52 protein-coding genes (1 of these 52 running past the window's edge) are annotated in these 57671 nt (G+C 37.8%); 45 read left to right on the top strand and 7 right to left on the bottom strand.

Annotation, left to right across the window (positions count from 1 at the left end):
* Positions 1-320: the start of an EF-P beta-lysylation protein EpmB gene (gene epmB / locus HX005_RS04405; protein WP_286376432.1), read on the bottom strand. The gene continues 694 nt to the left of window position 1, outside the view; only the first 320 of its 1014 coding nucleotides appear in the window; it begins with the start codon at positions 318-320; the stop codon falls past the left edge of the window.
* Positions 321-671: 351 nt separating this feature from the next.
* Between epmB and efp the strand changes: the two genes are divergently transcribed.
* The gene (gene efp, locus HX005_RS04400) at positions 672-1241 is read left to right on the top strand and encodes an elongation factor P (protein ID WP_107006601.1); all 570 of its coding nucleotides are present in this window, start codon (positions 672-674) and stop codon (positions 1239-1241) included.
* A 71-nt stretch (positions 1242-1312) separates the two neighbouring features.
* On the opposite strand, the gene hpaA is transcribed toward efp, so the two are convergent.
* The gene (gene hpaA, locus HX005_RS04395; RefSeq protein WP_286376431.1) at positions 1313-2200 is read right to left on the bottom strand and encodes a 4-hydroxyphenylacetate catabolism regulatory protein HpaA; all 888 of its coding nucleotides are present in this window, start codon (positions 2198-2200) and stop codon (positions 1313-1315) included.
* 148 nt (positions 2201-2348) lie between these two features.
* On the opposite strand from hpaA, the gene HX005_RS04390 reads away from it, so the two are divergent.
* The 16 genes from HX005_RS04390 (at position 2349) to hpaR (ending at position 19539) form a co-directional block, all read left to right on the top strand.
* On the top strand, positions 2349-3008 hold the full coding sequence (locus tag HX005_RS04390) for a fumarylacetoacetate hydrolase family protein (RefSeq protein WP_107006603.1): 660 nt from the start codon (positions 2349-2351) through the stop codon (positions 3006-3008).
* A gap of 3 nt (positions 3009-3011) precedes the next feature.
* On the top strand, positions 3012-3773 hold the full coding sequence (locus HX005_RS04385; RefSeq protein WP_107006604.1) for a fumarylacetoacetate hydrolase family protein: 762 nt from the start codon (positions 3012-3014) through the stop codon (positions 3771-3773).
* Between the two features lie 17 nt (positions 3774-3790).
* Positions 3791-5251 (top strand): 5-carboxymethyl-2-hydroxymuconate semialdehyde dehydrogenase, encoded by a 1461-nt coding sequence (hpaE, locus tag HX005_RS04380; protein WP_107006605.1) that lies wholly within the window; start codon positions 3791-3793, stop codon positions 5249-5251.
* Between the two features lie 251 nt (positions 5252-5502).
* Positions 5503-6363, top strand: coding sequence for a 3,4-dihydroxyphenylacetate 2,3-dioxygenase (gene hpaD, locus HX005_RS04375; protein WP_286376430.1), 861 nt, complete (start codon positions 5503-5505; stop codon positions 6361-6363).
* Positions 6364-6384: 21 nt separating this feature from the next.
* Complete coding sequence (locus HX005_RS04370; RefSeq protein WP_286376429.1) at positions 6385-6774, top strand: 5-carboxymethyl-2-hydroxymuconate Delta-isomerase; 390 nt, start codon at positions 6385-6387, stop codon at positions 6772-6774.
* 14 nt (positions 6775-6788) lie between these two features.
* Positions 6789-7592, top strand: coding sequence for a 2-oxo-hept-4-ene-1,7-dioate hydratase (hpaH, locus tag HX005_RS04365; RefSeq protein WP_286376428.1), 804 nt, complete (start codon positions 6789-6791; stop codon positions 7590-7592).
* A 13-nt stretch (positions 7593-7605) separates the two neighbouring features.
* The gene (gene hpaI, locus HX005_RS04360; protein ID WP_286376427.1) at positions 7606-8409 is read left to right on the top strand and encodes a 4-hydroxy-2-oxoheptanedioate aldolase; all 804 of its coding nucleotides are present in this window, start codon (positions 7606-7608) and stop codon (positions 8407-8409) included.
* 11 nt (positions 8410-8420) lie between these two features.
* Positions 8421-9869, top strand: a complete 1449-nt coding sequence (locus tag HX005_RS04355) for an NAD-dependent succinate-semialdehyde dehydrogenase (RefSeq protein WP_286376426.1) — start codon at positions 8421-8423, stop codon at positions 9867-9869.
* Between the two features lie 533 nt (positions 9870-10402).
* Positions 10403-11776 (top strand): MFS transporter, encoded by a 1374-nt coding sequence (locus HX005_RS04350; RefSeq protein WP_286376425.1) that lies wholly within the window; start codon positions 10403-10405, stop codon positions 11774-11776.
* Positions 11777-12016: 240 nt separating this feature from the next.
* Entirely contained in the window at positions 12017-13282 is a 1266-nt protein-coding gene (locus tag HX005_RS04345) for a p-hydroxyphenylacetate 3-hydroxylase oxygenase component (protein WP_286376424.1), read from the top strand.
* Positions 13283-13315: 33 nt separating this feature from the next.
* Positions 13316-14260 (top strand): p-hydroxyphenylacetate 3-hydroxylase reductase component, encoded by a 945-nt coding sequence (locus HX005_RS04340; protein WP_286376423.1) that lies wholly within the window; start codon positions 13316-13318, stop codon positions 14258-14260.
* A 177-nt stretch (positions 14261-14437) separates the two neighbouring features.
* Positions 14438-15187 (top strand): helix-turn-helix domain-containing protein, encoded by a 750-nt coding sequence (locus tag HX005_RS04335; protein ID WP_286376422.1) that lies wholly within the window; start codon positions 14438-14440, stop codon positions 15185-15187.
* A 214-nt stretch (positions 15188-15401) separates the two neighbouring features.
* The gene (locus tag HX005_RS04330) at positions 15402-16364 is read left to right on the top strand and encodes a PDR/VanB family oxidoreductase (protein WP_286376421.1); all 963 of its coding nucleotides are present in this window, start codon (positions 15402-15404) and stop codon (positions 16362-16364) included.
* Positions 16365-16400: 36 nt separating this feature from the next.
* A complete protein-coding gene (locus HX005_RS04325) occupies positions 16401-17489 on the top strand; it encodes a Rieske 2Fe-2S domain-containing protein (protein WP_286376420.1) in 1089 nt (362 codons plus the stop codon).
* 163 nt (positions 17490-17652) lie between these two features.
* A complete protein-coding gene (locus HX005_RS04320) occupies positions 17653-18891 on the top strand; it encodes an OprD family outer membrane porin (RefSeq protein ID WP_286376419.1) in 1239 nt (412 codons plus the stop codon).
* A gap of 225 nt (positions 18892-19116) precedes the next feature.
* Positions 19117-19539 carry a homoprotocatechuate degradation operon regulator HpaR gene (gene hpaR, locus HX005_RS04315; RefSeq protein ID WP_107006619.1) on the top strand — a complete coding sequence of 141 codons (423 nt, stop codon included), beginning with the start codon at positions 19117-19119 and terminating at the stop codon, positions 19537-19539.
* Positions 19540-19562: 23 nt separating this feature from the next.
* Here hpaR and HX005_RS04310 read toward each other — a convergent pair whose 3' ends face one another.
* Positions 19563-20768, bottom strand: coding sequence for an MFS transporter (locus HX005_RS04310; protein WP_286376418.1), 1206 nt, complete (start codon positions 20766-20768; stop codon positions 19563-19565).
* 178 nt (positions 20769-20946) lie between these two features.
* Here HX005_RS04310 and HX005_RS04305 point away from each other — a divergent pair, with 178 nt between their 5' ends.
* The 18 genes from HX005_RS04305 to HX005_RS04220 all read left to right on the top strand — a co-directional run bounded on the left by HX005_RS04305 (position 20947) and on the right by HX005_RS04220 (position 41912).
* On the top strand, positions 20947-21885 hold the full coding sequence (locus tag HX005_RS04305; RefSeq protein WP_286376417.1) for an MBL fold metallo-hydrolase: 939 nt from the start codon (positions 20947-20949) through the stop codon (positions 21883-21885).
* Positions 21886-22011: 126 nt separating this feature from the next.
* Positions 22012-23607 carry a GMC family oxidoreductase gene (locus HX005_RS04300; protein WP_286376416.1) on the top strand — a complete coding sequence of 532 codons (1596 nt, stop codon included), beginning with the start codon at positions 22012-22014 and terminating at the stop codon, positions 23605-23607.
* 146 nt (positions 23608-23753) lie between these two features.
* Positions 23754-25160: an aldehyde dehydrogenase family protein gene (locus tag HX005_RS04295; protein ID WP_286376415.1), complete on the top strand. Its 1407-nt coding sequence runs from the start codon at positions 23754-23756 to the stop codon at positions 25158-25160.
* Positions 25161-25245: 85 nt separating this feature from the next.
* Complete coding sequence (locus HX005_RS04290) at positions 25246-25911, top strand: helix-turn-helix transcriptional regulator (RefSeq protein ID WP_107006623.1); 666 nt, start codon at positions 25246-25248, stop codon at positions 25909-25911.
* 79 nt (positions 25912-25990) lie between these two features.
* A complete protein-coding gene (gene tynA, locus HX005_RS04285) occupies positions 25991-28279 on the top strand; it encodes a primary-amine oxidase (protein ID WP_286376414.1) in 2289 nt (762 codons plus the stop codon).
* 140 nt (positions 28280-28419) lie between these two features.
* On the top strand, positions 28420-29841 hold the full coding sequence (locus tag HX005_RS04280) for an alginate export family protein (RefSeq protein ID WP_286376413.1): 1422 nt from the start codon (positions 28420-28422) through the stop codon (positions 29839-29841).
* 27 nt (positions 29842-29868) lie between these two features.
* Positions 29869-31536 (top strand): arylsulfatase, encoded by a 1668-nt coding sequence (locus tag HX005_RS04275; protein ID WP_286376412.1) that lies wholly within the window; start codon positions 29869-29871, stop codon positions 31534-31536.
* A gap of 306 nt (positions 31537-31842) precedes the next feature.
* Positions 31843-34227 (top strand): FdhF/YdeP family oxidoreductase, encoded by a 2385-nt coding sequence (locus tag HX005_RS04270; RefSeq protein WP_286376582.1) that lies wholly within the window; start codon positions 31843-31845, stop codon positions 34225-34227.
* A 22-nt stretch (positions 34228-34249) separates the two neighbouring features.
* Positions 34250-35077, top strand: a complete 828-nt coding sequence (gene fdhD, locus HX005_RS04265; protein WP_502872721.1) for a formate dehydrogenase accessory sulfurtransferase FdhD — start codon at positions 34250-34252, stop codon at positions 35075-35077.
* Between the two features lie 56 nt (positions 35078-35133).
* Entirely contained in the window at positions 35134-35751 is a 618-nt protein-coding gene (gene mobA, locus HX005_RS04260) for a molybdenum cofactor guanylyltransferase (RefSeq protein WP_286376581.1), read from the top strand.
* 42 nt (positions 35752-35793) lie between these two features.
* On the top strand, positions 35794-36801 hold the full coding sequence (gene moaA / locus HX005_RS04255) for a GTP 3',8-cyclase MoaA (protein ID WP_286376410.1): 1008 nt from the start codon (positions 35794-35796) through the stop codon (positions 36799-36801).
* 7 nt (positions 36802-36808) lie between these two features.
* Complete coding sequence (locus HX005_RS04250) at positions 36809-37060, top strand: MoaD/ThiS family protein (protein ID WP_286376409.1); 252 nt, start codon at positions 36809-36811, stop codon at positions 37058-37060.
* Position 37061: 1 nt separating this feature from the next.
* The gene (locus HX005_RS04245; RefSeq protein ID WP_286376408.1) at positions 37062-37556 is read left to right on the top strand and encodes a molybdenum cofactor biosynthesis protein MoaE; all 495 of its coding nucleotides are present in this window, start codon (positions 37062-37064) and stop codon (positions 37554-37556) included.
* A 61-nt stretch (positions 37557-37617) separates the two neighbouring features.
* Entirely contained in the window at positions 37618-38541 is a 924-nt protein-coding gene (moaCB, locus tag HX005_RS04240) for a bifunctional molybdenum cofactor biosynthesis protein MoaC/MoaB (RefSeq protein ID WP_107006631.1), read from the top strand.
* Positions 38541-39767: a molybdopterin molybdotransferase MoeA gene (locus HX005_RS04235; protein ID WP_286376407.1), complete on the top strand. Its 1227-nt coding sequence runs from the start codon at positions 38541-38543 to the stop codon at positions 39765-39767. Before moaCB ends, HX005_RS04235 begins: the two co-directional genes overlap by 1 nt.
* A 38-nt stretch (positions 39768-39805) precedes the next feature.
* The gene (gene modA, locus HX005_RS04230; protein ID WP_286376406.1) at positions 39806-40564 is read left to right on the top strand and encodes a molybdate ABC transporter substrate-binding protein; all 759 of its coding nucleotides are present in this window, start codon (positions 39806-39808) and stop codon (positions 40562-40564) included.
* 18 nt (positions 40565-40582) lie between these two features.
* Positions 40583-41266, top strand: a complete 684-nt coding sequence (modB, locus tag HX005_RS04225; protein WP_286376580.1) for a molybdate ABC transporter permease subunit — start codon at positions 40583-40585, stop codon at positions 41264-41266.
* Positions 41267-41270: 4 nt separating this feature from the next.
* Positions 41271-41912 carry an ATP-binding cassette domain-containing protein gene (locus HX005_RS04220; RefSeq protein WP_286376405.1) on the top strand — a complete coding sequence of 214 codons (642 nt, stop codon included), beginning with the start codon at positions 41271-41273 and terminating at the stop codon, positions 41910-41912.
* A gap of 115 nt (positions 41913-42027) precedes the next feature.
* On the opposite strand, the gene HX005_RS04215 is transcribed toward HX005_RS04220, so the two are convergent.
* From HX005_RS04215 to HX005_RS04205, 3 genes are all read right to left on the bottom strand, one after another.
* The gene (locus tag HX005_RS04215) at positions 42028-42675 is read right to left on the bottom strand and encodes a 3-oxoacid CoA-transferase subunit B (protein ID WP_286376404.1); all 648 of its coding nucleotides are present in this window, start codon (positions 42673-42675) and stop codon (positions 42028-42030) included.
* Positions 42676-42678: 3 nt separating this feature from the next.
* Positions 42679-43383, bottom strand: a complete 705-nt coding sequence (locus HX005_RS04210) for a CoA transferase subunit A (protein ID WP_286376403.1) — start codon at positions 43381-43383, stop codon at positions 42679-42681.
* 138 nt (positions 43384-43521) lie between these two features.
* The gene (locus HX005_RS04205) at positions 43522-44403 is read right to left on the bottom strand and encodes a LysR family transcriptional regulator (protein ID WP_286376402.1); all 882 of its coding nucleotides are present in this window, start codon (positions 44401-44403) and stop codon (positions 43522-43524) included.
* Positions 44404-44812: 409 nt separating this feature from the next.
* Here HX005_RS04205 and HX005_RS04200 point away from each other — a divergent pair, with 409 nt between their 5' ends.
* The 7 genes from HX005_RS04200 to HX005_RS04170 all read left to right on the top strand — a co-directional run bounded on the left by HX005_RS04200 (position 44813) and on the right by HX005_RS04170 (position 51229).
* The gene (locus tag HX005_RS04200; RefSeq protein WP_286376401.1) at positions 44813-45799 is read left to right on the top strand and encodes a quinone oxidoreductase family protein; all 987 of its coding nucleotides are present in this window, start codon (positions 44813-44815) and stop codon (positions 45797-45799) included.
* A 24-nt stretch (positions 45800-45823) separates the two neighbouring features.
* On the top strand, positions 45824-46672 hold the full coding sequence (locus HX005_RS04195; RefSeq protein ID WP_107006639.1) for a TauD/TfdA dioxygenase family protein: 849 nt from the start codon (positions 45824-45826) through the stop codon (positions 46670-46672).
* 64 nt (positions 46673-46736) lie between these two features.
* A complete protein-coding gene (locus HX005_RS04190; protein WP_107006640.1) occupies positions 46737-47786 on the top strand; it encodes a beta-keto acid cleavage family enzyme in 1050 nt (349 codons plus the stop codon).
* 130 nt (positions 47787-47916) lie between these two features.
* Positions 47917-49251, top strand: a complete 1335-nt coding sequence (locus HX005_RS04185) for an MFS transporter (RefSeq protein ID WP_286376400.1) — start codon at positions 47917-47919, stop codon at positions 49249-49251.
* A gap of 4 nt (positions 49252-49255) precedes the next feature.
* Complete coding sequence (locus HX005_RS04180) at positions 49256-49906, top strand: DsbA family oxidoreductase (RefSeq protein WP_286376399.1); 651 nt, start codon at positions 49256-49258, stop codon at positions 49904-49906.
* Positions 49903-50229: a Rieske (2Fe-2S) protein gene (locus HX005_RS04175; protein WP_286376398.1), complete on the top strand. Its 327-nt coding sequence runs from the start codon at positions 49903-49905 to the stop codon at positions 50227-50229. Before HX005_RS04180 ends, HX005_RS04175 begins: the two co-directional genes overlap by 4 nt.
* Complete coding sequence (locus HX005_RS04170) at positions 50222-51229, top strand: YeiH family protein (RefSeq protein ID WP_286376397.1); 1008 nt, start codon at positions 50222-50224, stop codon at positions 51227-51229. The genes HX005_RS04175 and HX005_RS04170 overlap by 8 nt, the downstream gene beginning before the upstream one ends.
* A 133-nt stretch (positions 51230-51362) precedes the next feature.
* Here HX005_RS04170 and HX005_RS04165 read toward each other — a convergent pair whose 3' ends face one another.
* Complete coding sequence (locus HX005_RS04165) at positions 51363-52373, bottom strand: AraC family transcriptional regulator (RefSeq protein WP_107006645.1); 1011 nt, start codon at positions 52371-52373, stop codon at positions 51363-51365.
* A 300-nt stretch (positions 52374-52673) separates the two neighbouring features.
* Between HX005_RS04165 and HX005_RS04160 the strand changes: the two genes are divergently transcribed.
* The 3 genes from HX005_RS04160 (at position 52674) to HX005_RS04150 (ending at position 57518) form a co-directional block, all read left to right on the top strand.
* The gene (locus HX005_RS04160; protein ID WP_286376396.1) at positions 52674-53270 is read left to right on the top strand and encodes an RBBP9/YdeN family alpha/beta hydrolase; all 597 of its coding nucleotides are present in this window, start codon (positions 52674-52676) and stop codon (positions 53268-53270) included.
* 172 nt (positions 53271-53442) lie between these two features.
* Positions 53443-55278, top strand: coding sequence for a DUF1302 domain-containing protein (locus tag HX005_RS04155; RefSeq protein ID WP_353621993.1), 1836 nt, complete (start codon positions 53443-53445; stop codon positions 55276-55278).
* Positions 55279-55886: 608 nt separating this feature from the next.
* Positions 55887-57518, top strand: a complete 1632-nt coding sequence (locus tag HX005_RS04150) for a long-chain-fatty-acid--CoA ligase (protein WP_286376395.1) — start codon at positions 55887-55889, stop codon at positions 57516-57518.
* Positions 57519-57671: the final 153 nt, after the last annotated feature.

The raw sequence follows: 57671 nt of genomic DNA, 5'->3' as shown, positions 1-57671 counted from the left end.
CTTGATTTATATTTATGTAATACGCCAGGAAGTTGGTTTGCTTGCTCTTCTCCTAAAGGGTCTGTGACAAAACCCTCGTGTTCTTCAAGCTCTAAATGATGAGGAAGCACTTGTAATAATAAAGGATCATATGCATTTCCTACTTCCATCTTTTTGACAAAAGCACGTGGCACACGCAGTTTAAACTGTTCTGAAGCGAGTAAAGCACCCGACAATAATTCAGTGGGTGAAAGCTGTAATTGCTCAAGAAGTTCTTGCGGTGAAGTGATCAAATCACTCATCTGTGATTGCCAGTTTTGCTCTTGATATAGATAAGTCATGAAAATAAAAGAATATATAGGGTGTTGGGAGAAAAAACGAACAGTAACTTGAAAAAGTTAGATCCTGTTTACAATGCAATAGATTATTCAATTATCTATTTCAGCTTGATGATTTTAACACTTAGTTGGTGAAGATGCAGGGGATAAAACTTGATAATATGCTGTATTTAGCTAATATCTGAGCGCTGCTGAAAATTTTTACATTGCTTCAAAGTACGTTGCTCATTTAGAATAGCCAAGAATGACAACATATGGCTAGCAGCCTGCTAGACAAATTCACACATAGTTTTATTCAATGCATGAATTTTCAGCATGAATAGATTCAAGATTTAAGTTTGGAGTGAGCCTTTCATGGCCTATTATTCTACAAATGATTTCAAAGCTGGCTTAAAAGTTATGCTTGATGGTAACCCATGTTCAATCATGGAAAACGAATATGTAAAACCAGGTAAAGGGCAAGCATTTAACCGCGTAAAACTACGTAACCTTAAGTCTGGCAAAGTATTAGAAAAAACTTTCAAATCTGGCGACTCTTTAGAAGCAGCAGATATTGTGGAAGTTGAAATGGAATACCTTTACAACGATGGTGAAATGTGGAATTTCATGGATCCTGTATCTTTCGAGCAAATTGCAGCAGATAAAACTGCAATGGGTGATGCTGCGAAATGGTTGAAAGACGATTCAAATGAAAAATGTACGATTATGCTATTTAATGGCGTGCCATTAACTGTAAATGCACCGAACTTTGTTGTATTAAAAGTTGTTGAAACTGATCCAGGTGTACGTGGTGATACTTCTGGTGGTGGCGGTAAACCTGCAAAATTAGAAACAGGTGCAGTAGTACGTGTTCCATTATTTGTACAGCAAGAAGAAAATGTTCGTGTAGACACTCGTACTGGTGACTATTTAGAGCGTGCATAATTGTAGTTTTACAAGATACAAAAAGGGATGATAATCATCCCTTTTTTATTTTAAATTTTAATATTTAAATTTTAATAAGATAGTAGATTTATTTGTCTAAACTTAGAAGGGCTTATACCGGCATATTTTTGAAAAAAACGACTGAAATAAGCGGGATCTTTAAAACCTAGTTGATAGCAAATCATATGGATAGAACTATCTGTGAAAATAAGCATACGTTTAGCTTCTTGCATTTGTCGGTTGTAAATTAACTTTTTAGAAGAGGTGTTGGCTAAACGGCGGCAAATTTCATTTAAACGTGTTTCTGTAATGGCTAAATGAGCTGCATATTCAGTTAATGTCCAATGGTGATCATAATGAGATTCAATTAATTCATTAAATTTACGAAAAATTGCCAGATCATGATTGTTATTATAGGTATAAGGTAAAGCAGATTCAGCCAGTCGCATGGCTTGTAAAAAAATCAGACCAATTAGGCTTTTTAAAACAAAATTTTTACCTTGTTGATTGTTTTCAAATTCATCTTTGAGTTGATGTAAATAATGTTCTAAACGATGTAAATCTTGAGAATCAGAATGATTGAACTGACCTGAATGTACACACATAGGGTAAATATGCTGAATTTTTAAGTCATTTTGTAGTCGCGAAATAATATTTTGTTGCACGGTTAAGACATGTCCTTCGCAGTCGGGATCAGTTATAAAAGAATGTGCAACAGAGGGTGGTGTTAGAAAAAAAGCAGGTGCTTGACAGATATATTTCACATCGTCTAGGAAAACTTGCACTGTACCTTTAGTGAAAAAATGTAATTGAAAAAAGCGGTCATGACGATGCGGTGGCATATTTTGACCAAAAAAGTTCGCCAGTTTCGCTTGATCTTCATAATGAATGTCTTCAGTGATAAGACCTTGATCATCAACTTGCCCCATCGGTAAATTGGGGATAAATGCGTTTTTCATACCTTCGGATCCATGAAAAGTATAATTTTTTATATCATAACGTAAAAAGTGCTTGCAATTAGTTATGATGTTAACTATAAAGTTAATATATTAACTAATTTGTGAAAAGTCTAGAAAAAATATCTAGATCCAAGGAAGAGAAAACGCGATGAATGATCTAAAAAAGATAGATACTCACGGCAATATTTTTGGTATCGCATTAAATTATAAGTGTTTATATGAAAGCTTACAGACACAATTTAATCAAAAGCCTTATGTGAAAGAGCCTGTCAAACCCGTTTTGTTTATTAAGACTCCAAATACCCGTAATCAAAGTGGTCAAGTGGTTTTTAAACAAGTGGGTGATGTTTTACAAGCAGGACCTACGGTGGGTATTGTGATTGGGAAAAGTACCAGTCGTGTACAAGAAAAAGACGCGCACGAACATATTGCAGCTTATGTCGTGGTCAATGAATTGAGTTTGCCTGAAGACAGTTATTATCGCCCAGCCATTAAAGCCAAATGTCAGGATGGCTTTTGTGTCATTGGTGAAGCTGTTGCTCGTGATCAAGTCACAGATATCAATCATTTAGAGTTACGTGTTTTGGTCAACGGTGAATTAAAACAAAAAGGCAATACTTCAAACTGGTTGCGTACACCTGAGCAGATCATTGCAGAAATTTCAGAGTATATGCCACTCAATGAAGGTGATGTGATTTTGACAGGAACTCCATTAGGACGTGTTGATTTAAATGCAAATGATGTGGTTCGTATCGAGATTGATCAATTGGGTGCGATAGAAAACACGATTCAGGAACAGGGAGTATAAATCATGAAAACTGCACGTATTCGTCATCATGGTGAAGTGGTTAATGTTGAAGTTTTAGAAGACTTAAGCGTTCAACTTGAAAATGGTGAAATTTTAAGTGAAGAATCTGTGGAATGGTTGCCTCCTGCACAAGGAACAATGTTTGCTCTTGGGTTAAATTATGCGGATCATGCGCGTGAATTGGCTTTTGAACCACCAAAAGAACCGCTTATTTTTATTAAAGCGCCAAATACATTTACGGGTCACAATAAAAATACATGGCGTCCTGACCATGTTGACTATATGCACTATGAGTGTGAATTGGTCGCTGTGATTGGTAAAACTGCAAAAAATGTTAAGCGTGAAGATGCTTTAGATTATGTTGCTGGCTATACCTTATGTAATGACTATGCGATTCGTGATTATTTAGAAAATTATTATCGTCCAAACTTACGTGTTAAAAACCGTCATTCAACCACACCTGTAGGTCCATACATTATTGATACAGCTTCAGTCCCTGAACCGAATAATTTAACCCTTCGAACTTGGGTAAATGGTGAACTGCGCCAAGAAGGTACGACGGCAGATATGATTTTTGATGTGCCATTTCTCATTGAGTACATTTCATCATTTATGACTTTACAAGCGGGCGACATGATTGCGACAGGAACACCTGAAGGGCTTTCAGATGTCGTGCCGGGTGATGAAGTGATTGTAGAAATTGAGGGTGTAGGTCAATTACGTAACTACATCGTTTCAGAAACAGAATTTTTTAAAACAGTTTAAGTTAAGGGATGAACGGTATGATTAAACACTGGATTGATGGTAAAGAAGTCGAAAGCCAAGAAACATTTACAAACTATAATCCTGCGACAAATCAAGCGATTGGTGAAGTTGCAAGTGGTGGGCAAGCTGAAATTGATCTTGCAGTTGCCGCAGCGAAACGTGCAGCACCACAATGGGCGAAAACACCTGCAAAAGAACGTGCGCGTTTAATGCGTAACTTAGGTGATCTGATTGATCAAAACGTTGCGAAAATTGCTGAACTTGAAACATTAGATACAGGTTTACCAATTCACCAAACCAAAAATGTTTTGATTCCTCGTGCTTCACATAACTTCAACTTCTTTGCTGAAGTTTGCACTCGCATGAATGGGCATACTTATCCTGTTGATGATCAAATGTTGAACTATACATTGCATCAGCCAGTGGGTGTTTGTGGTTTGGTTTCACCTTGGAACGTACCATTTATGACAGCAACATGGAAAACTGCACCATGTTTGGCATTAGGTAATACTGCTGTTCTGAAAATGTCGGAGCTTTCACCATTAACAGCGAATGAATTAGGGCGTTTAGCTTTGGAAGCGGGTATTCCTGAAGGGGTATTTAACGTTGTTCAAGGTTATGGTGCAACAGCAGGTGATGCTTTAGTGAAGCATCCTGATGTTCGTGCAATTTCATTTACAGGGGGTACAGCAACAGGTCGTCGTATCATGGCAAATGCTGGGCTGAAAAAATACTCAATGGAGTTAGGTGGTAAATCACCTGTGTTGATTTTTGAAGATGCTGATCTTGAACGTGCATTAGATGCAGCATTATTTACGATCTTCTCATTAAATGGTGAACGTTGTACCGCAGGTAGCCGTATTTTCATTCAAGAATCGGTTTACGATGAGTTTGTAAAAGAATTTGCACGTCGTGCAAAAAATATCATTGTTGGTGACCCACAAGACCCGAAAACGCAAGTCGGTTCAATGATTACGCAAGCACATTATGACAAAGTGACAGGTTATATCAAGATTGGTATTGAGGAAGGTGCAAGCTTAGTTGCAGGTGGCTTAGAGCGTCCAGCAAATTTACCTGAACATTTACAAAAAGGTCAGTTTATTCAGCCAACGGTTTTTGCCAACGTTGATAACCGTATGCGTATTGCGCAAGAAGAAATCTTTGGACCTGTTGTATGTTTGATCAAGTTTAAAGATGAAGCTGAGGCATTATATTTAGCCAATGATGTTGAGTATGGTTTGGCATCTTATATTTGGACACAAGATATTGGTAAAGCACATCGTTTAGCTGCTGGTATTGAAGCGGGTATGGTGTTTATTAACAGCCAAAACGTACGTGATTTACGTCAACCTTTTGGTGGCGTAAAAGGTTCAGGAACAGGGCGTGAAGGCGGTGAATATAGCCTTGAAGTATTTACGGAAATCAAAAATGTTTGTATTTCAATGGGATCGCACCATATACCAAAATGGGGCGTATAACACGCCATTTGGAATTTAAGAACAGCATTCTTGTGTGAGATCAAATACAGGAAAATCAACTCAATATTAAGTTTTGTGTGATTTATTTCTCATCGAGATATATTGAATTTTTGTCTTTATTTGAAGCTTGGAGTGGGCTTTTTACCTCACTCTAAGTCTTTTCTCAAGATAAAGGAAATATTCAATATGAAACTCAGCGATCAGAAAATGCTTTACACAACATTTGAAAGAAGAATATCAGGAAGATAGAAATGGGTAAGCTTGCTCTTGCTGCAAAAATCACACATGTACCGTCAATGTATTTATCAGAATTGCCAGGTCCAACCAATGGAATCCGTCAAGCAGCAATTGATGGTCATATTGAAATTGGTCGTCGTTGTCGTGAACTTGGTGTCGATACGATCATTGTTTTTGATAGTCATTGGCTGGTCAATAGCGCATTTCATATTAATGCAGGTGAAAATTTTAGTGGTGTTTATACCAGTAATGAATTGCCACATTTTATTCAAAATATGGAATTTGATTACGATGGAAACCCTGAATTGGGTCAGTTGATGCAAGAAGAAATTTGTAAAACAGGCATTCGAGCACAAGCACATAATATTAAAAGTCTTGAACTTGAATATGGCACATTGGTTCCAATGCGTTATATGAATCAGGATAAACATTTTAAAGTCGTTTCAGTATCTGCTTTTTTAACTTCTCATGAATTAGAAGACAGCCGTAAATTTGGTGAGGGTTTACTCAAAGCGATTGAAAAATATGAAGGTACTGTAGCGGTATTTGCCAGTGGTTCATTGTCACATCGTTTTATTTGGGATCGTGAATATAAGCGTGGTATGGATGAATATACCCGTGAATGGGATCGCCAAGTGGATAAACATGTTGTCGGCATGTGGCAACGTGCAGAGTGGAAAGAGTTTACAGATATGTTGCCTGAATATGCAGAATACTGTTATGGCGAAGGTGGTATGCATGACACTGCAATGCTACTTGGATTATTAGGCTGGGATCAGTATGACAAAGCCGTAGAAATTATTACGCCAGCGTTTCCGAGTTCAGGAACAGGGCAAATCAATGCCATTTTCCCACTGCCTGACTCAATTGTTTAAATCATAAAAAGGAGATTTCTGATGCCTCATTTTATTGCTGAATACAGTGCAAATTTAGAAGAATCAGTCGATTTTCAAGACTTATTTACACAAGTAAATAACTTTTTAGGTGGCACAGGAATCTTCCCTTTAGGTGGTATTCGTAGTCGTGCGATTCGTATGGATAAATTTCGTATGGCAGATGGTTTACATGATTATGCCTTTGTTCATATGACGCTAAAAGTTGGTTCTGGGCGTGATTTAGAAACACGTCAACGCGTGGCAACAGAACTCTTTGCAAAAATTGAAGCATTTTTTCAACCATTAAAAGAGCAGCGTTTATTGGCGATTTCTTTTGAGATGAAAGAACTAGATCCCGTTTTAAATTTCAAATCGAACAATATTCATCAATTTTTAAAAAATAATGGTTAGATAAGGATATCTTTATGTTAGATCAAGCAAAAATTCAAGAACTGGCTTTGCAACTAGATCAGGCTGAAAAATCAGGTCAACAAATTCGTCAGTTTTCATTGCAATATCCTGAAATTACCATTGAAGATGCCTATGAAATTCAAAAAGTATGGGTTGCACATAAAATTGCTGAAGGGCGTAAATTGGTTGGGCATAAGATCGGTTTAACTTCACGTGCCATGCAAGTTTCTTCTAATATTACTGAACCTGATTATGGTGCGTTATTAGATGATATGGTATTTGACGAAGGAACTGACATTCCAATGTCACGCTTTATCGTGCCACGTGTTGAAGTGGAGTTAGCTTTTATTTTGGGTAAACCACTTTCAGGACCAAATTGCACGATTTTTGATGTGCTAGATGCAACGGATTATATTATTCCTGCGGTCGAAATTATTGATGCGCGTTTGCATAATGTAGACCCTGAGACACAAATTACTCGTAAGGTATTTGACACGATTTCAGATAATGCAGCCAATGCAGGAATTGTATTAGGTGGTCGACCAATTAAGCCAACTGAACTCGATTTACGTCGTATTTCTGCAATTTTATATCGTAATGGGGTGATTGAAGAGTCTGGAGTGTCTGCTGCGGTATTGAATCATCCAGCCAAAGGTGTGGCGTGGCTTGCCAATAAACTACATCCATATGGTGTGACATTAGAAGCAGGTCAAATTATTTTAGGTGGTTCATTTACTCGTCCTGTTGCAGCAAAAGCAGGTGATACTTTCCATATTGATTATGATCAATTGGGTTCAATTGCATTTCGTTTTATGTAATTGAGGAGCAGACATGATTGATACAACAAATTATTTTAAAAAGAAGCTTAAAACTGAACAGCAAATTGGGATGTGGGTCGGGCTTGCACAGGGGTATTGTGCAGAAATAGCTGCCAATGCTGGCTATGATTGGTTACTGATTGATGGTGAGCATGCACCGAATGATGTTCGTAGTATTTTAGAACAACTACAAGCCATTGCACCTTATCAGAGCCAAGCTGTGGTTCGTCCTGTAACAGGTGATATTCATCTGATTAAACAATTACTGGATATTGGTGCTCAAACGCTGTTGATTCCAATGGTGGAGTCGGCTGAGCAAGCACAATTGATGGTACAAGCAACACGGTATCCACCTGAAGGAGTTCGTGGCGTAGGTGCTGCATTAGCACGTGCTTCTCGTTGGAATAACATTACGGACTATTTACAGACTGCTGATGAACAAATTAGTGTGTTGGTACAAATTGAGTCCAAAAAAGGCTTAGAAAATCTAGACGAAATTCTACAAGTCGAAGGTGTTGATGGCGTCTTTATTGGTCCTGCTGATTTGTCTGCTGCTTTGGGCTATCGTGGGCAGGCAGGACATCCTGAAGTACAAAAAGTGATTGTAGAAACAATTCAAAAAATTCGCCAAGCAGGTAAAGCTGCGGGTATTTTATCTGCGGATGAAACCTTGGCAAAAACATATTTGGCTTTAGGCACAGAATTTGTCGCTGTTGGCGTAGACACGAGTTTATTGATGAAGTCGATGACACAATTGCTAGGAAAATTTAAACAGACAGACGCAACTACTCAGCCACAAGCACCAAGCGTCTATTAAGGAATTTAAGTATGCAATTAACAAATACAACTTTATTTAAAGAGCAAGTTTTTATTGATGGTCAATGGGTAAATGCACACGACAATAAAACCTTTGCAGTTACAAATCCTGCCACAGGTGAAATCATTGCAAATATTGCATCTGTTGCAGCTCAGCAAGTTGAACAAGCAGTTGCTGCTGCGGATACTGCATTAGCCACATGGAAACTCACTACTGCAAAAGAGCGCTCATTATTATTAAAGAAATGGTATCAATTGATTATTGAAAATCAAGAAGATTTAGCCATGATTTTAAGTACTGAGCAAGGGAAACCCATGACAGAAAGTCGTGGTGAGATTTTGTATGGTGCAAGTTTTATCGAATGGTTTGCTGAAGAAGCAAAACGTACTTATGGCGATGTTATTCCTCATGATAAACAAGGTCGTCGTCTTGTTGTCATTCGTCAGCCTGTCGGTGTAGTCGCTGCCATTACACCATGGAATTTTCCAAATGCGATGATTACGCGTAAAGTAGGTCCAGCACTTGCTGCGGGCTGTACCGTGATTATTAAACCTGCTTCTGAAACCCCATTGTCAGCTTTAGCACTTGTGGCTTTAGCAGAGCAAGCAGGGATTCCTCAAGGTGTGATTAATGTGGTGACAGGCAGCGCACGTGAAATTGGTGCGGTATTGACACAACATCCTGCGGTCAAAAAAGTGTCTTTTACAGGGTCTACACAAATTGGCAAATTATTGATGGAGCAATGCTCATCAACGATGAAAAAAGTCAGTATGGAGCTAGGTGGAAATGCACCATTTATTATTTTTGATGATGCAAATTTAGACCGAGCTGTAGAAGGTGCAATTGCTTCAAAATTCCGTAATAGCGGTCAAACTTGTGTATGTACAAACCGTATTTTAGTACAAGATACTGTTTATGATGCTTTTATTGAAAAATTAAAAGTTGCCGTGGCACAGCTTAAAGTTGCTCCTGCTTTTGAACAAGGTGCTGAACAAGGTCCGTTGATCAATGAAAAAGCAGTAGAAAAAATTCAAGAGCATATTGAAGATGCAACATCAAAAGGTGCAAAAGTTGTTGTGGGTGGGCAGCGTCATGCTTTAGGGCACACCTTTTTTGAGCCAACAGTTTTAGCCGATGTTACTCCTGATATGTTGGTTGCTAAAGATGAAACTTTTGGTCCATTGGCACCTGTTTTTAAATTTTCTACCGAAGCACAAGCAATCCAAATGGCAAATGATACAGAATTTGGTTTAGCTTCATATATTTATACAGAAAGTTTAAGTCGAGCTTGGCGTGTAGGTGAAGCATTAGAGTATGGAATGGTTGGAATCAACGAGGGTTTAATTTCAACAGAAGTTGCGCCGTTCGGGGGAATCAAAGAATCAGGTTGTGGGCGTGAAGGCTCAAAATATGGTATTGAAGATTATCAAGAATTAAAATACATGTGTATGGGCATTTAGATCTATTTATCATGATTTAAAATAAGGGTGTAGCGACCCTTATTTTTACTTATATAGATAAAATGATGCTTGAAAATGAAATGGTTAACATGCTGATCGTCCAAAGTAAATATTTATCGTTTAATCAATAAATATCAAAAGTTTATTTTCTGATGTGTCGTTATTCATTCTTTTAAAGGATGAGAAATATGTCCTCAGATCATGACTTAAATCTTGCTGCCAATTTGACTGAAGCAAATATCTATTTCACAAAACTCAACCCACATATAGTCAACTTTATTTTAGTCATTTGACTTAGTATTTTAATTAATTTTATTGAAAATGTATTTTAATTAGATGTTGTATATGTTATTAATTAATATATTAACAATTTAATATTTTTTTAGAATATTAAGTTTTTTGTAAAATCCCTCATGTTTGATTTTAATTTCTCTAGATATTCAGGTGCTATTAAAATCAATTTGTTAATATGTTAATTAAATTCATGAGGTTGAATAAAATAAAGCTGATTGTTTCTCTATAAGGAGATAGAAATGGAAACAACATCTACCTATGCGTCTACATCAGATAAAATGACCAAGGAAGAACGTAAAGTTGCCTATGCAACTATCGTTGGTACGACTGTAGAGTGGTATGACTTTTTTATTTATGCGGCAGCAGCAGGTCTGATTTTTAAAGACTTATTTTTTGCTCCAGCAGGTAATACGCTTGGAACGATACTGGCATTTGCAACCGTTGGAATTAGCTTTTTATTTCGACCACTAGGTGCATTTTTAGCAGGGTATTTAGGTGATAAATATGGGCGTCGTATTGTACTGGTGATGACACTGGTACTGATGGGAATCGCAACAACATGTATAGGTTTGCTCCCAACTTATGCAAGTATTGGTGTTGCTGCTCCAGTCCTATTGCTTATTTTGCGTATTTTACAAGGTCTTGCCGCAGGAGGTGAATGGGGCGGGGCTGTGCTTATGGCAGTTGAACATGCACCCACACATAAGCGTGGACGCTTTGGTTCATTTCCACAAATTGGCGTGCCTTTGGGATTGATTTTAGCCTCAGGTATGTTTGCTTTAATGACAGGTATCGTTGCACCCGGTGATGCTTTCATCGAATGGGGTTGGCGCATTCCCTTTCTTTTTAGTATCGTTTTGTTGTTTGTTGGGCATTGGATTCGTCGTACTGTAGAAGAAAGTCCTGTGTTTGAAGAAATTAAAGAACGTAAAAGTGCCTCTAAAACGCCTATTCGTGATTTATTTAAAAATCATGCTTTACTGGTTTTATTGGCGGCTTTGGTTTTTGCTGGAAATAGTGCTTGTGGTTATATGACGACAGGTGGCTTCATTCAAAACTATGCGACGAACCCTACAGGACCTTTACAGCTAGAACGAACACCTGTCCTGATTTGTGTCACATTGGCTTCTTTTTGTTGGTTGATTACGACTTATATTTCAGGTGCATTATCAGACAAAATTGGACGTAAAAAAACCTATATCATCGGATGGATTATTCAATTATGTGGCGTTTTTGCACTATTTCCTTTGGTTAATACAGGTGCAATGCCATTATTTGCTTTAGGTTTATGTTTCCTTGCGAGTGGTATTGGTTTGACTTATGGGGTGCAATCAGCATTTTACTCTGAGTTATTTCCAGCATCGGTGCGTTTTTCTGGAATTTCGATTTCTTATGCTTTAGGTGCAATTTTAGGTGGTGCATTTGCCCCAATGATCGGAACATGGCTAGTGAGTGTTACAGGTTCGACATTCTCCGTCACGATTTATTTGGCAGTGATGACCAGTATTGCGTTATTGTCTACGCTGTCCTTGCGTGATCGTTCAGGTATTCCGTTAGGACCTGACCATGAGGCAGAGCAAATGAAATCACCGATTGTATGGCATAAAAATTAATTGATATTTTATTTGAAAACATCTTTAACCAGCTTCGGCTGGTTTTTTTATGATAAATAAAATATGAAATGACGGGGATGACAAGCTTTCATAAATACAGCGATAAAAAGCCATGAAAAGTACAAATTAATACGTGAAAAATGCATTAACTAAATCGTGTATTCCATGAATAATAGAAAAATATTAGGAAGTTAAATAAATATTTTTTTATAAATATCTGATTTTTAAGGAAGAGTAATCATGGAAAATACAATATCGACACATGAGTCTTTTGAGAACTATGCAAATGACGCATCTGATTCAATCCAAATGATTTATACAGAAGCAGCAAACCCAATTTCGTCAGAAAAAACGATGTTAGAAAAAATTAAGGAAATTTTACCAAAAATTGCGGCACGTGCTGAAGAAGCAGAACAACTGCGCCGTGTGCCTGATGAAAATATTGCTTTGCTAAAAGAAATTAATTTTCATCGTGCATTCCAACCTAAAGTATATGGTGGGTTGGAAATGAGTTTGCCTGATTTTGCCAATTGTATTGTCACTTTAGCAGGTGCATGTGCAGGAACTGCATGGGCTTTTAGTTTGTTATGTACGCATAGCCATCAAATTGCGATGTTTAGCAAACAGCTACAAGATGAAATCTGGCTGAATAATGTTGATGCAACAGCAAGCAGCTCAATCGCACCTTTTGGCAAAGTACAAGAGGTTGATGGTGGCATTATTTTAAATGGTGAATATGGCTGGAGCAGTGGATGTGATCATGCTGAATATGCCATTGTTGGTTTTAACCGTTTTGATGCAGAAGGTCATAAAATCTATAGTTTTGGTGTGATTCCTCGTCAAGATTATGAAATTGTGGATAACTGGTATGCACAAGCCATTAAGAGCAGTGGTTCAAAACAATTAAAATTAGTCGATGTATTCATTCCTGAATATCGTATTTCTAAAGCCAAAGACATGATGGAAGGTAAATCGACAGGATTTGGTTTATATCCTCAGTCAGAAATCTTCTATTCACCTTATCGTCCATATTTTGCCAGTGGTTTTTCCGCAGTGAGTTTAGGTGTGGCAGAACGGATGATTGAGGCATTTAAAGATAAGCAGCGCAATCGTATTCGTGCTTATACAGGTGTAAATGTCGGTGTTGCAACACCTGCTTTAATGCGCATAGCTGAATCAACACATCAAGTTGCTGCTGCACGTGCATTGTTAGAAAAAACTTGGGAAGACCATCGTTTACATGGCGTTAATCATCTTTATCCAAATAAAGAGACATTGGCTTTTTGGCGTACAAATCAAGCCTATGCAGTCAAGATGTGTATCGAAGCTGTAGATCGTTTGATGGCAGGTGCAGGGGCAACCAGTTGGTTAGATAGTAGTGAACTCCAACGTTTATTCCGTGATGCACATATGACAGGTGCGCATGCTTATACCGACTATGATGTTTGTGCGCAAATTTTAGGTCGTGAATTAATGGGCTTAGAACCAGATCCAAGCATGGTTTAATTTCATTATTATTCAAATACAAGGAGTTGTGATATGAATAGCATGGTCGAAAATATGAATATACAAGCACTAGATCCAAAAGCATTTCGTCGTGCCTTAGGTAATTTTGCGACAGGTGTCACCATTATGACAGCGCAAAATGCGCAAGGTGAGCGTGTAGGTGTTACTGCAAATAGTTTTAATTCAGTTTCTTTAGATCCTGCATTAATTTTATGGAGTATTGATAAAAACTCATCAAGTTACCGTATTTTTTCAGAAGCGACGCATTTTGCAGTAAACATTTTGTCGGCAGCACAAATTGATTTATCCAATAAATTTGCTCGTCGTGCTGAAGATAAATTTGCAGGAATTGAGTATGAAATCGGGGCGGGATCTAGCCCTATTTTAAAAAACTGTTCGGCTGTTTTTGAGTGTGAAAAATTTAATATTGTTGAAGGTGGTGATCATTGGATTATTATCGGAAAAGTTGTTAAATTTCATGATCATGGTCGTTCACCTTTGTTATATCATCAAGGTGCTTATTCTGCGGTTTTACCTCATCCGAGCTTAAACAGCAAAGCAAGTACAGAAGAAAGCGTATTTCCGGGACGTTTATATAACAATATGTACTATTTGCTGACTCAAGCTGTACGTGCATATCAAAATGATTATCAACCTAAGCAACTCACCAGTGGTTTTAGAACCAGTGAAGCACGTTTACTTCTGGTTTTAGAAAGTAAAACTGCAACCAGTAAAAGTGATTTGCAACGTGAAGTGGCAATGCCGATTCATGAAATCGAACAAGCAACAGAAATTTTGGCACAAAAAGGTTTATTGCTTGATACTGGGCATTCTTATGAGTTAACAGCGCAAGGAAATGAATGTGCTCATATGCTTTATAAAATTGCAGAAAGTCATCAGGAGGAAGTTTTTGCTCAATATGCGCCTGAAGATCGTGAGCTATTTAAAAAGATGTTAAAAGACTTAATTGGTATTTAATTTTATACTGTAAAAGTGAAGTGAATTGTTGTCTTTAGATGATGTTATGCTTCACTTTTACAAAATGAATGATATAGATCACAAAGTGAAAACTCCTTTTTCATTTTTCAATAATAAATCTTGCTAAGCCGCACAGATTCATATACTAATAAGTCATCATCTAAATGGATTTAGAAGATGAATAATCGTCAAAATTTTTCAAATTTCATTGATTTAGCGGCACTCATGGGGCGTCCAGAGTTTGATTCATCCTTATTGTTTTATTTAAATACATGGGTGCAATCGAAGCATTTTTCTATTTTGCGCGTTAAAGATAATATTCCTGCATTATTATTGTGTGATCGACAACATGATCGTCCAAATGTTGCATGGCATTGTGGGCAATCTTATGTCAAACGCTATCATCTCTATGATGATTTATATCAAAATTTAGCCACGCAAAATATAGAGCAGCATCAAACGACAACAGGACAGCTTTGTGCAGATGAAATTATTTTTTCACCTTATCGGCAAGAAATTTATGAGAAAAATGGTTTAATTCAGCGGCTATGTGGTCTTTATCGAGACGATGATAATTCGCCAATTTTATTTAATTTGTATCGTCATAAGGAGCAAGGTTTTTATTCAGATCATGAAATTGAAAACTTTGAACGTATCATTCCTGCATTGGTCAAACTGATTCAAGGTCATTTGGCTTTACAAGAAAAAAGTCAGCAAAAAGACTTAAAACAGCAACTATTCAAGTATCAGCCTTTACTAACAACTCAAGAAGTTGAAGTATGTAGCCGTATTTTAAAAGGAATGAGTTATATTGGCATTGCTGCTGATTTAAATTTAAAAGAATCTACCATTAAAACTTATCGTAATCGTGCATTTGAAAAATTAGGGATTAATTTTAAAAATCAACTCTTTGCTTTGTTTTTGTAGTGGTTTTACTGTGCTGTGAAACGCAATGAATCGTGATTGCAAAATATTCTAAATTCAACCCATCACATTAGACTTAACGAAGTGACGCTATCGCATTACATCTCTTTATCACATTATTTTAGATTTTGTCCTCCTTTTGGGGGACAGGCTTTATTTGAAGCCTATTTATACTGAATCTTATTCATATGAGTCATATGAAAGGGAGTCAGTCACTATGGAAAGTTCATTATTCGCGTTGGTTGTTACGCATGTGCAGGCAGAAGCCAAAGACACAATTGTTTTAGAGTTGCAACATCCGCAGCGGCAAGACCTGCCACAGTTTAGTGCAGGTTCACATCTAGAAGTTTATCTTGAAAATGGTTTGATTCGCCATTATTCCTTGTTGAATTGTTCAAGTGAAAGACAACGTTATGTGATTGCAGTTGGGCTAGCACAGGATGGGCGTGGTGGTTCACAATATATTCATCAAAAAATTCGTGTGGGTGATACTTTAAAAGTCAGCTCACCTCGTAATAATTTTCCTTTGCTTGATGCCGATGCGTACTGCTTTATTGCAGGTGGTATTGGTATTACACCTATTTTATCCATGATTCATTGGTGTATCAAAAATCATAAAAAATGGCGATTAATTTATGCTTTAAGACATAAGCAACGTGCGAGTTTTTATGAGGATTTAATTCAATTAGCACCTGAAAATATCCAATTTTATTTTAATGATGAACATGCACAAGAGCATTTAAATGTAGAAGAAATTGTTAAAAATCTAAATGCGAGTGAACATATTTATTGTTGTGGTCCAAATGCAATGATGCAAAGTGTGCAACAGGCAGCACAGCATCTTGCGCCAGAGCGTGTACATTTTGAATGGTTTAGTGCCCCTGTTTTGGAGCATTCAGCGATACAGACCTCAGATTCATTTACCTTAAAACTCAAACGCTCAGGTAAAGAAATTCAGGTTATGGCAGATCAGTCGATTTTAGATGCCTTAGAACAAGAGGGCTTTGAACTGCCATTTTCATGCCGTGCAGGTATTTGTAGAAGCTGTGAAACCACGGTGTGTTCAGGCACACCTGATCACCAAGATATGATTTTAAGTGACGAAGAACGTGCTGAAAATAAAAGCATGCTGATTTGTGTTTCTAGAGCCAAAAGCCAAATGATTGAGCTTGATCTTTAAGTTCAAAATATTCAGACATCATCAGGACGATATTGTATGACCATTCCAACCGTAAATATTATAGAAGCATGTCGTAAAGCCGCAGATAAAATGGCAAATAAAGATACGCCATTAATTTTAAATGAATGGTATGTCGCGGCATTTAAAAGTGAAATTGGTAGAAATTTATTTGCACGTAAAATTTTAAATAAGCGTGTGGTGATGTATCGTACTTTAGAGGGGCAAGCCGTTGCACTTGAAGATCGTTGCGCACATCGTTCATTTCCATTGTCAAAAAGTCATTTGGATGGCAATAATATTATCTGTGGTTATCATGGTTTTAAATATAATAGTTCAGGCGATTTAGTCGAAATTCCATCACAAAAACAGTGCCCACATGGTATTGGTATTCAAACATATAAGTTGGTTGAAACAGGTCCTTTAGTTTGGATTTGGTTGGGAGATCAACAACTTGCTGATGAGTCTAAAATTCCCCAATTGCCGTGGTTGGAGAGTGAACAGTGGGCATCTACTTCAGGTTATTTTTTCCATCCCGGAAATTATGTCAGTATGCATGAAAATCTTATGGATTTAACGCATCTCACTTTTTTACATGCCAATACGATTGGTACACCAGATTATGCCAGCGCACCTTATAAAACTGAATTAAAAGAGGGTCACTATAAGTTAATTCGTGAAGTTGTACCGACGACTTTATCACCTGTATGGGGTGAAACGACAGGACTTGCAGGGAAAGAAACGGCTGCACGTATTGCAACATCAGAATTTTTATCACCCGGCTTGCATCAAGTGAGTGTTTCATTTTATGACTCGGCGCTCGATGAAAATACTCGCCAAACATTTAAAATTCATACGGCACATATTTTAACACCTGAAACCAATAATACGATGCACTATTTTATTGTTCATGGGCGTGACTTCGCATTAGATGATGAGCATATTGAAGCATTTATGCATGAACAGTTATTTGCTGCTTTTCAAGAAGATGTAGAAGGCTTGGGTGCTTTAGAAGAAGTACTTGATGATCGAGATCAACATCATTTTGAAATTTCTGTCGCAAGTGATTCACCTGCTGTTGCTACACGAATTTATTTAAAGAAACGTGCTGAACAAGAACAAGTTTAATCTGATTTTTAAAAATAATAAAACTCTAGAATTTAAGTGCTAGAGTTTTATTTTCTTTTAAGTTAACATGTTAAATAAATATAGTTAATATGTTAATTATGTTGTAATTTTTCACTATGAACAAAGTATAAAAATACAGGATCGTATTTTAAAGGATAAAATTATGGAAAATTTAAAAATAGCCATGAGGCAAGTGAGTGTTGTTCTTCTTCATTCTACTTTGGTTGGCATGGTATTTAGTCATACAGTTTATGCTGAAGATAATTGGAAACTTTCACTGAAAAATGCTTATATTGATCGTGATTTTGATCCTGAGGCAGTTAAGGATCAGGGTAGTTGGTCTCAAGGAGTTTCTTTATTTTATACTTCAGATTATCAAAAAACACCTTTTGATCAATTAGAAATTGGTTTAGATGCATCAGCACAATATGCAACACGATTAAGTTCAGACAAACATGTTTCAGACAGTATTTTACCTTTTGATGCACAGTCTAAGAGCCAAGCCGATGATTTTAAAAAATATGGTGGAACTTTAAAATTTAAATATCAAGATAATGTCTTACGTGCAGGTGAGTTATGGTTAGATACACCACTCACATCAGTTGATGGCAGTCGTCAGCTATTATCTTCTTATATGGGGGTAAATTTTAACAGTAAAGTTAATGATCAGCTTGGGATCGAGGTCGGTCATGTTTCACGTGTTTCACCTCGTAATGAGGAAGACTTTGTTAAGTTTTCTTATACGCAACAAGGTGTTAAACACAAATCAGATGGTTTGAATTATCTTGATGTTCGTTATAAGTTTAATGATGCTTTAAAAGGTGAATATTATTTCGGCAATTTATCTGATTTATTTAATTTACATTATGTTGGTTTAGACCATACATTTAAACTCGCTGATGAGTTGGCATTAAACTCTAAAATTAAATATTTTAATGCGCAAGATACGGGTAAAGCCGTACATATTGATACGCAAAATATTGGCGTATTGGAAACCGTAAAATATAAAAATCATAGTTTAGGTGTAGGCTATCAACAGATTATTGGCGATGCTTATCCTTTATTAGATGGTTTTTTGCCTGAACCTTATTTTATTAACTGGAATGTAACTGGATTTGCCAAACAAGAAGAAAAATCTTATCACTTGGTATATGCCTATAATTTTAAAGATCACATTCCAGGTTTAAATACGATTGCTAAATATTCATATGGTGATGATATTAAAATGGTTGATGGACGTAAAAACCAAGAAACTGAGCTTGATTTAATTGTAAGTTATAATCTTCAGCAAGAAAAATTAAAAGGTTTAGGTGTGCAATATATGTATGTTAAATATGATGTAGATCATGGCAATGATTTTCAGGAAAATCGTGTTTTCTTAATCTATAGCAAAAAGTTCTAATTCTTGTGAGTTAGCTCATAATCTGAAATAAGTGGATGATTTAATTTAAGGAAAATCATCCCTTTTTTGTAGATTAAATTAAAAATTTTGTTCATTATTTATGATGTGAAATTGTTTGAAGCATGAATAAATTTTTTAAAAATGGTCATTCTTCTACAAAAGAAAATATAAATATGATCCAAAATTAAGTTAATATGTTTATTAAAATAAATGATTAGGTTTGATATGAAAACGATCCGTCCCTCTTTAACTTTGGCATTGTTACAAGCACGCGAAGCAACGATGACCTATTTTCGTCCTGCATTGAATGAAATAGGTTTAACTGAGCAACAATGGCGAGTGATCCGTATTTTATATCAATATGAAGAGTTGGAGAGTAATCAACTTGCTGATTTTGCATGTATTTTAAAACCAAGCTTAACGGGGATTTTAAACCGTATGATTGAGCAAGATTTGATATTAAAACGTAAAGATGTGAATGATCAGCGTATTAATTTGATCACCTTAACTGATGAAGGGAAGGCATGCTTTGAGCAGCAAGCCGTTAAAATGGAAGCTTCTTATAAAAAAATTCAAGAGCAATATGGGGTAGAAAAAATGCAGCAACTCATGACCATGTTGAATGACTTGTCAAAAATTAAACTTTAAGATCAAGTCATTTTATTGGTATTTTATGATGTCGTCATGGGTTTTTTATCGTGTAAAAATTTAAAAAGAATAAACAATGCCAATAATAAAGCAAAAATCAACATGGTGTTTTTCACACCAATATAGGTGGCAAGGATGCCTGCCAATAACCCACCTAAAGCGTCAAATCCAAAGCGTAAAGAGGTATAAATTGAAACCACACGCCCACGAAACTCACTGGGCGCATGGCGTTGAATGAGAATATTTGTTGAAACATTGGTGGTGGAAATACCAAAGCCTAAACAAAACATAGCAAAATAATAAAAGAAAGTTAAATCTATCAGTGCTAATGCAATAAGACCTAAAACACAAAGTAGCATGTTATAAAAAATACGATTTTTGATTTGTTGTTCATTTTGTGTATTGGCTAAGATCAGAGCTGAAAGCAGAGAGCCGACACCAGCCGCTCCCCATAAGTAGCCCAAAGTTGTTTCATTGCCATTTAAATAATCTTTTGCAAAAATAGGCAAAATAGCCACATAACTTGATGCAGTTAAATTTAAAATGGCGATTGATAACATCATCCATCGATATTCAACATGATGAAAAACATAGATATAACCTTCTTTGAGCACACTTTGAATAGAGCCTTTTGCTTTCACAACTTGAATATTTTTCATATACATTAAAGCAATGATGAGGCAAAAATAAGACAAGGCATTTAAAATAAAGCACAAAATAGGATCAGCAACGACCAGCAATAAACCTGCAATAGGTGGACCAATAAAACGACATGAATTAAAAATCATGGCATTTAAAGCCAAAGCATTTGCAATATAATTTTTATCTTCAACTAAATCGCTGATAAAAGATTGGCGTAATGGCGTATCAATTGCACTGAGTACACCTAAAAACATGGAAAGTGCCAAAATACTGATCGCATCAAGCCATTTAAAATAAGCACAGATCGCCAAGAGAAATGCTTGTATAAAAAAAAGAATCTGTACAAAAATCAGCGCTTTTCTTTTATTCAGTTTATCAATCATTGCGCCAACAAAGGGGCTGATCACCAGTTGCGGTGCGAGTGCAAAAAATGTGATGAGACCCAGAAGAACAGCAGAATGTGTCAGTTCATAAACTAACCAAGCCAAAGCAACTTGCTGAATCCATGTTCCTAAAGTTGATAAAGTATGCCCAATAAAGTAATTTCTAAAATTAGGATAATTTAGACTTTGGAATATTTTTGGCAATTTAAATCTCTTTAAATGTAAATAAAGGTTGAAAGTTGATTATTTAGTTAATATATTAACATTAATGTTATTAAATATGTGAACTAATTTGGTATCAATCAGGCATATCAATTTTTAATATATTTAAATAAATAGCATTCGATTGAAAAATGGAAAATAGTTGAATGAGGACATGGATATGTTGAACGTTAAAAATGCGATATTAAGCGCATTAACACTCGGTGGTTTTTTACTCAGCTCTATGGCGATAGCCCAAGATCAACTGATTTTGTTAGGAACTAAAGGTGGACCTTCACTTTATTCAACACAGTCATTACCACAGTCAAGTGCAATACAAATAAAGAATGATGTTTATGTGATTGATGCAGGATATGGTGTAAGTTATCGCTTACTAGAAGCAAAAGTGCCGTTGAAAAATATTAAAGCTATTTTTATTACGCATTTACACAGTGATCATATTCTTGATTATCCTGCTTTGTTAATGAACAGTTGGCTAAGTAGTCTAGATCATGAGATTCAAGTCTTTGGTCCAAAAGGGACAAAAGAAATGACAGAAAATCTTTTAAAAGCGTATAACGTCGATATTCAGTTACGCTATGAGGATGAAGGTCGAGAGCCATTAAATAAGTTTTTAAAAGTTCATGAGTTTGACGAAGGCGATGTATATCAAGATGAAAATGTCAAAGTAACAGCCAAACGAGTACCACATCAGCCTTTTAAAATGGGTGAGGCATTTGCCTTTAAGTTTGAAACAGCTCAGAAACAAAACCTTGTATTTTCAGGAGATACTAACTATTACCCACCTTTTGCCAAGTTTGCAAAAAATGCCGATATTTTGGTTCATGAAGTTGCGCATGGTGATGGTATTGGTCGTTTAGCCAAACGTATGGGATATGGTGAAAGTTTTAGAGATGCTGTGATTGCTCATCATATTACGCCTCAAGATGTTGGAAAAACTGCAACTCAAGCGCAAGTGAAAAAACTGGTACTGAGCCATATTGTCCCTGTAGGTGATCCAGAATTAACCGATGCTGTTTGGAAAAAAGATGTCGGTGCATTTTATAAAGGTGAAATTGTCGTTGGAAAAGATGGCATGGTCATTCCTTTAAATCAATAAATTGTCTGAATGATTGATCTTTTTCCTTTGTATAAAAATCCATGACGACAGAGGAAATTGATCAAATACAGCAGAATAAACAGTGCCTTAATGAAAAAATGATAAGCGAAACATTGGATGGTATGTATGCAAGAATATGATTATATTGTATGTGGTGCGGGTTCAGCAGGGTGTGTGGTTGCAACACGTCTAATACAAGAAAATAAAGGAAGTGTACTGTTACTTGAAGCAGGTGGTAGTGATGATAATATTCTCATCAAAATGCCTGCGGGTGTTTCGGAAGTGATTCCAACAAAAACATGGGATTACACGACAGAACCTGATAAAAATACCCATCAACGTCGTATGACTTGCGCACAAGGAAAAGTATTAGGCGGTAGTAGCTCAGTCAATGGCATGATTTATATTCGAGGGCAGCAAGAAGATTATGATTCGTGGGCTCAAGAAGATGGATGTGCAGGTTGGGATTTTAATGCGCTATTACCTTACTTTAAAAAAGCAGAAAAAAATGAAAGTTTATCTGAGCCTTATCATGGAACGACAGGACCACTGTCTGTAAGTGAAAATCGCTATCGACATCCGCTTACTCAAGTCTTTATTAAAGCAGGTCAAGAGTTAGGTTTGCCTTATGTTAATGATTTTAATGGGCATAAACAGCAAGGTGTCGGGTTTTTTCAAACCACTACACAAAATGGTGAAAGAGCGAGTGTTTCGCAAACCTATTTAAAATTAGTACAGAATCATCCCCAATTAACGCTTAAATTAAATGTTTTAGTGCATCAAGTCGTTGTGGAAAATCAAAAAGCCTGTGCAATTGAATGTGAAATTGCAGGTAAAAAACATATTTTTAAAGCGCGTAAACAGATTGTTTTAAGTGCAGGATCGATCGGTACGCCTAAGATTTTAATGCTTTCTGGAATTGGTCCTAAAAATCATTTAAATGATGTGGGAATCACAACCATTCAGGACTTACCTGTCGGGCAAAATTATCATGATCATTTACATGTATCGATTAATGCCGAAACGAAGCAACCTATTTCACTTTATGGGCAAAATTTAGGATTTAAAAAAATAAAAAATGGCGCGCAGTGGGTATTTACACGAACAGGTGTTGTATCTTCTAATATTCTGGAGGGAGGTGCATTTATTGATACTCATCAAGAAGGTCGACCAGATGTACAAGCTCATTTTTTGCCGGGCTTAGATACATGGGATGATCCTGATGGACTTGGAAAAGGAAAAACACATGGAATTACCCTGAAAAATTGTTTTTTACGTCCAAAATCTCGTGGAGAAATTTTCTTAAAAAGTAAAAATCCACATGATAATGTGAAAATTCAAGCAAATTTACTGAGTCATCCTGATGATATTCAAGGTATGCTTCGTGCAACAAAATTTGGTTTAGCGCTACTAAAAATGCCATCTTTTGAACCTTTGTTGGATCAGGTATTTTCACCTCCTCAAAGTTCTCATCAGAATGATCAAGCATTGATTGAGTTCATTCGTGGCACATGTAAAACAACTTATCATCCTGTTGGAACATGCCGCATGGGGACTGATCAACGTTATTCTGTGGTTGATCTTCAGTTAAAAGTGCATGGTATAGAAAATCTATGCGTAATAGATTGTTCTGTATTTCCATCAATTCCAAGTGGAAATACCAATGCACCGACCATTGCTGTTGCAGAAAAAGGCGTTGATTTGTTAATGCAACGTACTTAAGTGAAGTGCTATGAGATTATGTTATGAAATTAAATATTATGAGATAAATAAATAGATCTTTAGCTTAAAATCATCCTTAAGGATGACTGGTGCAAAAAATATCATCGATAAAATCATGAATGATAAAAGACAAAGGACGAATCGTAATGAATACAAATATGCTCATCAATGGGATACAAGTGCAAGGAGCTGCGGATACTTTCGAAGTATTAAATCCTGCAAATGAACAGGTTATTGCAACAGTGGCAAGTGCTTCAGTCGAACAGGTAAACCAAGCAATTCAAGCAGCTGCTCAAGCATTTAAAACATGGCAATTTATTTCAGATGAAGAAATAAATACAATTTTCACAAAAATTGTGGCGGATATTCGTCATGAACAAAGTGAAATTGCACGTTTAATTACTTTGGAACAAGGTAAACCTTTAGCTTTGGCACAGTTTGAAGTAGAAGCAGGTGCAAACTGGATCGAATATATTTTAAGCTTGAATATTCCTGTAGAAACAATAGATGATCCAAGTGGCAAAACCATACAAGTATTTAACCGACCATTGGGTGTGATTGCCTCCATTACACCGTGGAATTGGCCTTTTATGATTGTGATTTGGCATTTATTTCCTGCGTTAAAAGCGAAAAATTGTATTGTCAATAAACCATCAGAATATACGCCACTGAGTACCATTAAACTCATCGAGATCATGAATCGTCATTTACCACAAGGTGTGTGTAATATTGTCTTAGGTCAAGGGGGCGTTGGCCAGGCGTTAAGTGAGCATCCAGATGTCGCAAAAGTCACATTTACGGGTTCAACACGAACAGGACAAAGTATTCTAAGTCATTCAGTTGCATCGCTCAAAGGCGTTGTACTTGAGTTGGGTGGAAATGATATTGGTATTGTATTAAATGATGTGGATGTGAATGAAATTGCACCACGTATTTTTGGTTCTGCATTTTTGAATATGGGACAAACGTGTGCTGCATTAAAACGTTTGTATGTACATGAAGATGTGTATGATCAATTGACCCAAAAATTGGCAGAACTTGCAGATGCACAAGTCGTGGGTGATGGTCTAGATGAAAATACAACTTTTGGACCTATTCAAAACCGTATGCAATATCAAAAAGTAAAATCTTTAATTGATGATGCTGTGGCACAAGGTGGAGAAATTATTACCCAACAAAATCAAGAAACTGAAAAAGGCTATTATATTCGTCCAACTTTAGTGACCAATGTCAATGCAGGGGTTGCCTTAGTTGATGAAGAACAGTTTGGTCCTGTGTTGCCAATTGTGAAATTTAGCCAAGTTGAAGATGCAATTTATGCAGCGAATCATACATCTTTTGGTTTAGGTGGCTCAGTTTGGTCAAAAGATCTTGAGCAAGCGCAGCAGATTGCCAGTCGACTTGAAACAGGAACCGTATGGATCAATAGCCATTCAGATTTATCACCTGCTGCACCATTTGGTGGTTGGAAATTATCAGGTTTGGGTTATTCATTTGGTTTGAGTGGGTTATTATTGTTCACGAAAAAACAAGCGATTCATATTACAAAATAGCGAGAATAAATCGCCTTTTGCAGGATGCAAGAGGCTTTTTTCGCCCCATTGGTCTTAATAAATTTTCTAAAAAGGAAGGAAATTTATGCTCAATCAGCAGTTTTTAACACAGTTTGGTGAGAACTTTGTTGAACAAGTTCAACGTGTTTTAGATATAGATGGTTATTTATTATATTCAATTGATAATATTAACCACACACATAATTATCATTTATTTAATATTTCCAAAAACTCTTTAGATGAATATCTCGGAAAAAAAATACAACAAGACCCTGTATGTTTTCGTCATTTTTATTCAGACCATCATACACATGTTGAGTTTTTAGGTGAGCATGAGTCAAATGAAGAATATTTAGATTTTATGCAACGTTGGGATATTGTAGATACCGCAGAAATATTTTTTAGAAAGCGTAATGGTGAGCCAATCGCTGGTTTAAGTATTGTGCGAGAAAATAATCAAAAAAAATTTACAGAGCAAGATAAAAAAATATTGAAATCTTTCTATTTTTTATCTGAAAAATATTTTCAGCATCATATGGATACAGTCGATAAACATTTTTTTATGGAAAAATTTAATTTAACTAAAAAAGAGATTGTCGTTTTAGAAGAGTTATTTAATGGTTTAGAAAGTGGTTTGATTGCTGAAAAATTAAACTGTAGTTTGGCGACAGTCAAAACGCATATTCAACATATTTATCAAAAAACCAATGTAAAAAGTAGACAAGAATTACTCTGTAATTTTTTGAGATAAATCATTCTCAAGGATGATTTATTCTCAGCTTGATTCATTTAATTTAACTGTATAAGTTTGTTTAAATGGATATAAGACAATGCAATATAATGCAATCACGCGATCATTAAAAAAATGGTTAGGTGTAAATTTAGCTGTTGCTACAGCATTATTGAGTATGAATCAACACGTTTTAGCACATGGACAAGCTGCTGAAATGGTACCGCTTTATCAAAATATGACAGATTTTGGTGCCGATGTACAAAAAGATGAATTTACAAATAGTTATACCATTTCTAAAGGCTCCTTAATTGTTCGAGCAAAACCGAATTCTGATATTGTTTTAGTCAATGGAAAACCGTTAAAAGTGAGTGTTCCGTTGCTGATCAAGGAAGGTAAACCGATTGTCAGTAAGGAGTTTGCTACAGAAATTTTTCAGTCAGGTTTAGATCAAACATTTAAAGTCGAGGCAGCGCCACATCCATTAAATGGTTTAACTTCACAAGAAATTTCACAAAGCTTTGAAGCGATTAAACAATCTAAATATGCATATAATAATATGCGATTTTCAGAAATTAAATTAAAAGAACCTGAAAAATCAAAAGTTTGGGATGCATTTTTAAATCACAAAGCATATGACGAAGACCGTGTTGCTATTTTTACCTTACTTAAAGGTAAACAAGTGATTGAAGGTGCTGTGGATTTAAAAACAAAGCAAGTCACACAATGGAATGTGCTTGAAAATACACATGGTATGGTTTTATATGATGACATGGTTGCAGTGCAAGAAATTGTGACTAAAGATGAAGCCTATAAAAAAGCCTTAGCAAAACGTGGAATTCAGGATGTTTCCAAAGTGGTGACGACGCCGCTGACGGTGGGTTTTTTTGGTGGCAAAGATGGTTTAGATCGTGAGTTAAACGTCTTAAAAGTCGTATCGTATTTAGATACGGGTGATGGCAACTATTGGGCGCATCCGATTGAAAACTTAGTGGCTGTGGTTGATTTAGAAAATAAGAAAATTGTAAAGCTAGAGGAAGGTTCGATTATTCCTGTACCTATGCAGCCAAATCCAATTGCCATTAAAAACCAAAAACAATTTAAAGCATTAAATGTCACAGAACCTGATGGTAAAAATTTCTCGATTACTGGGCAAACGATTCATTGGGGACCGTGGTGTTTTCATGTAGGTTTAGACTCACGTGTAGGTTTGCAAATTTCAACAGCAACTTATAAGGACAAAGGCGTTAAACGTAAAGTCATGTATGAGGGTAATTTAGGTGGGATGGTTGTGCCTTATGGCGATCCTGATATGGGATGGTACTTTAAATCCTATTTAGATTCGGGTGAGTATGGCATGGGAACTTTAACGTCATCGATTGAAAAGGGTGTGGATGCACCCAATAATGCTGTTCTGTTAGATGCTGTGATTGCTGACTATACAGGTCAACCGCGTGTTATTCCAAATGCCATTGCAATTTTTGAACGTTATGCTGGTCCTGAATTTAAACATCAAGAAATGAATCAGCCGAATATTAGTGCTGAGCGCCGTGAATTGGTGGTGCGTTGGATTAGTACAGTTGGAAACTATGATTATATTTTTGATTGGGTTTTTAATAATAACGGGATTATTGGAATTAATGCAGGTGCAACAGGTATTGAAGCAGTAAAAGGTGTACAAGCGAAAACGATGCATGACGCAACTGCTAAAGAAGATACACGTTATGGAACGTTAATTGATCACAATATTGTCGGGACAACGCATCAACATATTTATAACTTCCGTTTAGATCTAGATGTCGATGGCGAAAATAATAGTTTTGTCGAGATGGATCCAGTGGTCGTAAAAAATACGCGTGGTGGACCACGCACTAGTGCAATGGAAGTTAAGGAGAGAACAGTTGATACTGAAAAGGAAGCAGTACAAAAGTTTGATCCATCTACGATTCGCTTATTAAGCAATGCCAACAAAGAAAATAAACTGGGTAATCCTGTGTCTTATCAAGTTATTCCATTTGCAGGAGGTACGCATCCTATTGCGAAAGGGGCAAATTTTGCTGCGGATGAATGGCTATTTAAGCGTTTAAGTTTTATGGATAAACAAATTTGGGTCACTAAACGTGATGAAAATGAGAAATTTCCTGAAGGTAAATACTCAAATCGTTCAGATCGTGATACAGGTTTAGGGCAGTTTATTGCAAATAATGACAATATTAAAAACAAAGACTTAGTTGTGTGGATGACCACAGGTACGACGCATGTTGCACGTGCAGAAGAATGGCCAATTATGCCAACAGAATGGGTTTATACCATGTTAAAGCCGTGGAACTTCTTTGATAGTACGCCAACATTAGAAAGTGAAGAGCATAAAACACCTTCACAACATTAATATGAATATTGATAAATCATAGGCATTAAAACAAGGTTGATCTGTATAGATGAGCCTTGTTTATTTTAATCGTTTAAATAAGGCACTTGATTTTAGTTAATATATTAATTAAAGTGAAAAATGACAAGGATGTTGTCACAATGAAAATGAAAGTTTTAGCAGTGATTTCTTTATTTTCATGTATTACGCATGTTTATGCTGAAGATCATATTCCAAGTGTTGAGATTCCAAAAGATTTAGGTGGTCCTCGTTTTTTGGCTTGGAATAATGATTATTCTTATTTGAGTAAAAGTGAAAATAGACAAGGCACTTGGAATGAGCGTTTGAACTATATACCTTTAGGAAATGATGCTGAAAACTATATCACATTGGGTGGGGAAGCTCGCTGGATGTATGAATATTTAAATCATGCTACAGCAAATTTAACGCCTCAAGACCGTAATGAATCAGTCGCACAACGTTTGCGATTATTTGGTGATTTACATCTACAACAAAACTTTAGAATGTTTTTAGAACTGGGTGATAATTGGGCATTTGATGCAGAAGTACCGACACCAGCAAATTATGATGCTTTTGATATTCAACAATTTTTTGTTGATTATAGACTACCAATCACAGAAAATCTTCAATTGACATTGAGACCTGGACGTTTTGTGATGCCATTAGGAAGTAAAATTCTTGTTTCCACACGTGATGGCAGTAATGTTCAATATAATTATGATGGTTTAGCAACGTGGTTTAACTATCGAGATCAGATAAAAATTGATGTGTTTGATGTTAAGCCTGTTAAATTTCAAAGAGGTTCTTTTGACGATAAAACAGATCAGAGTCGAGAGTTAAAAGGTATTTATTTTAATGGTAAAATATTAGAGCAACCTGCAAACCAAGCAAAATTAGATCTGTACTATTTTGATATGCATCATGATCAGCGTATTTTTACTGATGGTGCAGATGTACAGAACCGAAAAAGTATAGGTGCTCGTGTATTTGGGCAAAAAGAAAATATTGATTATGATTTTGAGTATATTCGCCAGTTTGGTGATTATGGCGATAAAAATATTCGTGCCTATGCTGCTTTCTCTCAAGTCGGCTATCACTTTGAGCAAAAACTCAATCCTCATTTATCTCTACAAAGCATGCTGTTTAGTGGGGATAATGACTTACAAGATCAGCGCCTAAAGACTTTCGAGTCTCCATTTCCACGTACTGCATTGTTTAGTGGTGCAGCAGAATTTGGCTTAATGAATGCGATATTTATCAAGCCAACATTTGCTTTGGATCTCTTGCCAAATATGAATTTGAAAACGTCTTATGGCGTACTGAAAAAACACAAAAATAATGATGCAATTTATCATGCACCTTCTGGTATTGCATGGAATGAACATGATCAAACTAAATCTAAAGATATTGCAGGCATTACTGAGGTAGAACTGGATTATCAATATAACCGTAATCTGAATTTTAATCTTTTATTTTCTAATGTTGATGCAGCGCAAGCATTAAAGGAAACAGGTGGAAAAACCAATAACTATTTAAGTGTGACAACGCAATTTAAGTTTTAAATCGTTTTATATTCAAAGGAATGATGAATGAAAGTAAAAAAATATGGTGCGCTATTGGTCTCAGTTTTGATGTGCTCACCTTTTGCCCTTGCAAAAAAACCAAATGTTCTCTTGATTGTGGCGGATGATGTTGGATTTTCTGATATTCAGCCTTTTGGTAGTGAGATTCAAACCCCAAATTTGCAAAAATTAGCACAACAAGGTGCAACACTTTCAAACTTTTATTCTGGTCCAACTTGTTCAGTGACACGTTCAATGTTGCTGACAGGTCAAGATAATCATCAAGTTGGAATGGGGACAATGGCTGAACTCTTGCAGCCTGAGCATGAGGGAAATGAAGGTTATCAGGGAGTTTTGAATCATAAAGCTGCAACATTAGCAGAAATTTTACATCAAAATGGTTATCAATCTTTTATGAGTGGTAAATGGCATTTAGGTAAAAAACCAGAATTAATTCCGTCTGCACGTGGTTTTGATCAGTCATTTGTTTTATTACAAGGTGGCGCTGGGCATTTTGATGAAACTCCACTTTTACTTAATTATGATCCGATTTATTTAGAAAATGGAAAAAAGGTGAGTTTGCCCAATGATTTTTATTCTACAGATTATTATACCAATAAAATGTTGAATTTTTTGGAAACATCACGTGATAAAGAAAAACCATTTTTTGCCTATTTAGCATTAACTTCTGCACATTGGCCACTACAAGCTCCAGATCAATATATTGAAAAATATAAAGGTCAATATAAAGATGGCTATGAAGCGATTCGTCAAAATCGTTTAGCACGTTTAAAACAACAGGGAATCATTCCTCAAAATACTCAGGCTAATAATCCTTTTGAGCAACAATTAAAGCCTTGGGAAGCCTTAACAGCCGAGCAACAAGCTCGTGAAACAAAAGCGATGCAAGTCTATGCAGCCATGATTGATAATATGGATGCAAATATTGGAAAAATATTAAACTATCTTAAAGAAAAGAATGAGTTAGATAATACAATTGTATTGTTTATTTCTGATAATGGACCTGAAGTTTCTGATATTCAAGGACTGGATGAAAGTGACGGTTTTATGGCATGGGTAAACTCTTCATTTGATAATTCACTTGAAAATATGGGACGTAAAGGTTCATATATCGCGTTGGGTCCACAATGGGCACAAGTTGCAGCGACACCATATCCATATACCAAAGGATTTCTAGCTGATGGTGGAATTCATGTCCCTGCGATTATGAGTTATCCAAAGAAAATTCCAGCAGGTATTATGAAAAATGAAAATCTGCATGTTATGGATTTTGTACCTACAGTTCTAGATTATGCAGGTATTCGTCATGTACAACAGGATAAAAGTTTAAAATTTGAGGGTGTTTCATTTGCAAATATTTTTAAAAATAAGCAGTTAAAAAATCGGACACTTAATTGGGAGTTTAATAACCGTAAAGTGATACATGATCGTAACTGGGTGTTGCTTGAACAAGCAAAACCTTATGGAACAGGCTCATGGCAGCTTTTTAACCGTGATACTGACCCTGCAATGAAAGTTGATGTGGCACAACAGTTTCCTGAACAAGTGATGAAAATGAGTAAACAATGGCAACAATATGCCAAACGAGTGGGTGTTGTTGAAGCGCCTGCGCGCTATAACTACACACAACGCATTTGTTTTTATGGTGATTGTATTGGGCAACCTGAAAAATAGTATTTGATAGAAAATGAATCTTTGACGATGGTCTAGGCTTTATTTGACTATAAAGCCTAGATTTTATTTAAGTATATGAAACTATAAAAATAATAAATTTTTCACATAAAAAACTCAGAAAGGTATTTTTAACCATTGATGATCATCGCTTTTAGTGGGTATTTTGTAGTCAGATAAATTTTGCTCAGTATTTATGGATAGAATCAAGCAAAGTTCAGATGATTTTTTATTGAGTTATGGTCTGCATAGAAAATAGGTAGTTGTTAAATTCATCAGTTAAAACAAAATTAAACAGGGAAAGTTATGATGCAACATGATGAGCAAATCAGTGAAAGTACTAAAGTTAGCGTCTATTCTAAAATTGAACCTTATCATCATGCTGCGGGTGGTTGGGGTGCATTATTAAGCGTTGCCCGTAATTTAAAAAAACAAGAAGTGGTCACAAGAGGTGCAATTACTTTACTTAATGCAAACCAACCTACTGGATTTGATTGTCCGGGGTGTGCGTGGCCAGAGCAAAAACATACGCATACGTTTAATTTTTGTGAAAATGGTGCAAAAGCAATCGCTTTTGAAGCCACCAGTAAACGTGTAGACGCTCAGTTTTTTGCTGAACATTCAGTGTCATGGTTAAAGCAACAAAGTGATTATTTTTTAGAATCACAAGGTCGTTTGACTGAGCCAATGTACTATGACGCACAGACAGACCATTATGTACCCATCAGTTGGGACGCTGCATTTAAACTTGTCGCAAAAAAACTAAATGCTTTAGCGCATCCAGACCAAGCCGCATTTTATACATCAGGGCGTACCAGTAACGAAGCCGCTTTTTTATATCAGCTTTTTGTGCGAAGTTTTGGAACCAATAATTTTCCAGACTGCTCCAATATGTGCCATGAAGCCACCAGTGTTGGTTTAGGCGATACCATTGGTCTAGGTAAAGGCACTGTGACTTTAGAAGATTTTGAACATACCGATGCAATTTTTATCTTTGGGCAAAATCCCGGTACGAACCATCCACGAATGTTAAGCACTTTGAGTGCTGCTTATAAACGTGGTGTGAATATTATTTCAATTAATCCTTTGAAAGAAAGAGGATTACAGCGTTTTCAAGATCCGCAAAATAAATTGGAAATGATCACCAATAGCAGCACTCCGATTAGTCGTAATTATTTCCAACCAAAAATTGGAGGGGATTATGCGGTTTTAATGGGAATGTTGAAGCATTTATATGAGTGGGATCAAGAAGCAAAAAAATCGGGACAAGCGACGATTTTTGATGAAGCTTTTATTGTCCAAAATACTGCATATTTTGATGAAATCTTACAAGAAGTTGCTGCAACTGCATGGCAAGATATTCATACACATACAGGTTTAACTGAGCCAGAATTACAGCAACTTGCACAGATGTTTAAAGATGCCAAACGCGTTATCTTTTGTTGGGGCATGGGGATGACACAGCATCGTCATGGGGTTGCCAATATCCATATGTTAAGTAATTTACTACTCAGTTGTGGTCATATAGGGCGTCAAGGTGCTGGAGCGTGTCCTGTACGTGGTCATAGTAATGTGCAAGGCGATCGTACAATGGGGATTAATGAGCATCCTTCAGATGCTTTGTTAGATCGATTAGAGCAGGTTTTTGCAACACCATTTCCACGTAAACATGGTTTAGGCGTGGTAGAAAGTATAAAAGCCATGGCAGAAAAACGCATTAAAGTCTTTTTTGCGATGGGAGGGAATTTTTCAGAAGCAACGCCTGATACACACTTTACGCATTATGCACTGAAGCAGTGCGAATTGACCGCACATGTAGCAACAAAGTTAAATCGAAGCCATTTAACCTGTGGTCAAGAGGCATTAATTTTGCCATGTCTGGGAAGAACTGAATTAGATGTACAAGTACATGGGCAGCAATCGATTTCAGTTGAAGATTCGATGAGTAATGTACATTTATCCGCAGGGCGTAATGAGCCTGCTTCAGAAATGTTACTTTCAGAACCTGATATCGTGGCGCGTTTGGCTGAAAAAGTCTTAGCGAACAGTAGCATAAAATGGCGTTGGTATATTGAAAGTTATGATCGTATACGTGATGCGATTGCAGAAGTTTTTGATGATTTTAAAGATTTTAATCAAAGAGTGTATCAACCTGGTGGATTCCATTTGGAGCATCCTGCAAATATTCATCATTGGCGTACGCAAACGGGTAAAGCCCAATTTATGATCACGCCATTAAAAGCAGTGTATGAAGATACAGAGCATCAATTTAGTGCGCAATATCAACAACAAAAAGTCTATACCCTCATGACCATGCGTTCTCATGATCAATACAACACAACTTTATATGGACTTGATGATCGTTATCGTGGTGTGTTTGGTTTACGACGCGTACTATTTATGAATCAACTGGATATTGCAGAGGCTGGATTGGTTGCAGATCAATATGTTGATATTGAGAGTATTTTTTCTGATGGTGTAAAGCGTATCGTCCACCAGTTCAGAATAGTTTCATATGATATTCCACGTGGTTGTTTGGGTGCATATTATCCAGAAACGAACCCACTGGTCGCTTTGAGTAGCCATGATCAACGTGCCAAAATCCCTGCTTCAAAAAATATTCCTGTGATCTTGCATCCAACTTCTGCACCAACGGATTCAACTAATTTAGAGCCAGCTGCATTGGAGAGTTGATATGCAGATATTGAGTGATGAGATGCATGGGCAAGCTGTATCGCAACAGTCAAAACAACTGAAAGGGGCACGATTGTATCCTGTTGAGCAATATCGTGACCAACAAATATTTTATAAACAAGAACATATTTTACAAGAAGTTGCAGTCGCTTTGGTTTATAACGGAATTAGTCATGTTGTGATGATGATGACCGCAGTAAATTTAACAGAGTTTGCAATTGGTTTTAGTTTGTCAGAAGGAATTATTTCTGACTTAAGCGCGTTATATGCCATAGAAATACAACAGCATGAAGAAGGCTTTAGCATCGAAATGACGATTTCTTCGCGAGCCTTCGCTTTATTAAAACAGCAACGTCGTAATATGACTGGGCGTAGTGGTTGTGGTTTATGTGGTATTGAAAGCTTACAACAATTACAGCTTGGATTACCTGTTGTGAGCACTCAGTTGAATGAAAAATGGCTCAGCGAAATTGAATCGGCAATTGATCAATTTAATGATAAACAAGTACTTGGCAGTTTAACAGGTGCAGCACATGCTGCCGCATGGGTTAAAGATGGTATCGTTATTGCATTATTCGAAGATGTAGGACGACATAACGCTTTAGATAAGCTTTTGGGTTATATGGCAAAACATGAGATTGATGTTACACAAGGTTTTGTACTGATGAGCAGCCGTGCCAGTTATGAATTAATTCGAAAATGTGTGCAATTCAATATTGCCATGCTTGCCACCATTTCTGCACCCAGTAGTTTAGCGATTGATTTAGCTCAGCAAGCTGGATTGACTTTAGCAAGCTTTTGTCGTGAACAGCGTTTTTCAGTCTATACCCAACTGCCTCATTTGACTTAGCCGTAGAGGGTTGATTTTAAATGTTAAAAAACATTAATAATGAAATAAAATCAATGTTGAAAACTGATTTTCCTCAAACCGATTTAGTGATCTTGGCGGGTGGTCAAGCTCAACGCATGCAAGGGAAAAATAAGTTATTAATGAATTTTGATGGGCAAATCCAGTTAAAGAAAATTTGTCAGCATTTTCGGCAAGATGTTGCCAAAATTTGGGTCAATAGTCATCGGGATGATGAGGAATATCAAAAAATTGAGAAAAATATTGCGTGTTTTACAGATGAAAGTACAGGATTTTTAGGTCCATTAATTGGCATGATAAGTGCTTGGCAATATACAACAGCAGATTATGTATTGTTTATTCCGTGTGATATTACACAGATTCCAACAGATATTTTGCAAAAACTTCATTTACGGCTTGAGCAGTTTAGCAATAGTGCTGTGGTGTATGTGCAGTTTAATCAAGATGCTTTATATCCGTTTTGTTTAATGAAGCGTGAGGCATTACAGGTACTTAAAAACCAAATGCAACAACAGCAAGGTAGTTTGAAGCATAGTTTTAAGTTGCTGAATGGCAAAGCACTTTGTATAGAACAAGCTGACAATTATCTACATAGCCTCAATTCAATGGATGAATTGAAACAATATCAACAACTTTCGTCGTTTAATCTGAGTTGAACATACGAATCATTATGAAAATCAGGATTGGAGAAATTGCTCATGCAAAGGATGAACTCCATTTGGGTGGACCAATTCGGAAGAGAAAAAAGAAAACTGAGAATTTCAGTCACAGATCGTTGTAATTTTAAATGTCAGTATTGCATGCCTGAACATCCTGAATGGATGAATAAAAAGCATCTTTTGGATTTTGAGTCTTTATATCAGTTTTGTGAATTGATGGTACAAGGCGGAATAGAGCATATTCGTATTACAGGCGGCGAGCCGCTGATGCGTCAAGGAATTGTTCATTTTATTCAACAATTACAACAGTTAAAGTTGCAAGGTTTAAAACGTATTGCGATGACAAGTAATGCGCATTATCTTAAAAAATATGCACAAGCACTTAAAAATGCAGGTTTGGATGATATTAATATCAGCCTAGATAGTCTAGATGCAGTACAGTTTCAGCAGATGACGAAAAGTCGTTTAGCACCTGTACTTGCAGGAATTGAGCAAGCTTTAGACGTTGGGCTAAAAGTTAAAATCAATACTGTGTTGATGAAAGGGATCAATGACTCACAAATTTTGCCCTTGATTGAATGGGCACAGCAAAAACAGATCATGCTACGGTTCATTGAATATATGCCTTTGGATGGTGATGCAAAATGGCATCGCCATGAAGTGGTCACAGAACAAGACATATTAAATGTGGTGGCTGAAAAATATCGAATAGATGCAATTCCTCAAAATCATGAACCTGCACGTTATTATCATTTAGATTCAAATTATGTCATTGGAATTATTTCAACCATTAGTCATTCATTTTGTGGTGCTTGTGATCGTATCCGTTTGACTGCAAATGGTGAACTTTATAATTGTTTGTTTGCAACTCATGGTTTGTCATTAAAAGATGAAATTTCAACTTGGCAACATAAGCCAACCATACAGGCGACAGCAGAATTAACGCAAAAGATTCAACAGTATATTTGGCATAAAGCAGCAGGTTTTCATGAAATTCAGGCAAAACAACAATCACGTAAAATTACCATGCATATGTTAGGGGGATAAATTAGTGATGATCAAAGTTCAAATCGAAGCTTATGGTGCAGTGACTCAGTTTTTACCTAGCGCGTTAATGATAGACATGGATGTGAAACAATCACTTCAAGTAGAACAGGTACTGGAAGAAGTGATTCGCCAGTACCCTCAAGCTGAACAAGCGATTCAAAAATGTGCATGTGCAATTGGTGATGAGATAATCGCACGTCAAGCCTTGCTAGAGCGCGATTGTACTTTAGTGCTGTTGTCACCTGTCGCAGGAGGATGAAATGACTTTTGCTCGTATTCAAAATACACCGCTAGATATGAATGATTTTGCAGTGATTGAGCAATTTCCTCGTTGTGGTGGAATCGGTATTTTTATTGGGACAGTGCGAAATCACCATGAAGGACGTAGTGTAGAGGCTTTAAAATACACGGCATATGCACCGATTGCAGAGAAGATGATTCGACAAATTGAACTGGATATTCAAATTAAATATCAAGTGGAATATGTCAGGGTAATTCATCGAGTTGGGTATTTGGCAATTGGAGAAAAAGCCATTATTGCGATTGCTTATGCGGCGCATCGTCGTGAAGCTTTTGCCGCTTGTGAAGAAGCAGTCGAGCGTGTTAAACACGAAGTGCCTGTATGGAAAGAAGAATTTTATACAGATGGTACTCATCAGTTTGTTTCAGGTTGTTGTATTCGCAAAGACTATGATGAGCAGCATGTACAGCAAACTCATCAACATCAAGCACATTCACATCATGAACATGGATGAATGTAGACCAACAATCTAAAAACAGCATATATGTAAAGCAAATAAAAGTACGGATAAATAAATGAAAAATGTGGGTATGAAGGCTGAGAGTTATCGCATCGCAATTGCAACAGGGATTTTGCATGCACCACCGCATTGTATTGAATTATTAAGACAGGGAAATACAGAAAAAGGCGATGCTTTAAAAACAGCACGTATTGCAGGAATTCTTGCGGCAAAACGTACAGATGAACTGATTCCACTTTGCCATCCTTTACCGATTTATCGCGCTGATGTCGATTTTGAACTGCATGAAAAGCATGTGGAAATTATTGCAACAGTTGAAACGATCGGTCCTACAGGGGTTGAGATGGAGGCTTTGACCGCAGTCAGTTTGGCAGGTTTGACACTGTATGATATGTTAAAACCACATTGTGAACCTGAAGACTTATGTTTAGACCAATGTAAATTACAGAAAAAGAAAGGTGGAAAATCGCATTTTACTCGTGTATTGAAGGAGTCTTTGTCTGCTTCAATTATTGTGCTTTCTGATACTGTCGCATCAGGGAAAAAACCAGATACAGCAGGGCAAAATGTTTTAGAAATTTTAGAAGAAGCCAATTTTAGCCAGATTCATTATCAAGTTATTCCAGACTCACCAGAACAATTATTGGCACTGATTGAACAGCAAAAAAATCAATATCCTTTGATTTTAACAGTAGGTGGCACAGGCTTAGGTCCTAAAGATTTGACAGTAGAAACCTTACAACCTTTATTAAAACGTGAAATTCCGGGTTTAATGGAAGCTTCACGTAGTTTTGGGCAACGTCGTACGCCTTATGCTGCTTTAAGTCGGGGTGTCGCAGGTTATATTGAACAAAGTTTAGTGATTACCTTGCCGGGAAGTCGTCAGGGCGCGAAAGAGTCATTGACCGCAATTTTACCTGCCTTGGTGCATTTATTTGATGTACAAAAAAATATTCCACATGCAGGAGGTTATCAATAATGTCAGCATGTGGTGCAGAGTCAGGTTTGATCAGTATTGAGCAAGCTTTGGCATTGATTTCAAGTCATACTCAAGCTTTAGCAATAGAACAATTAGTGCTTCATTCAGCACTGAATCGTTACTTAGCCGAAGATCTCTATTCAAGTATAGATTTGCCTTTATTTGCGCAAAGTGCAGTAGATGGTTACGCACTTTGTTCAAATGGTACGGTTGAAATAGGGTGTCAGTTTGAACTTTTAGGTGAAATTAAAGCAGGTCAACGCAGTGAGCTTCAGTTAAAACAAGGTCAAGCAATACGTATTTTTACAGGTGCTCAAATACCCGAAGGTACGACAACAATTGCACGACAAGAAATTATTAAAATCATTGAAAATCAAAAAATTGAACTCACAGAAACTTTAAAACTGCATGCAGATACACGTGATCAAGGGGAAGAAATTGCAGTCGGGCAATGCCTCGCACAGCGAGGACAGCAACTGACTATTGGTGCAATTGCCGCGCTGAGTATGGCGGGTATACAACAAGTTCGGGTTTTTCAATATCCCAAAATTGCAGTCGTGATTACAGGTGATGAAGTTGCTGTCAATGTTGAAGATTTAGAATCGGGTAAAATTTTTGATGCCAATGCACCACTGATTCAAGCGTGGTTTCAACAACATCATCAAAAGGTCGAAATTTTTCATGTTGCTGATACAGAACATGCGGTCAAAACATTATTACAAGATTTAGCAAAAGATCATGATGTGATTTTGACTACAGGCGGCGTGTCAGTTGGTGATTATGACTTTATTCGTCCAGTCACATTAAACTTAGGTTTTGAGCAAATTTTCTGGAAAGTAAAGCAAAAGCCGGGGAAGCCGATGTTTTTTGCAAAACAAGAACGCCCGCAAAAAGCCCCTTGCTATCTGTTAGGTTTACCGGGAAATCCTGCTGCGGTTTATGTGGGGATGCAGATTTATACGGCTACTCTCATTCAAGCCTTACAAGGTCAAGCCCATGATTTAAAATGGTTTAATGCTGTGTTGAAGCACGATTTAAAAGCAGATGCCAGAGATCGTTTTTTAAGAATGACAGCGCAGTTTGAACAAGCAACTTTAACAGTAAATAGTTTATCTAAACAGCAGTCACATATGTTGACTAATTTAATGCAAGCCAATTGCTTAGTTCGCATTCTTGCGGGGCAAACACCGAAAGCAGGGCAGATTGTGCAAGGTATTTTTATTTAGAGCTGAAATGCTCAATCATCATAAATATGAGTATACATATGAAAAAATTATTGCTGACAGGACTTTTATTTACATTGAGTTCGCTGAGTCAAGCAGATACTGTGCGAGTTTATGCGGCTGCAAGTTTGACCAATGCAATGACTGAAATTGCAAAAAATTATGAGCGCCTTCATCCACAATCTAAAGTGATCACTGTCTTTGGCGCGTCATCTACTTTGGCAAAACAGCAAGAAGCAGGAGCGAAAAGTGATCTGTTCTTTTCCGCAGATGTGGATTGGATGAAGTATTTAATTCAAAAAAATGTCATTTCTGAAAATAATGTACAAGATTTGCTGTATAACCAATTGGTCGTGATTAGCCCAAAAAATTTAAAGATTACGTTTAAACCACAAGCAAATTTTAATTTTGCACAATCATTTCAAGGGAAATTATGTACTGGACAAATGGAGTCTGTACCTGCAGGAAAATATGCCAAACAAAGTTTGATTTATCTAAATTGGTTAGACGGCTTAAAAGGTCGTATTGTGGGAACAGACGATGTGCGTGCTGCATTAACCTTTGTTGAACGAGGTGAGTGTGATGTGGGAATTGTTTATAAAACAGATGCTTTGATTAGTTCTAAAGTGAAAGTTATTGGGACTTTACCGCAAGATTCACATCATGCCATTATTTATCCTCTTGCGCTGACACAACAAGGTGTAAAAAATGTTGAAGCACGCCAATTTGAAAAATTTGTTAAAACCAATATCCGAGTAAAAATGATATTTAAGAAATATGGATTTAGCCTAAGCCAATAAATAGCGCAAATGATGATGATATTAAGTTCAGAAGAACTCAGCGCGCTTTATCTTTCTGCCAAAGTTGCTTTATTTGCTACGCTATTTTGTTTGCCTTTTGCGGTGGCTTTGGCATGGTATTTAGCGCGTTATGATTTTAAATTAAAGTTTATCGTTGAGGCTTTGTTACAGTTGCCAATGGTATTGCCACCTGTTGTATTGGGTTATTTATTATTGGTTTTATTTGGTCAACATGGTTGGATTGGGCGCTATTTACATCAAATCGGTTTTGAGCTTGCTTTTAATTGGAAAGGTGCTGTTCTAGCTTCAATGATAGTGGCTTTTCCATTAATGGTGCAACCGATACGTTTATCTTTTCAATTGATTAATCAACAGTTTGAACAGATTGCAGGCAGTTTGGGTGCAAGTCCGAAAAGAGTGTTTTTAACGATTAGTTTACCTTTAGCATTACCCGGTATCGTGATTGGCAGCATTTTATGTTTTAGTCGTAGTTTAGGCGAGTTTGGTGCGACCATTACTTTTGTGGGGAATATTCCTGATGAAACCAGAACCATTCCGATAGCGATTTATTCTTTTTTACAACAAGCGGAAGGTGAACAAATGGCGATCCGTTTAGTGGTTTTGTCGTTAGTTTTAGCATTGAGTGCTTTGATTGCGAATTATTTTATTTTACAAAAATATCAGCAAAAACTAAAAGGCTAAGTTTATGTTGCGTTGTGATTTTGAATATCAATATGCTGATTTTCACTTGAAAATTAAAATGGAACAACATACAAAATTACTGGGTATTGTCGGTGCTTCAGGCAGTGGAAAAAGTACCTTTCTAAAGTGTTTAGTGGGTTTATTGCAACCAAGTGTGGGTTTTATTCAATTTAATGGTCAAACGCTGTTTGACCGTGAAAGGAAGATTAATATTGCAATGCATCAACGAAAAATTGCATTGGTTTTTCAAAATGCGTTGTTATTTCCCCATATGAATGTACAACAAAATTTAGTCTATGCAGAAAAATGTTTAACAGCATCGCAACGTAAATTTAGCTTTGAGCAGATTGTAGAATTATTAGAAATTGAAAAACTATTAACTCGTAAAGCACATCAATTGTCGGGTGGGGAAGCGCAGCGTGTTTCGATTGGTCGAGCGTTATTGTCATCGCCAGAGTTGTTATTATTGGATGAGCCTTTAACAGGATTAGATACTTATTTAAAACAACAAATTTTACCTTTTTTAAAAAAGATACAAGATGAGATTGATTTACCCATGATTTATGTAACACATCAGCATGAGGAGCTGACTTTTTTAAAGGCAAAAGTGATTCGTCTTGGACAAAATGCGATATCAGAAATTTAAATTGCGGTATTCATTTTATTTTAAGGTTATGAAAATTATTGAGCAAAATATGATTTATCCCTACTTTAAAAAAAAGAGGGATAAGATCGGTAAAACATCGGATGATTTGTAAAAGTTATGCAACTTTTAAATCTTCAATATTTAAACTTGCACCTGTTGCAGCCTGTATTTCAGCAAGACTAACGTCTTTGGCAAGTTCAATCAGTTTCAAACCTTGTGGGGTAATATCAATCACGCCTAAGTCAGAAATAATTCGACTGACCACAGCTTGTCCAGTTAGAGGTAAAGTGCATTGTGGCACGATTTTTGGACTGCCATCTTTGGCGCAGTGTTCCATCAGAACGACCACCTTTTTAACACCTGCCACCAAGTCCATGGCACCGCCCATGCCTTTGACTTTTTTGCCGGGAATCATCCAGTTGGCAAGGTCACCTGTTTCAGAAACTTCCATTGCGCCTAAAATCGCAATATTGATATGACCACCTCGGATCATGGCAAAAGATTCAGAGCTTGAGAAAAATGAAGCTCCCTGACGAGCAGTGACAGTTTGTTTACCTGCATTGATCAAGTCTGCATCGACTGTTTCAGCCGTTGGAAATTCATCAATACCAAGTAATCCATTTTCCGACTGTAACCACACATTAATGCCTTCAGGAATATAATTGGCAACCAACGTCGGCAGACCAATACCCAAGTTGACATAAAAACCATCTTCAAGTTCAAGTGCGGCACGTTGTGCCATTTCATTGCGTGTCCAAGCCATGTCTTAAGCCTCCACTGCTTTTAAGGTCATTTGTTCAATGCGCTTTTCAGGGTTGGTATTGAGTACGATTCGGTTGACATAAATACCGGGTAAATGAATATCATCAGGGTCGATTTCACCAATTTCCACAATCTGTTCCACTTCGACTATGGTGAATTTTCCTGCCATAGCACAGTCAGGGTTAAAATTTCGTGCCGTTTTACGGAACACCAGATTGCCAGCTTTATCCGCTTTATAGGCTTTGACCAACGCAAGATCAGCGGTGAGTGATGGTTCTAAAATATAAGGTTTTCCATCAAATTCACGGACTTCTTTGCCTTCTGCTATCAGCGTGCCAACGCCTGTCTGGGTATAAAATGCAGGAATACCTGCACCCCCTGCACGGAGTTTTTCGGCTAATGTGCCTTGTGGTGTCAGTTCAACTTCAAGTTCGCCTTGCAAAAACTGACGTTCAAATTCTTTGTTTTCACCGACATAAGATGAAATCATTTTTTTAATCTGTTTGCTTGCGAGTAATTTTCCTAAGCCTATGCCGTCTGTACCTGCATTGTTGGAAATACAGGTTAAGCCTGTCACACCAGTTTCCATCAGAGCGTCAATTAAAACCTCAGGAATACCGCATAAGCCAAAACCGCCAACCGCAATTGTTTGCTGATCTTTGACCAAATCTGCTAAAGCAACGTGTGCATTGGCAACCATTTTATTCATTGTGTTGACTCCATGTCCTTTTAGTTATTATTAGCATTGCAGCAAGCACATGAGAAATTGAAAGATTTAAAGGATTAATGAGCAAAACTCATTAATCAGCAAAATGGATTAAGCTGTGTGTAAATGCATGCAGTTTTTTTAAAATGAATATGCAGTAATGACTTCAATAAACTGAGCAGAAATATGTGAAAGTTCCGTATCTTTTTTATACATCAAGCCTAAATCGAGCTGTACATTGCCTTCAGTGATTTCAACGATGACATTATTTTTTAAATCAATAAATTGCTGAAAATGTCGTGGAATTGCACTGACGCCCATGCCATAGGCAACAAAATGGGACAGCGAACTGATCTGATGGCATTCCAGTTTCAAGTTCAAAACCAAGTTGTTTTGTATGCAGCATTCTTCAATCACATGACGAATGATGGATGGTTTTTGTAAAGTCACAAATGGGTAACTACACAGCGTTGCCATACTGATGGATGGATGTTGTGCCAGAGGATGATCTTTGGGAACAACGGCGACAAAGTCTTCTTTAAACAAAGGTTCAAACACCAGTTGATGATGAAATGGCGATTCAAAACAAATCCCAATTTCAAATATACCATCTTGAATTTTTTCAATAATTTTTTCATTGGGCACATCATGAATGGAAAAATTAATATTCGGATGTTGCCTGGAAAATTCATGCAAAATCGCAGGTAAAACGGTATGCGTGGCGAAAGGCATGGAGGCGATATTTAAGTTGCCACGATGCAACTGAAATCGTTGTTTGACATCTTTTTCCATGTCTTCCCAATTGGCGAGCAATTTTTTGGCATAGGGAATTAAGGATTGTCCCTCAGGGGTCAGATTGACCAGGCGAGTGGTACGTTTAAATAATTTTCCGCCCAATTCTTCTTCTAAAGCTTTAATGGTCAAACTCAAGGCGGACTGACTCAGGCACAGTTCATCAGCGGCATTGGCATAATTTAAAACACGGGCAAGCACCAAAAAGGCTTTGAGTTGTTTGAGTGTCATAATAAATTTCAAGCCATTTAAAAAGTATGTGTGTTGTATTGTAGTCCGATCTTCATGTTTATTTTAAAAGAAAATTCAACTGATATTAAATCTTATAAATAGCTCTAAAGAGACGATTTATTGTGAAGACTTTTATATGATTTTACTTAAATAGCCTAAGTATTTTTTTTTTAAACATAAATGCATTTCAAAAATCAAACTGCATGGGTTTACAAATAACACACTTCATTTTTTTAAGCTTCGTCATTTTCCTAAAGCATTTTTTTCAATGAGCTCATCAGAAATACTTAAATTTAAATGTCGCAAAATGACAAGTAGGTGTCATGAAATGTAAAGGGCATTCAGGCAGAGTATTGTAGTTTTGCTCTATGCACTGAGCACTTAAAATAAGCAAAATAGGGAAAGGACAATGACACTGACCAAAGCAGTACGCTTTCATGAAATCGGAACACCAGACGTTTTAACACTTGAACAGGTTGAAGTGGGTACACCCAAAGCAGGAGAAGTTCGTCTGCGTCATGTGGCGGTGGGTCTGAACTATGCAGATACCTATTTCCGTAATGGGACTTATCCGATTCCACTGCCAAATGGGATGGGTGTCGAAGCATCGGGAATTATTGAAGAACTGGGTGAGGGGGTTACAGATTTAGCCGTGGGTGATCGTGTGACCTATACCGGTTTTATCAATACTTTGGGCGCATATAGCGAAGAACGCTTAGTGCCTGCCAATGCCCTGATCAAATTACCAGAAGGTATTTCCTGTGAAACAGCCGCAGCAATGACGATGCGTGGTTTAACCTCAGCTTATTTAATGCGTCGTATTTATGACTTTAAAGCTGGCGATACCATTTTATTGCATGCCGCAGCAGGTGGTGTAGGGCTTATCGTTTCACAATGGGCGAAATTATTGGGCCTAACCGTAATTGGTACGACCTCTTCAGAAGAGAAAGCTGCGATTGCCCGTGCGCATGGTTGTGATCATGTCATTAATTATAGTCATGAAAATGTGGCAGAACGTGTTCGTGAACTCACCAATGGCGTTGGGGTCAATGTCGTATTTGACAGTGTTGGTAAAGATACTTTCATGTCATCGCTTGATTCATTGAAACGTCGTGGTCTGATGGTATGTGTGGGTACAGCCTCAGGACCGATTGCAGAGTTTAATCCTGTATTACTGGCAATGAAAGGTTCTTTATTTATTACTCGTCCTGCATTGGCAGATTACATTGCTGATCCTGCTGAGAAAAAAGCGCTTGCAGATGAATTGTTTGATCATGTGGCAAGTGGTCGTATCAAAATTGAAATTAACCAACGCTATGAACTCAAGGATGCAGTTCAGGCACATCGTGACCTTGAAGCACGTAAAACAACTGGCTCGTCTATTTTTGTGATTTAAATTTGTGGTTGAAAAGGATTTCTTATGCAAGTTGAACAATTAACCTGCAGTATTGGTGCAGAGCTACATGGCGTTAATTTGGCAGATGCCATTCACGATGATGCTTTATTTTCTGAAATTCGTTCAAATCTGCTGAAACATCGTGTTCTATTTTTGAGAAATCAAGATATTACTCGTGCAGAACATGTGGCTTTTGCTGAGCGTTTTGGACAATTGGAAGACCATCCAGCCGTAGGTAGTCATCCTGATCATCCGGGTTTGGTACAGATTTATAAAAGCCCAGACAGCCCGATTGATCGCTATGAAAACTCATGGCACAGCGACGCGAGCTGGCGCAAGATTCCACCTATGGGGGCAGTGCTGCGCTGTGTGGAATGCCCAACTGTCGGTGGTGATACCATGTGGACCAATATGGTGATGGCTTATGAAAATTTGCCTGAGGAAATTAAAACCAAAATTGCAGATTTACGTGCCTATCACAGTATTGAGGCGAGTTTTGGTGCAGCCATGCCCATTGAAAAACGTTTGGCACTCAAAGCACAGTATCCCGATGCAGAGCATCCAGTGGTGCGTACACATCCTGAAACAGGCGAAAAAATTCTGTATGTCAATGCTTTTGCAACCCATTTCAGTAATTACCACACCAAGGAACGTGTACGTTTTGGTCAGGATGCCAACCCAGGTGCGGGCGAACTGCTGCGTTATTTAATTACACAAGCCAACATCCCTGAATATCAGGTGCGTTGGAGCTGGGAGCCGAACAGTATTGCGATTTGGGACAACCGCAGTACTCAGCATTATGCCGTGATGGATTATCCAGCCTGTCATCGCAAAATGGAGCGCGCGGGCATTATTGGTGATGCGACTTATTGATCTTGCAGTCCATCCATTAAATTCAAATATTTACCTTTAGTTTAAAAATGCATAGGAGATGCACATGCAATTTTTTGATGATTCTTTGCACCCAGAAAACATGGAAAAAGTGGTTATTACGGTTGCGCCGTATGGTCCAGAGTGGATGCCAGAAGATTTCCCTGAAGACATTCCCGTTACGATGGAAGAGCAAATCCAGAAAGCTGTCGACTGCTATGAAGCCGGTGCAAGTGTACTGCATTTGCATGTGCGTGAGTTGGACGGTAAAGGTTCAAAACGCTTGTCTAAGTTCAATGAACTGATTGCAGGTGTTCGTGCCGCAGTGCCTGACATGATTATTCAGGTGGGTGGTTCGATTTCTTTTGCACCAGAAACTGAAGGTGAAGCGGCAGTGTGGCTGAGTGATGACACACGTCATAAACTGGCAGAACTTGATCCTAAGCCAGATCAGGTCACTGTGGCGGTCAACACCACGCAAATGAATATTATGGAACTGTTATATCCAGAATATTTAAAAGGTACTTCACTTGAACATCCTGCCATTCAAGCAGCGTATGCTGAAATGACAGTTCCTGCGGGTCCTGAATGGCTGATTGAACATTTAAAACGTCTGGCTGCCAATGGTATTCAACCACATTTCCAGCTGACAGGAATGCACGGATTGGAAACCCTGGAGCGTCTTGTACGCAAGGGCTTATATAAAGGACCAATGAACCTGACATGGATTGGAATTGGTGGTGGTTTTGATGGTCCAAATCCATTCAACTTCTTCAATTTTGTCCATCGTGTACCAGATGGTTGTACCTTAACTTCTGAATCATTGCTGAAGAATGTTTTACCGTTGAATACCATCTCAATGGCAATGGGTTTACATGCCCGTGTGGGGAATGAAGACACGATTATTGATCATAAAGGTGAGCGTTTCTCTTCGGTTGAGCAGATTAAGCAGACGGTGCGTATTGCACATGAGTTAGGTCGTGAAGTGGCAAATGGTAAAGAAGCACGTGAAATTTACCGTATTGGTGTACAGTACGACACCATTGAAGAAACCTTATTGGCGAATGGTATGGCGCCAAACCGCAAAGCGGGTCAAAAAGGCGTACCACAGCGTTAATCAAATTTTGAGTTAAATGGAGTTTTTAACTCAGATTTTGTGCAAAAACTAGGGGATTACGTTTTGATTTTCAAGCGTAATCCTTTGATGATTAAAGTGAAAGAATTATAACAATACACAAGGAGGTTGCATGGGTATGCATCATTATACAGCTGAAGCCACTGCTGTTGATTCATCAGTCGGTGTTTCACGTCGCTATGCATGGATTGTTTTTGCACTGACATTTGGTTTACTGATTTCGGATTATATGTCCAGACAAGTGCTGAATGCCGTTTTTCCCCTATTAAAAGCTGAATGGGCACTGACGGACAGCCAGCTGGGTTGGTTGAGTGGTATTGTGGCTTTGATGGTCGGATTATTGACACTGCCATTGTCTTTTCTTGCAGATCGTTTTGGTCGTATCAAAAGTTTAACCTTTATGGCTGTGCTGTGGAGCCTAGCAACTTTGGGTTGTGCCTTGGCTGAAAGTTATCATCACATGTTTGTAGCCCGTTTTTTGGTGGGCGTTGGTGAAGCAGCCTATGGTAGTGTGGGTATTGCTGTGGTTATGGCAGCGTTTCCACGGGAAATGCGTGCAACCTTAGCCAGTGCCTTTATGGCTGGCGGTATGTGTGGTTCATTCTTAGGTATGGCATTGGGCGGCGTATTGGCTGAACATTTTGGCTGGCGCTGGGCATTTGCTGGCATGGCTATTTTTGGTTTGGTGCTTGCCATTTTGTACCCGATAGTGGTGAAAGAGAAAAAAATCAACCCTACAGGGCAAGCTTACAACACTGAACAAAAACCGCTGAAAGTTAAAAATGCCTTGAAAACCCTGTACACATCTAAAACAGTGGTTGCAACCTATATTGGCAGTGGCTTACAGCTCTTTGTTGCAGGTGCAATCATTGTCTGGATGCCGAGTTATCTCAATCGTTACTATGCTATGCCAACCGATAAAGCAGGTATTTTGGCGGCATTAATTGTGCTTGGTGGCGCAGTAGGTACGATCATTTGCGGCATGTTATGTGACCGTCTGGGACGTGAACGTGCAGATCGAAAAACCAGTCTGGCAATTACTTTTTGTTTAGGCAGTTGCCTGTTGCTTTCTCTTGCTTTTGCTCTGCCTGCGGGAACATTGCAACTGATTTTACTGTGTCTTGGCATTTTTATTGTGATTGGAACCAATGGTCCATCCACTGCGATGGTGGCAAACCTCACACATACCTCAGTGCATAGTTCTGCTTTTGCCACATTAACCATTGCCAATAATCTATTGGGTATGGCTTTAGGTCCTTTGGTGATTGGGAAAATATCGGATCATGTGGGTCTGCATGATGCATTTCAGCTGATGCCACTCATGAGTATCTTGTCCGCTGCGGTATTTTTCTATGCAAAACGCCATTATCACCATGATCTTCAGCGTTTAACGAAACAAGGCTTACTGCCTCCAACTGCAACACAGCAACAGAAATTGGATGCGTAAAAATATGCGTAATTTAAATATTGATGTCTTTTTTGAGTTTATTTGCCCTTGGTGCCTGATTGGAAAGCGCCAATTGCAAAAAGCAATTTATTTATTACAACAGAGTCATCCCGATGTCACGGTGAATCTGCATTGGCGCGGTGTGCAGTTATTGCCGCATATTGCGGAAGAAGGTATTCCATTTAAAGCATTTTATTTGCAACGTCTGGGTACAAGCACTGCGGTCAAAATGCGTCAGGCTCAAGTGCGTCAGGCAGCACAGGCTGTTGGGGTGGAGATTGATTTTGAACGTATTCCACGCATGCCGAATACCGCAAAAGCACATCATTTTTTTAAAAATGCTGCCCGACGTATGAGTCCTGAACAGCAGGATCGTTTGTTGGAAGGTATATTTTCCGCTTATTTTCATCATTCAGAAAATATCAGTGATCCTGTGACATTGCAGAAAATTGCGGTGTATTGTGGCATTGCCGAAGAAACAGTCAGCCCGATTTTAAATCAAACCGATATTTCCTTTGTATCTGCCAATACAGGCGGCAAAGGGGTGCCATATTTTGTTTTTGATGGCAGTTCTGCCATGGCAGGTGCACAGCCTGCTGCGGTGCTGTATCAAGCCATGTTGGATGCACTTGAAACACAAGGACAGTGTGTATGAGTTTACGTTTTCAGGTACCTCATGAAAAAGTTCCCGCCATAGGTCAACGGAGTTTTTTACAGCTTGGGGAAAAGTTTGTTGCGCTGTTTAATGTCGATCAAAAACTTTATGCGATTGATGACAGTTGTCCGCATCAAGGCGCTTCTTTATTTGGTGGAAAACTTGAAGGTCAGGTGATTCAGTGCTGTGCGCATGGTTTACGTTTTGATTTGGAAAGTGGTTATTTACTCAATTCTACGCACATGAAAGTCGCTTCCTATCCTGTTGAACAGGTTGAGGGTCAGGTGTTTATTGTTTTGGATTCAGGAGAGGCACATGGCTAATGCGCTCATGAATGCCCATCAACGTAGTAAAGAACTTTTACCCGGTTTTATTGTCAGTGCCGTTGTGGCAGCAGCAGCCTGTTTTTTATCGGAACATTATGGCGCTCCTGTCATGTTATTTGCCTTATTGTTGGGAATGGGGCTGAACTTCCTTTCTGCTGATGGTAAGTGCAAGGCAGGCATTGAATTTACTGCTCGAACGGTGCTGCGTATCGGGATTGCCTTACTTGGCATGCGGATTACTTTAGGGCAAATTACCGCACTTGGTTGGCAACCGATTGTGTTGGTGATCAGTTTGGTTGCTATCACCATTTCAGCCTCAGTGATTGCGGCAAAAACCCTTGGTTTTAATAAGTTTTTTGGCATGCTGACAGGTGGTGCAACAGCGATTTGTGGCGCTTCGGCAGCTTTGGCACTGTCTGCTGCATTGCCAAATCATCCGCAAAAAGAAAAGGCGACTTTATTTACAGTGATCGGTGTTTCTGCGCTGTCCACGCTCGCCATGATTGTTTATCCCATGATTGCCAAATGGTTAAATTTGTCACCAATTGAAGCAGGTGTATTTTTAGGTGCAACCATTCATGATGTAGCACAAGTGGTGGGTGCAGGTTATAGCATGTCGACTGAAACGGGTGACACTGCAACGGTGGTAAAGCTGATGCGTGTTGCGATGTTGTTGCCTGTGATTCTTTGTGCAGCCATGATTACCCGTATGCAGGGCAATGACTCCACGGGAGAGCGTCCGCCTTTATTGCCATTTTTTGCAGTGGGTTTTTTAGTATTGGCGTGTATTAATAGTACGGGTTGGGTGCCAACAATAGTACAAACAGGTTTAAATGATTTATCTCGTTGGTGTCTGGTGATTGCGATCAGTGCGCTAGGCATGAAAACCCAATTGAAAGAATTGGCTTCTGTGGGAATGAAACCGATTTTATTGATGATTGGTGAAACAGTATTCTTGATTTTATTGGTATTGACCTTGATGCATTGGTTGTTCTAATTGATCTGATAGAGAAATGAGTATGGTCAATCCCTTCTTCTTTTGGAGAAGATGAGGATTAAATATCATTGAAATGTAATAAAAAAGGCTTTCAACATGGATTGAAAGCCTTTTACTTTTATAGTTAGATTGATTATTCCAAAATGGCTTTATTGATATTACGCCAAGTCATTGGCGCCATGCCAAACTGACTGATAAACCAACGGGTAAATGAACTCGGCATGGAATAACCTAAAATATCAGAGACTTGACCCAATGAATAATTGGAATTTTTTAAATAGCGGAAAACAAGGTTACGCCGTACATCATTCACAAGATCGCTGAAACTCGTTTGAACCGCTTCCAAACGACGTTGTAAGGTACGTACATTTACCCCATGCGTAATCGCAACCTGCTCAATGGTGGCACGTCCCATTGGCAACAACAGGTAAATACTTTTGCGAATATCAAAAATAATCGAAGACTCACCATTATTTGGCAAAATATCGAGATAACGCTGAGCATGATTTGCCATGGCAAGATTGGCTTGAGGATTTGCCGTATCCAAGTCATGTGTGGTGCAGACAATGCCATTAAATTCACTGCCAAATTCGAGCGTGCAACCAAAAATCCGACGATGTACCGACAAGTCCTGTGGTGCGTTGTGGGTAAAATGAATGCTGAGTGGACGCCATTTATTGGCAAGTAAGGCAGCACATAAACGATGCGTAATGCCCAAGGCAAGCTCAATGGATTGACGGCTATAGCCCGAATTCATGGTGACAATTTCTTCTCGGATAATCACCGTATTACCGACTTCCTCAATATAAAGTGCGAGCGAATTATTCAGTAAATTACGATAACGATTAATCGTGTTCAGCGCATCACGTAAATTATGCTGATAACTGAGTAATAGACTGAGTTCACCAAAGTCAGACAATTCACGTTGTTCTGCCATATACAGACCAAACACATCACAACCACTCAAACGGGCAGATTGCTCCAATAAATCGATGGCTTTTTCTACAGGAATACGCTGTTTACTGTCACTGAGCTGATTTTGATTCAGACCGACATTGGATAATAAATGGTACGCGTTCAGCTCTAATTGTTGCATCACGCCAACATAATTTTTTAAAACTGTGCTATGCACCAAAGGCACCATTAATTATCTCCTTATTCTTGGTTTCATCATCCTGATGAACAGTATATTTATAACCAAATTAGCATGTTTCTGAAAGTCCCTATTCATCGTTAGTTACACCATCTGACTGTATTTATTGATTTTTATATAAATATAAATTTTCAGTTTTCTTTATTGAAATTAATTGATTTATACAATGTGTCATGAAATGAAAAATGACTGTCGCCTGAAGTGCATTTTTGCACAAACCGAGCCTTTATTGTGGATGAAGATTTGCGATCAATTATTGTCCTCAACGAGCATGATGCTCAAGGTGTAAAGATGGAAAAAATCGACACAAAGGCAACCATTTTAATTATTCCCGGTTTGCGTGATCATGTGGAAGAACATTGGCAAACTCATTTAGCCAAACAATTGAGCCATGTCCGTTCAGTCCCTCCCGCAGAAACCGATAAGTTGAGCTGTGCCAATCGTGTGGCACGCATTCAGGCAGAACTTGATCAGATTGATGGTCCTGTGATTTTGGTGGCACACAGCGCAGGTGTACTCATGACCGTACATTGGGCAGCTCAGCATACATCGACACAGATTCAAGGCGCGTTATTGGTCACACCACCCGACTTAAATCAGGATTGGCCGGACAATTATCCAAGTCCTGAGAGTTTGCGTCAGGAAGGATGGGAGCCTTTGCCACAACAAGCTTTACCATTTCCAAGCATTGTAATTGCAAGTGACAATGATTATTTGGCAAGTCTACAAGCCGTCACAGCGATGGCTGAAACATGGGGCAGTCAGTTGGTCAATTTAGGTCAAGTCGGACATATGAATCCTGCCTCAGGTTTTGGACCTTGGTCAGCAGCGACTCAGTTTATTGCTGAGTTGGATCGCCTGCAACAGCCTGTCGTTTCAGCATCCTAAATATTTTTAAAACTGCATCGGTTTAATTCATTTTAAGCCGATGCCAAAGATGTATTGATTTAAATATTCATGCAGTAAAAAGACTTATACAACAACAATTTATGGTTTTGTTGATGATCAGGACGATCACAGCAAAATAATTTAAAACACATCATATCGATAGGGAGATGATATGGTTCGTCATTTTTTCACCTGTAAAAATATCCAATTGCCTGTTTTTAAGTTGACTCAACTTTGTGCAAGCGTGGGCTTGGCGTGTCTGATGTCTCAGGCTTCAGCAGTGAGTTTTGACTTAAATGAAGATTGGAAACTCGAAAGCAATACAAGTCTAAGTATTGGGCAAAGTTGGAGTACAGCCGATCCTGACGGAGCATTGTTATATAAACCTGATGCCATGAGTATCGGTAAAGACGGTTCAAGTATTGACATTAATGGTGATAATGGACGTGCCAACTTTGAAAAAGGAGATGCCATTTCACAGGTCATTAAAGGTTTAACTGAATTTCGCTTAAATGGTAAAGATCAGGGCGCTGTGTTGAGTGCCAAATATTGGTATGACCATGCTTATGAAACAGGTAAAGGCGATTTTACAAGCTTTGATGATTCGGCTTGGTCTCGTTTGGTGAAGTTCAAAGGCATTGATCTTTGGGATGCTTATATTTGGAAAAATTTTAAATTTGATCAAGATCGCAGTTTAGACCTGAAGTTAGGTAAACATGCTTTAAATTGGGGGAAATCTCAGTTTTTTCATAATGGCATCAACTCTGTCAGTGCCTTTGATTATGCTGCATTTAACCGCCCGGGTGGAGATGTCAAAGAACGTATTATTCCTGTAGAGATGTTCTCTTTTGTGGCAGGTCTGAGCGATAAAACCAAAGTGGAAGGTTTTTATCAGTTCAAATTCCGACCATCGGTTGTCGATGGCTGTGGAACTTTCTTTGAGGTCTCCGATGTCTTTGCAGAAAATTGTGGTCCTTTACTCATCAGTGGTCCGGGCTTTACTTCTGATCAGGCAATGAATGGACCTTTAGACTTTACTGTGGCACGTTTACCAAGTGAATATGCCAAGAACAGTGGTCAATATGGTCTTGCGATTAAACACACGATTCCAAGTTTAAACAATGCTGAAATCGGAGCGTATTATGCCAATTATCATAGTCGAATGATGCATTTTGATGGCGTGGTGGTGTCTGAGCCGGGAGCCGCCAATTATCATACAGCACGCATTTTATCTGTTTATCCTGAAGACATTGAAATGTATGGTTTAAGTTTCGCAGGAAAATTCGGGAAAACGTCTATTTTCAGTGAGTTAAATTATAAGCCAAACATGCCATTGCACTTTAACAGTACTGATATGGTCTATGCACAGGCATTGTATAACGACACACCGATCACAGCACCGGGTGAAACTTTAAAATTAGGGCAACGAATTAATGGTTTTGCAGAAGTCCCCGTTACACAGTTTACCTTGGGAGCTGCAACAGCAATTCCGAATGTTTTAGGCGCAAGTGCTTTATCGTTGGTGGGTGAATTGGGTGTTAATCACATTGGCGATACAGATCAATACCATTTTGGACGTAGTGGAGCATTTGGACGTAGTGGTTTAACCACAGCGGCTTATGATCCTGACAAAGTCGAAACCTATTGTATTTCGCCAAAAACTGCGCAACTGTCAGATGCTGAAATCCGTGATTTAAATGCCAAGTATTGTAATGACAAGGGCTTTTTTGAGGAATGGTCAGCAGGTTACCGTTTACGTGGTGCATTGAATTATAATGACTTGCTTGCAGATACCACAGTTTCACCAAGTCTGATGTTCCGCCACGATGTCAAAGGCTATGGTCCTAACTTTCAGGAAGGGCAAATGGCGCTCAGTGCAGGCGTTTCTGCAACTTATCAGAAGAAATATGTGACTGAACTTTCCTATACCAACTTTTTTGGCAATAACGATTTTAGTGTATTGGATGATCGTGATTTTGCATCTTTGGTCTTTAAAATGCAGTTTTAAAATTTATACCATTTATACTTAGATTAATTTTTCGATGCCTTATTTTCTAAATAGAGAATAAGGTATTTTTATGGCTAATGCATACATTGTGTTTAGTGGGAAAATTAATTTATAAGATTTTATGCTATAAAAATATTTTTGTATTTCAAATGTATACTGATGAAGCTTTACATTAAATTCTAATGCAATGCATAAAATTAAACTTAACGAAGTGATGCTATCGCAGGCGACATGGATGTCGCCGTTGGGCAAGGGTGATATCCCTTTTGCCCAACAAAGGATTTTTGTTACCTTGCGGAATATATTCCTCATCCTTAAAAAGTAAGATGTTGCCTACGCAAATGAGTTTGAATTTTGCAATATAAATGGGGCAGTGCGAAATAATATTCTACAGGTTTCTTTATTGATAAAAATCAGTATAGATTTTAGAACATTACCAAAAAACCTCCTAAAAAAGCACCGAAATGTGTCGAAAAGATAAATTCGAGTCGTCAAATGATAAAAAATAAAAGAAAAAATCAGCTAATTTAAAAAACATACTCACAGTGCTTTGACACTGAAATTTAAAAAAATTGATTTCTGCGAATTCGGAAATAAGGATATTTTCCATGTATGGCAATATGATGTTTCAGCCCTTGCTGATCAGTGGCTTAATTGAACATGCGCAAACTTATCATGCAGATACTGCCATTATTTCAAAAAATACCAATGGCACAATCACTGAAACAACTTGGGGTGAGATTGCCCAAAATTCAAAACGCTTTGCCAATTATTTAAAAACACTGAATTTAGCTGCAAGTGATCGGGTGGCAACGATTGCATGGAATAACCATCGTCATTTGGAAACTTGGTATGCGGTGTCAGGCAGTGGCTTGATTTGTCACACCATTAACCCACGCCTGTTCCCTGAGCAACTCAGTTTTATTATCAATGATGCAGATGACCAAGTGCTGATTTTTGATAAGACTTTTGTCAATTTAGTCTTGTCAATTAAAGACAGCATTCCACAGGTCAAACAATTCATTTGCTTGGATGCTTATGATGCAGAGATTGCTCAAATTTTCCCTGACATTCAGTTCTATGATGATCTGATTCAGCCCCAACCTGAACAATTTGAATGGGCAAAACTAGACGAAAATTCAGCGAGTTCATTATGTTATACCTCAGGTACAACAGGGAACCCTAAAGGTGTGTTGTATAGCCATCGCTCAACTGTTTTGCACAGTTATGCAAGTTGCTTACCTGATTCATTTTGCTTATCTGCAAATGATCGTGTTTTACCTGTCGTGCCAATGTTCCATGTCAATGCATGGGGCACACCCTATGCCGCAGCAATGGTTGGAGCAAGTCTGGTATTGCCGGGTCCAATGCTCGATGGCGCAAGTCTGGTCAATCTGATTGATGATTTTCAGGTGACCACTGCTTTAGGTGTGCCGACCATTTGGCAAGGTTTGCTCAATGCAGCACAGCAATTGGGCAGTCAACTGAGCAGTTTAAAACGCAATGTTGTAGGCGGTGCAGCATGTCCACCTTCAATGATTAAAACCTTTAAAGACAAATATCAATGTGTAACCATTCATGCATGGGGCATGACAGAAACAAGCCCGATGGGTGTAATCAATCAGCTTAAAGCCAAACATGCGCAATTGGATGATGTCGCACAAGATCAAGTACGCTTGTCACAGGGACGTCCGCCCTATGGTGTGCAATTACGGATTTGTGAACAGGAAAATGGCACGACAGAAATCACACGTGATGGAAGTAGTGTAGGTAATTTACAGATTAAAGGGCATTGGATTGTCGATACCTACTTTGGTCAAGATAGATCTGCGCTTACAACAGATGGTTGGTTTGATACAGGCGACATCGCTACTTTAGATCAAGATGGTTATATGAATATTGCAGATCGTTCCAAAGACTTGATTAAATCGGGCGGCGAATGGATTTCATCGGTCGAGCTTGAAAATATTGCAATTGCACATCCTGACATCGACATGGTCGCGGTCATTGCTGCCACGCATTTGAAATGGGATGAGCGTCCTGTATTGATTGCAAAAAAATCTGCTCATGGCGTTGTGACAGAACAAGATCTATTGGACTACTACCATAACAAAATAGCCAAATGGCAAATTCCAGACAAAGTGATTTTTGTTGATGCAATTCCAATTGGTGGCACAGGTAAGATTTTAAAGAAAGATTTACGTGAAATGTATGGATCAGTTTTATTGGAAACTGAGTGAGTATTTTATTTGCAAAATGTTGATTCAAAATAGAGTGCCAAAACACTTGGTTTTAAAACATTGAACAAATGATCAAGGAAAGGAATATGACACAAGAAACGTCTGCAGGCTTAAGATTTAGACAAGCACTGGAAGTGGAAAAACCATTACAAA

This window comes from Acinetobacter sp. R933-2 (genome assembly GCF_030325485.1).
Lineage (GTDB): Bacteria > Pseudomonadota > Gammaproteobacteria > Pseudomonadales > Moraxellaceae > Acinetobacter > Acinetobacter sichuanensis.
The sequence above is the reverse complement of the archived record's forward strand: the minus strand, read 5'-3'. Positions and strand labels throughout refer to the sequence as shown.

Coding starts and splice junctions, on each gene's coding strand:
- efp (WP_107006601.1), top strand. CDS start 672: ATGGCCTATTATTCTACAAATGATTTCAAAGCTGGCTTAAAAGTTATG.
- hpaA (WP_286376431.1), bottom strand. CDS start 2,200: ATGAAAAACGCATTTATCCCCAATTTACCGATGGGGCAAGTTGATGAT.
- HX005_RS04390 (WP_107006603.1), top strand. CDS start 2,349: ATGAATGATCTAAAAAAGATAGATACTCACGGCAATATTTTTGGTATC.
- HX005_RS04385 (WP_107006604.1), top strand. CDS start 3,012: ATGAAAACTGCACGTATTCGTCATCATGGTGAAGTGGTTAATGTTGAA.
- hpaE (WP_107006605.1), top strand. CDS start 3,791: ATGATTAAACACTGGATTGATGGTAAAGAAGTCGAAAGCCAAGAAACA.
- hpaD (WP_286376430.1), top strand. CDS start 5,503: ATGGGTAAGCTTGCTCTTGCTGCAAAAATCACACATGTACCGTCAATG.
- HX005_RS04370 (WP_286376429.1), top strand. CDS start 6,385: ATGCCTCATTTTATTGCTGAATACAGTGCAAATTTAGAAGAATCAGTC.
- hpaH (WP_286376428.1), top strand. CDS start 6,789: ATGTTAGATCAAGCAAAAATTCAAGAACTGGCTTTGCAACTAGATCAG.
- hpaI (WP_286376427.1), top strand. CDS start 7,606: ATGATTGATACAACAAATTATTTTAAAAAGAAGCTTAAAACTGAACAG.
- HX005_RS04355 (WP_286376426.1), top strand. CDS start 8,421: ATGCAATTAACAAATACAACTTTATTTAAAGAGCAAGTTTTTATTGAT.
- HX005_RS04350 (WP_286376425.1), top strand. CDS start 10,403: ATGGAAACAACATCTACCTATGCGTCTACATCAGATAAAATGACCAAG.
- HX005_RS04345 (WP_286376424.1), top strand. CDS start 12,017: ATGGAAAATACAATATCGACACATGAGTCTTTTGAGAACTATGCAAAT.
- HX005_RS04340 (WP_286376423.1), top strand. CDS start 13,316: ATGAATAGCATGGTCGAAAATATGAATATACAAGCACTAGATCCAAAA.
- HX005_RS04335 (WP_286376422.1), top strand. CDS start 14,438: ATGAATAATCGTCAAAATTTTTCAAATTTCATTGATTTAGCGGCACTC.
- HX005_RS04330 (WP_286376421.1), top strand. CDS start 15,402: ATGGAAAGTTCATTATTCGCGTTGGTTGTTACGCATGTGCAGGCAGAA.
- HX005_RS04325 (WP_286376420.1), top strand. CDS start 16,401: ATGACCATTCCAACCGTAAATATTATAGAAGCATGTCGTAAAGCCGCA.
- HX005_RS04320 (WP_286376419.1), top strand. CDS start 17,653: ATGGAAAATTTAAAAATAGCCATGAGGCAAGTGAGTGTTGTTCTTCTT.
- hpaR (WP_107006619.1), top strand. CDS start 19,117: ATGAAAACGATCCGTCCCTCTTTAACTTTGGCATTGTTACAAGCACGC.
- HX005_RS04305 (WP_286376417.1), top strand. CDS start 20,947: ATGTTGAACGTTAAAAATGCGATATTAAGCGCATTAACACTCGGTGGT.
- HX005_RS04300 (WP_286376416.1), top strand. CDS start 22,012: ATGCAAGAATATGATTATATTGTATGTGGTGCGGGTTCAGCAGGGTGT.
- HX005_RS04295 (WP_286376415.1), top strand. CDS start 23,754: ATGAATACAAATATGCTCATCAATGGGATACAAGTGCAAGGAGCTGCG.
- HX005_RS04290 (WP_107006623.1), top strand. CDS start 25,246: ATGCTCAATCAGCAGTTTTTAACACAGTTTGGTGAGAACTTTGTTGAA.
- tynA (WP_286376414.1), top strand. CDS start 25,991: ATGCAATATAATGCAATCACGCGATCATTAAAAAAATGGTTAGGTGTA.
- HX005_RS04280 (WP_286376413.1), top strand. CDS start 28,420: ATGAAAATGAAAGTTTTAGCAGTGATTTCTTTATTTTCATGTATTACG.
- HX005_RS04275 (WP_286376412.1), top strand. CDS start 29,869: ATGAAAGTAAAAAAATATGGTGCGCTATTGGTCTCAGTTTTGATGTGC.
- HX005_RS04270 (WP_286376582.1), top strand. CDS start 31,843: ATGCAACATGATGAGCAAATCAGTGAAAGTACTAAAGTTAGCGTCTAT.
- fdhD (WP_502872721.1), top strand. CDS start 34,250: ATGCATGGGCAAGCTGTATCGCAACAGTCAAAACAACTGAAAGGGGCA.
- moaA (WP_286376410.1), top strand. CDS start 35,794: ATGCAAAGGATGAACTCCATTTGGGTGGACCAATTCGGAAGAGAAAAA.
- HX005_RS04250 (WP_286376409.1), top strand. CDS start 36,809: ATGATCAAAGTTCAAATCGAAGCTTATGGTGCAGTGACTCAGTTTTTA.
- HX005_RS04245 (WP_286376408.1), top strand. CDS start 37,062: ATGACTTTTGCTCGTATTCAAAATACACCGCTAGATATGAATGATTTT.
- moaCB (WP_107006631.1), top strand. CDS start 37,618: ATGAAAAATGTGGGTATGAAGGCTGAGAGTTATCGCATCGCAATTGCA.
- HX005_RS04235 (WP_286376407.1), top strand. CDS start 38,541: ATGTCAGCATGTGGTGCAGAGTCAGGTTTGATCAGTATTGAGCAAGCT.
- modA (WP_286376406.1), top strand. CDS start 39,806: ATGAAAAAATTATTGCTGACAGGACTTTTATTTACATTGAGTTCGCTG.
- HX005_RS04220 (WP_286376405.1), top strand. CDS start 41,271: ATGTTGCGTTGTGATTTTGAATATCAATATGCTGATTTTCACTTGAAA.
- HX005_RS04215 (WP_286376404.1), bottom strand. CDS start 42,675: ATGGCTTGGACACGCAATGAAATGGCACAACGTGCCGCACTTGAACTT.
- HX005_RS04210 (WP_286376403.1), bottom strand. CDS start 43,383: ATGAATAAAATGGTTGCCAATGCACACGTTGCTTTAGCAGATTTGGTC.
- HX005_RS04205 (WP_286376402.1), bottom strand. CDS start 44,403: ATGACACTCAAACAACTCAAAGCCTTTTTGGTGCTTGCCCGTGTTTTA.
- HX005_RS04200 (WP_286376401.1), top strand. CDS start 44,813: ATGACACTGACCAAAGCAGTACGCTTTCATGAAATCGGAACACCAGAC.
- HX005_RS04195 (WP_107006639.1), top strand. CDS start 45,824: ATGCAAGTTGAACAATTAACCTGCAGTATTGGTGCAGAGCTACATGGC.
- HX005_RS04190 (WP_107006640.1), top strand. CDS start 46,737: ATGCAATTTTTTGATGATTCTTTGCACCCAGAAAACATGGAAAAAGTG.
- HX005_RS04185 (WP_286376400.1), top strand. CDS start 47,917: ATGGGTATGCATCATTATACAGCTGAAGCCACTGCTGTTGATTCATCA.
- HX005_RS04180 (WP_286376399.1), top strand. CDS start 49,256: ATGCGTAATTTAAATATTGATGTCTTTTTTGAGTTTATTTGCCCTTGG.
- HX005_RS04175 (WP_286376398.1), top strand. CDS start 49,903: ATGAGTTTACGTTTTCAGGTACCTCATGAAAAAGTTCCCGCCATAGGT.
- HX005_RS04170 (WP_286376397.1), top strand. CDS start 50,222: ATGGCTAATGCGCTCATGAATGCCCATCAACGTAGTAAAGAACTTTTA.
- HX005_RS04165 (WP_107006645.1), bottom strand. CDS start 52,373: ATGGTGCCTTTGGTGCATAGCACAGTTTTAAAAAATTATGTTGGCGTG.
- HX005_RS04160 (WP_286376396.1), top strand. CDS start 52,674: ATGGAAAAAATCGACACAAAGGCAACCATTTTAATTATTCCCGGTTTG.
- HX005_RS04155 (WP_353621993.1), top strand. CDS start 53,443: ATGGTTCGTCATTTTTTCACCTGTAAAAATATCCAATTGCCTGTTTTT.
- HX005_RS04150 (WP_286376395.1), top strand. CDS start 55,887: ATGTATGGCAATATGATGTTTCAGCCCTTGCTGATCAGTGGCTTAATT.